We start from the raw sequence: 56,552 nt of genomic DNA on the forward strand, positions 1-56,552 counted from the left end.
GGCGACAGTCCTTATACGCCGGCCCCGCGCCAACCCGTCGTCGCTTGAGTCAGCTGGTTTCGACGATGAAACCCAGGCGCTGGAAGGTGGCGGCCAGATGCGGCGACAGGGGGGCCGTGGCTTCCAGCGGCGGCTCGGACGGGGCCCACCACGGCAAGGCCACCCAGCGGGCGTGCAGGTGCAGCGGGATGGCCGGCGCCGGGTCGCGACCACCTTCCACCCGCCAGTCACGCCCATAGATGGGATCGCCCAGCATCGGCCAGCCCATGGCCTCGCAATGCACCCGCAGCTGGTGCATACGTCCGGTGCGCGGCGTCAGTTCCAGCCATGACAGGACCTGCCCGTCCGAATCGTCGCCGGTGGCCATGAGCCGCCATTCGGTCAGGGCGTGCTTGCCCTCGTCATGATCCACCATCATGCGGGAACATCCCGGCACCGGACGCTTGATCAGCGGCAGCTCGATGCGGCCCTCCGCCGTCTCCGGCCGGCCCTTGACCACCGCCCAGTAGCGTTTGCCCACCCGGCCCGCCAGGAACAGCTTTCCCAGGCGGGTGGACGCCGTCTCGTTCAGGCCCAGCACCAGGCAGCCGGTGGTGTCCTTGTCCAGGCGGTGGGCCAGGCGCGGCGCCGGCGCGCCCTCGGCCACCAACCAGGGCAGATAGCGTTCCAGGTGGTCGGTGGACTTGGTGCCGTAATGCACCGGCAGGCCGTAGGGCTTGTCCACGATCAGGACGTCGGCGTCCCGGTACAGGACGCGGGCGCGCATCTCGTCAGGCGTATAGGCGGGCGGCGCCAGGGGGAGCATGATGGCCATGGGCAGACGGCATGCCCCAGGAAGGCATCTTCCACAAGTCAAAAGGACAGGGGCGTTCCTATCGCTTCAAGCCCGCCGCAGCATGAAAAAAACTTAATCCTGCTGCCACGGGCTGGAAAGTCTGTCCCGACCATGATCATCCTCGTTGCGGCGGGCGATGATCGCCCCATGTTAGTTGGGCCGCCGTGTTAAGACGGTAACAAAGGAAAGCAGTCGAGGAACCATCATGACCCCGAAGGACCGCGAAGATTTGACAGCCCTGCTGGCGCGTGTGTCCCGACTGGACGGCATGCCCCGCGACCCTGAATCGGACCGCCTGGTGGGTGAGGCGCTGTCGCGCCAGCCCGCTCTGCCCTACATCATGGCCCAGGCCCTGCTGGCCCAGCAGGAGGCGCTGGTCGATGCGCAGCGCCGGCTGGCCGACCTGCAGCAGAACGCCGCCAGCCGGCCGCAGGGCGGGCCCCCACCCTTCACCGGCCAGTCCAGCGGCCAGTCGTTCAACCAAGCTCCGGGGCAGCCCTCCGGCCAACCCTCCGGCCCCTGGGGCCAGTCTTCCTACCCGGCGCAGCAGCAGCCCCAGCCGCCCTACGGCCAGGCCTACGCCGCGCCGCAGCCGGCATACGGCCAGCCCACCTACGGCGCGCCGCCGGCCTACGCCCAGCCCCGCAGCTTCATGCGCGGCATGTTCGAGACCATGGCCGGCGTCGCCGGCGGCGTGCTGGCGGCCGACGCGGTGGAATCCCTGTTCCGGGGCGGCCATGGCGGCGGCTTCGGCGGTGGTTCCCCCTGGGGTGCCGGCTACGGCGGCGACCGGGTGGAGGAGACGGTGATCAACAACACCACCGTCAACGAGACCATCGTGAATGAGAATGGCGACCGATATGACAGCGGCCGCCAGGACGCCAACTACCGCGACGACGCCTATCGCGACGACAACAGCGGATACCAGGACGCCAGCTACGACAGCGCCGACGACGGCGGTTTCGACGATGGCTCCATCGATACCTGAACAGTACTGGCCGGTCCGCAATCCGGCCGCAATTCCCTGACCTGATCCCACGGAACCCGGCCCGCGCCGGGCGGGTTCCGGACGCGCTAAAACCAAGAAATACATTCGTGAAAGCGAGCTTGAGACCATGACCTCCCTGCCCACCGTTCGCACCGCCAAGAAGCGCTTTCCCCGTCTGGCCGTCACCGCGCTGGCCATCGGCCTGATGACCGGCACCGCCCTGGTGGCGCCGCCAGCCGCCATCACCGCCCACGCCGCCAGCCCGGCGTCGCTGCCCAGCTTCGCCGACCTGGTGGAGAAGGTGACGCCAGCGGTGGTGACCATCACCGCCGCGCACAAGGTGACGACGCCGCAGGTGCCACAGGAACTGCAGGAGATGATGCGCCACTTCGGCCTGCCGGACGAGGCGCTGCCCGGCGGCCGCGGCGGCAATGGCCGCCCCCGCATCGAATCTGCCCTGGGCTCGGGCTTCGTCATCGACCCCAGCGGCTACATCGTCACCAACCGCCACGTCATCGAGGGCGCGGACGAGGTGAAGGTGCACTTCCAGGACCAGACCGACGACGTGCCGGCCAAGATCGTGGGCCAGGACGAGCGGTCGGACCTGGCGCTGCTGAAGGTCGAGCCCAAGAAGCCGCTGCAGGCCCTGGCCTTCGGCGACAGCGACAAGATGCGCCCGGGTGACTGGGTGATCGCCGTGGGCAACCCCTTCGGCCTGGGCGGCACCGTCACCGCCGGCATCGTCTCGGCCCGCGGCCGTGACATCGACGCCGCCAACCTGAACGACTTCCTGCAGATCGATGCCTCGATCAACAAGGGCAATTCCGGCGGCCCGACCTTCAACGCCAATGGCGAGGTCATCGGCATCAACACCGCCATCTTCTCGCCCACCGGCGGCTCGGTCGGCATCGGCTTCGCCATTCCGTCCAACGTGGCCAAGCCGGTGATCGAAAAGCTGAAGGCCACCGGCCATGTGCAGCGCGGCTATCTCGGCGTGACCCTGCAGGCCGTGACGCCGGAGATCGCCGACAGCCTGGGCCTGAAGGAGCCGAAGGGCGCCATCATCAACGCCGTCTCGCCCAAGAGCCCGGCGGAGAAGGGCGGCCTGAAGCAGGGCGACGTGGTGCAGAGCATCAACGGCAAGTCCATCGACAACCAGCGCGACCTGGCCCGCAACGTGGCCGGCATCGACCCGGGCAAGACCGTGGACCTGGGCGTGCTGCGCGGCGGCAAGGCCATCACCGTCTCCGTGAAGCTGGGCGAGGCGCCCAACAGCGGCGACAAGGACAACGGCCCTGGCGGCTCCACCTCGCCGGACGGCAAGGGTGACAACGCCTCGGTGGCCGGTCTGAAGCTGGGCAAGCTGGACGACCGCACGCGGGAGCGCATGGGCCTGGACAACGACGCCCAGGGCGTCGTCATCGTCGACCCCGGCAAGGACGATCTGGGCCTGCGCCCCGGCGACATCATCGCCAGCGTGAACAACGAGAGCGTGAAGGCGCCGGCGGACGTGAACAGCCAGGTGGAAAAGGCCAAGAAGGACGGCCGCAAGTCCGTCCTGCTGCTGGTCCGCCGTGGTGACCAGCAGATGTTCCTGCCCCTGCCCGTGACGCCCAAGGGCTGATGCCTCTCCGGGATAGTGAATCCCGGCGATTGAAGACCTGACGGGGCCGGGCGGAACTCCACCGCCCGGCCCTTTGTCTGGTACCCTCCCCAACCCAGGTTGCCCCCATGAAGATCCTAGTCATCGAGGACGACGCCCAGGCCGCCGCCTACATGCTGAAAGGCCTGAAGGAGGCGGGGCACGCCGTGGACCACGCGCCCGACGGCACCCAGGGGCTATACCTGGCGGGGGCGGAGCATTACGACGCCCTGGTGGTGGACCGCATGCTGCCCGGCCGCGACGGCCTGTCCCTCGTCAGCCTGCTGCGCGCCGCCGGCAACGACACGCCCGTGCTGGTGCTGAGCGCCCTGGGCAGCGTGGAGGACCGGGTGACCGGCCTGCGCGCGGGGGGCGACGACTACCTGACCAAGCCCTACGCCTTTTCCGAGCTGCTGGCCCGGCTGGAAAGCCTGGGACGCCGCCGGGCGGCGCCGCAGACCCAGGCCACCAAGCTGGTGGTGAGCGATCTGGAGATGGATTTGCTGGCCCGCACGGTGAAGCGGGGCGGCAAGGTCATCGACCTGCTGCCGCGCGAGTTCCAGCTGCTGGAATGCCTGATGCGCAACGCCGGCAGCGTGGTGACCCGCACCATGCTGCTGGAGCAGGTGTGGGACTATCACTTCGACCCGCAGACCAACGTCATCGACGTGCATATCGCGCGCCTGCGCCAGAAGGTGGACAAGGGCTTCGACCCGCCCCTGATCCAGACCGTGCGGGGGGCCGGGTATTGCTTACGTCCGTGAAACGTCCGGCGTCAGAGGCGGCGGGCATGGATCTGCCGTCCGACCGGCACCGCCATCTGGGCCGGCTGCTGCGCACCACCACTTTCCGCTTCGCGCTGATCTATCTGGGTCTGTTCATCGGCTCCGTCCTGCTGGTGCTGTGGCTGATCTACTGGTCCACGGCGGGATTCCTGGCGGGCCAGGCCGACACCGGCATCCGCGAGGACATGCAGGCCCTGGCCGACCGCTACCGCACCGGCGGCATGGCCAGCCTGGCGGAAGCGGTGAACGAGCGCGGCATGGGCAACGCCTCCTCCATCTACATCCTGTCGGCGGGCTCGGGCGCCACCCTGGCCGGCAACCAGTTCTGGCCCAAGGGCGTGGATGAGGCCGGCTGGGCCAACCTGCCGGTGAAGGATCCCAGCAGCGGCCAGGTGCGGCCCGGCGACGTGCGCGCCCTGATCGCGGTCCTGCCCGGCGGCTATCGCGTGCTGGTGGGCCGCGACCTGGGCGAGGTGCGGGTGCTGCGCGAGCGGCTGGAGCGCGTCATCGGCTGGAGCATGGGCCTGGCCCTGGTGCTGGGCCTAGTGGGCGGCCTGGCCATGAGCCGTGTCTGGCTGCGGCGCCTGGACGGCGTGACCCGCACGGCGGAGGCCATCCGCGAGGGCATGCTGGTCAGCCGCGTGCCCCTGACGGGCAGCGGTGACGAGTTCGACCAGCTGGCCCACACGCTGAACGCCATGCTGGACCGCATCGAGGCGCTGGTGGCCGGCATCCGCCATGTCAGCCAAGGCATCGCCCACGACCTGCGCACCCCCCTCACTCGCCTGCGCACGCGCCTGGAACTGGCCCTGATGCACGACACGGTGGAGAACCCGCGCGAGGTGCTGGAGGCCGCGATCGAGGAGGTGGACCACCTTCTGGCCACCTTCCGCGCCCTGCTGGCCATCGCCGAGGTGGAGTCGGGCGGCAACCTGCCCATCGCCCCCGTGCCGCTGGACACCCTGGCGCTCAGCACTGGTGAGCTGTACGACGCGGTGGCGGAGGACCAGGGCATCACCTTCACCATGGCGGTGGAGGCGACCGGCCCGGCCGCCACGGTCCAGGGCAACCGCCAGCTGCTGGGCCAGGCCCTGGCCAACCTGCTGGACAACGCCCTGAAATATACGCCCGAGGGTGGCCACGTCAGCCTGACCGTCACCGCCGATGGCTCATCCCGCGTGAAGGTGACCGTGGCCGACAACGGCCCCGGCATCCCGGCGGAGGACCGCGAACGCGTGCGCGAGCGCTTCTTCCGCCTGGACCGCGACCAGGCCCGCCCCGGCAGCGGCCTGGGCCTGAGCCTGGTGGACGCGGTGGCCCAGCGCCACGGCGGCACCCTGGTGCTGGAGGACAATGGCCCGGGGCTGAAGGCCCAGCTGCTGCTGCCGGTGGTTAATTCACTGAACTAACACTATCCGTTCGCGCACCCCTTTGTGGGTAGTCCATTAAGCATCGCTTCAGAGTCCAGGCCGCAGAGTCCACGAATGAATATTCGAGGGACCGTCCTGCAATGCTGAATAACGTGAAGATTGGGGTTCGCCTCACCCTCCTGGTGGGGTGCTTGGCGCTTGTCGCCGTTTTGACCGGCTTCATGGGCTTGCACGGCGCCTGGACCACCAACCAGGATCTCAAGAGCGTTTACGAGGACCGCACGGTCGCGCTGGCCGATCTGACCGCCGTTCAGGACAACCTGTACCGGTTGCGCGCGGCGCGCGGTGTCGGCACGACCGCCGCCAGCGCCGACAAGGGCATGGAGGCAGCCTGGTCCCACTACATGTCCACCTACCTGACGCCGGAAGAAGCCAACCTGGTGCACGCGTTCGAGCCGGCCTACACCGCGTATCGGCAGCTGGTCGGTAGCGACACCCAGGATCGGGACGCCTTCGGTCGGGTGATGGAGCGGCTGGCGCCGCTGATCGCCCTGCAGGTCAACGAAGCGAAACGGATCTTCGACGAGTCGGTGGCGCGCTTCAGCCGCACCATGATCCTGACCGTCGGCATCAGCGCGCTCGGCATCGTCGGCGGCATCATCCTCGCGGTCATCGTCGTCCGGTCCGTGACCGGGGGCATCAGCGGCATCATCACCGTCATGTCCCGCCTGACGGCCGGGGACACGACCGTCCTGGTGCGGGGGCTGGGCCGCCGGGATGAAATCGGCGACCTGGCCCAGGCCGCAGAGGCGTTCAAGCAGAGCACCCTGCGCGTTCGCGCCATGGAAGAGGCCGCGGCGCACGAAAAGCAGGAGGCCGAGGCGCGGCGCAAGGCGGCACTGCTGGGCATGGCGTCCCGGTTCGAAAGCTCCGTCAAAGGCGTGGTCGATGCAGTGGCGGGCGCCGCCACGGAAATGCAGGCGGCAGCCCAGACCATGGCCGCCACCGCCGAGGAAACCAGCCGGCAATCGCAGACGGTGGCCGGCGCCGCCGACGTCGCCGCCGCCAACGTCAACACCGTCGCCAGCGCGGCCGAGGAGTTGTCGGCTTCGATCACCGAGATCAGCCGTCAGGTGGCCCGGTCCTCGACCGTGGCATCGGCCGCCGTCACCACCACCGGTGAGACGGTCGGAACGGTGACCACCTTGAAGGGCTCCGCCGCCGACATCAGCGCCGTGGTGGCGCTGATCAGCGAGATCGCCAGCCAGACCAACCTGCTGGCGCTGAACGCGACCATCGAGGCCGCACGCGCGGGCGAGGCGGGCAAGGGCTTCGCGGTCGTAGCCAACGAGGTGAAGGCCCTGGCGACCCAGACCGCGAAGGCCACCGAAGAGGTCGCAACCCGCGTCAGCGACATCCAGCGCGCCTCCAACGCCGCCGGCCTATCCATATCGGCCATTGCCGACACCATCGGGGAGATCAGCGGCATCGCCACCGCAATCTCCGCGGCCGTCGACCAGCAGAGCGCCGCGGCGAACGACATCGCCGGCAGCATCACCCAAGCCGCCGCCGGCACCAGCGAGGTATCCAGCACCATCGCCAGCGTCACCCAAGCCGCCGGGGAAACCGGGGCAGCCGCGACGCAGGTGCTGGCCGCCGCACACAGCCTGTCGACCGAGTCCGAGCATCTGCGGCGGGAGGTGGCGGAGTTCCTGGCGACGGTGCGCGCCCCCTAACCGGCACCGCTGCCCTTGTGCCGCCGCCCCGCTTGGCCTATCGCTGGATGGGCAAGGATGGAAACAGGCCGCACCAAGGATTTGCCCCGTGGACGACGACGCCGACCGCATCATCGACCTGTACCGGCGCCACGGCCTGGCATGGGAGGCCGATCGCCAGGCCGCCCAGCGCCAACGCCCCCACATGGAAGGCCCTTGGCTGGACCGCTTCCTGGCCCTGGCGCCGCCGGGGCCGATATTGGACCTGGGGTGCGGCGGCGGCGACCCCATGGCCACCTACCTGGTGGCCCGGGGCCGTGCCGTCACCGGCGTGGACAGTGCCCCCGCCCTGCTGGATCTGGCCCGCGGCCGCATGCCGGACCAGGACTGGCGGCTGGCCGACATGCGCGACCTGGATCTGGGCCGGCGCTACGCCGGCATCCTGGCCTGGAACAGCTTCTTCCACCTGGACTTCGACGACCAGCGCGCCCTGTTCGCCGTGTTCCAACGGCACGCCCTGCCCGGTGCGGCCCTGATGTTCACCAGCGGCCCCCGCCACGGCGTGGCCATGGGGCAGTACGCCGGCGAGCCGCTATACCACGCCAGCCTGGACCCGACCGAATACCGCGCCCTGCTGGACGCGCACGGCTTCGATGTCATGGAGTATCGCGCGGAGGATCCGGATTGCGGCCGGCACACCGTCTGGCTGGCGCGGGGACAGCCGGCCCGGACGAATGAGTAGCTTGGCTTCCACTTGCCGCGATATACAAAATCTTGTATGAATTGATTTATGAGAAATGCTGGGAGCAGGGAACCAGGAGCCCCCAAGGACGTGGAGTTCCTAGGTGATTCCTTGGAAATACTACGAAGCTTCCCCTTGGCCGCCAAAAGAGAAGCGGGCCATCAGATCGACAATCTCCAGCATGGAAGATTGCCGGACGATTGGAAGCCGATGAAGACCATCGGTCCGGGTGTTCAGGAAATCAGGATCACCGACCAATCCGGCATCTATCGTGTAATCTACGTCGCGAAATTCGAAGACGCCGTATACGTGCTGCACTGTTTCCAGAAAAGGACCCAGAAGACGCCATCGGGTGATCTTGGAATCGCGAAAGATCGATACGGCAGCCTTGTTGAACGGCTGAAGCGTCATAAGGCCGAGGAAAGGAAAGGCAAACGGAAATGACCGACAATCGGTTCTCCAGCGTCTGGGACGCCATAGAGGATACGCCGGCGGAAGCCGAGAACATGAAGCTTCGTTCCAAATTGGCGATGACCTTGAAAGACTACATCACCCGCCAGGGCCTGACCCAGGCGGAGGCCGCCAAGACTTTCAGCGTGACACAGCCGCGCATCTCGGATCTGGTGCGGGGCAAGATCGATCTGTTTGGCTTGGACGCCCTGGTCAACATGGCCAGCGCCGCCGGCCTGCGCGTCGAAATGACCATCCTGGAAGCCGCCTGACCCCTCCCTCACCCCTCCGCGTGCCGCTTGGCGAACCGCGTGCTAACCGGCACGGCGACCAGGCCGCAGAACGCCGCCGCCGACAGCCACAGGCCCGGCATGGCGGCGTTGCCACCGTGCTTCACCAGGTAGGTGCTGACGAACGGGGTGAAACCGCCGGCCGCCGTGGCCAGGCTGTAGGCCAGGGAGAAGCCGGCGGTGCGCACGGCCACGGGCACGATCTCGGTCAGGTAGACCACCATGGCGCCGTTGTAGCAGGCGTAGAGAAAGGACAGCCACAGCTCCACCCCCAGCAGGCGGCCGAAGCTGGGCGCGTCCGCCAGCCAGCTCAGGGCTGGATAGGCGGTGGCCAGCGCCAGCGCGGTGCAGGCCACCAGGATGGGCCGGCGCCCGATGCGGTCGGACAGGGCGCCCGACAGGGGCAGCCACAAGAGGTTGCTGGCGCCCACGGCCAGGGTGACCAGCAGGGCGTCCATGTCGCTGAGGTGCAGGGCGTCGCGGCCGAAGGTGGGGGTATAGGCGGTGATGAAATAGAAGGACACCGTGGTCATCAGCACCAGGCCCACACCCGTCAGCACCACCCCCCAGTTGGCCGCCAGCGAGGCGAGGATCTCCCCCACCGTGGGCCGGTGCTTGCGCGCCAGGAAAACCTCCGTCTCGGTCAGGGAGCGGCGGATGTGGAACAGGAAGGGCACGATCAGGCAGCCCACCACCAGGGGGATGCGCCAGCCCCAGGCCTGCATGGTGTCGGGCGGCAGATAGAAGGTCAGCGCCACGCCGATCAGCGCCGCCACCATTACCGCCACCTGCTGGCTGGCCGACTGCCAGCTGACGTAGAAGCCCTTGTGGCCCGGCGTCGCGATCTCCGACAGGTAGACGGAGACGCCGCCCAGCTCCACCCCCGCCGACAGGCCCTGCACCAGCCGGCCCAGCAGCACCAGCAGGGGTGACAGCAAGCCGATGGTGGCATAGCCCGGCATGAGCGCGATGGTGATGGTGCCCACCGACATCAGGCCCAGGGTCAGCAGCAGGCCGTCACGCCGCCCCTTGCGGTCGATATAGGCGCCCAGCGCCAGGGCGCCGATGGGCCGCATCAGGAAGCCGGCGCCGAAGGTGGCGAAGGTCAGCAGCAGGCCGGCGGTGTCGCTGCCCTTGGGGAAATAGGCGCGGCTGATGGCGCCGGCGAAATAGCCGAACACCATGAAGTCGTACATTTCCAGGAAATTGCCGCTGGCGACCCGCACCACCGTCATCACTTGGGACCACCGGTCCCGGCCCGCACCCGCCGGCGTCACGCCCATTTCACACCACCAACCATTTCCTCACCACCCCACCCTGCCACGATGGGCGGGGCACCGCCAAGGCACGCGTGTCGCGGCGGGGACGCCTCCGTTTCCGGGACCCTGTCCGCGCGCGGATGGCGCCCCTCCCTGCGGCGGTGGCTCGATGGCTATGCCTACCGCGTCGCGCTCGACCCGCTGTGGTTCGTGGCCGCCGCCGCAGTGTCGCTGGGGCTGGCCTGGGTGACGGTGGCCGCTCACCTGGCCCGCATCGCCCGCGAGCGGCCGGTGCGGGCGCTACGATATGAGTGACGAGGCTAAGGAGTCCGATCCGTGCGCCCAACCACCCTGCCTCAGTTGGAGCCGGCCCCCTTATCCTCGGACTTCCCGCCTTCGGATTCCGTCCGTGCCGCCACCGGTTCAACCGAGAAGATCGGCCGGCCGACGTTGGTGAAGTATAGCTTGTTCTGGCTGTTCGCGATGTAGATGTGGTGGGTCTTGATGAAGTCCGCCCCCAACAGCATGTCGGTAGCCCCAGCCTTCTCAGGATCCCAACCGCGCGAATAATCGCCAAAGCGGATTTTCACGTTGCGCACCGTCTCATCACCGATTGTGAAGGTCTCGAAGGTGCCGATCCAGGTGTTGATGGTGTCCTTGCCGATACCATGGCTGCCGCCACCCGGCGTCACCCCCGCGTCATCCTCATGCACGCCGGCACGGTGGGCGATGCGCTGCTGAAGGCTGCTGTGGCTGGCGCCAGTATCCAGCGTCGCCCAGAACTCATAGCCGTTCAGGGCGACATGAACGATATTGGCGGTTCGGCGTCCCTGGGGCGGCTTCATCAAGGCCTCGGCGTAGGATTGCGCCCAATAGGCCAGTGGCACATCATCACACCCCTGGGGTTGGAAGAAGCGGACGATGCTGTGGGCGAAGTCCAGTTCGACATCGGCCTGACTGAAAATATCCTGGCCCAGGATCAGCTCCACCCCAGGTCCAACATTGCTATTATCGATCACCTGAAGACGCAGGTCATTGACCTGCCAAGAACCGATCGTCAGCTTGTCCACCGGCGCGGAGCCAATATGGACTTCGCCCCCGACACCGGCGACCTTGCCCGCCTCATAGTGCTTGGTAACGTCCAGGCCCAGACGCGCCGCCCCTGTGGACGTCAGCATGGTGCGATATGAGCCCGTATCCAGCAGGGCGCGCACGGCCTTGCCGTTGATGCTGCCCTCGACGATAGGCTGGTTGCGCTCCAGCTTCAGCGCCAGTTCGCTGATCTTGTTCAAATGACAGTCGGCCACTCCCCCCCAGGCAAGCCCCGGTGCGATGGTCCCCGCCAGGGCGGCCAGCATGGCAGCCCGTCTTCCCCACACACGCATACGCATCCCCCCAACTCCAGTTTGAGACCTGGCGTCGCCTATGATCCCGCGCCGAAAACCGGCTTCGACACATTGGTGAAGTAAATCTTGTCCTGGCTATTGGCGATGTAGATGCGATGGGACCGGATAAAGTCCATGCCCAGCACCATGTTCAGGGTGCCATCGCGCGCCACGCCCAGGTTGTAGTAATCGCCCACCGACAGGCGGGCATTGCGGATCACCTCATCCCCAACCGCCAGGGTGCCGAAGGTGCCGATCCATGTGGGCACCGGCAGGCGGCCGATGTCATGCCGCTCCGGCCCCGGCTGGGAGCCGGGCGAATCCTCGCGCACATCCACGCGGTGGGCCATGCGGGTATTGACCGCGCTGGTGCGGACGCCGGTGTCCAGCCGCGCCCAGAACTCCTGGTCGTTCAGCCGCACCACCACGCGGCTAACGGAAAAGCCACCGAACCCGCGGGAGCGGAGGGTGGCCTGGGAATAGGTCTTCGCCCAATAGGCCAATGGCACATCGTCGCAGCCGCTGGGCCGGAAGAAGCGGATGACGTTGTGCGCCATATCCAGTTCCACATCCGACTGCACGAACAGGTCCTGGCCCAGCACCATATCGGCGCCAGCGCCAAAGTCGCCCGCCTCGACCACCTGCACCCGGGCGTCCGTACCTTGCCACGGCCCCATCTGCAGGGTATCGGCCTGCAGGGTGCCAGCCTTGACCCAATCGCCCTGGCCCAGTTGCAGGCCCGGCACACGCCGCTCCAGGAAGGATAGCCCCAGGCGCCGTGCCGCCTCCACCGACACCAAATGGCGGGTCGAGCCGGTATCGATCAGCGCCCGCACCGGCTTGCCATTCAACACGCCGTCCGCGATGGGCAGGCCATTTTCCAGATGCACCGGCAATTCACCCACGGGGTTCAGGCGGCAATCCGTCACGCCCGCGGTCGCGGCCCGCGGCGCCACCGACAGCAGACCGGCCAGCGTCAGGATGGCGGTCAAAAAAAGGAAAGGGCGCATCTGAAACGGTCCCGCCGGTTGCAAGCCGCGCAGTATCGCAAAGGCCGGCGGGCCCCCGCAAGCGCACGTCCGTGACAAAACCCCCGCCATCGTCGCTCTTCTGGTGAGTGCGACGGCCTGCCGCGCCACCGCGGGCCGCCGGCGCGCCTCAGGCCAGGCTGGCCCACAGATGGGCGGTGGCCAGGCTGCGCCAGGGGGCATGGGGGTGCATCAGGGTGGCCTGCTCCTCCGCCGTGGGGCGGCGATCCATGGCGTGGAAGCGCTGCAGGGCCGCCGCCAGGCCGGCGTCGCCCACCGGCACCCGGTCGGGCAGGCCGCAGCCGCGCATCAGGACGTAGTTGGTGGTCCACGGCCCGATGCCGCGCAGGGCCAGCAGCGCCGCCTCGGCCGCCGCCTCGCCGGCTGGGTCGGTGTCCAGCCGCTCCAGCGCGGCCAGGTCCAGCCGGCCCGCCACCGCCGCCTGGGCGGCATCGATGAGGTAGCGTGCCTTGGAGCGGGAGAAGCGGCGGGCGGTCAGCAGCTCCGGATCCAGGGCCGCCACCGCCGCCGCCTCCGGATGCGCGATCATGCCCGAGGGGTGCGGCCGGCCGGCCAGCAGGATCAGCTGGCGGCGCAGGTCGGCGGCGAAGGTCAGGTTGATCTGCTGGCCGATGATGGCCCAGGCCAGCGCCTCGAACACGGTGGCCGCCAGGGGTGGACGATAGCCCCGGCGGTTTCCCACCAGCCGCGCCGTCGTCGCGTCGTGGTCCGCCCGCGCCTCCAGCCCGGCGGCGGCATCGGCCAGCGCCGGTGTCAGGCCCAACATGCGCAGGGCCACCCGCTGGGCGCGCGCCAGGATCAGGGGATCATCGCTGTCCATGCCCATCACCAGGGTACCGCCGCCGGCAGGTGCCGTGAGGGTCAGCAGGTAGGCCCGGCCGTCGAACTCCAGCGCCTTGGTCAGCGCGGGACCCGCCACCCGTTCCGCCGGGGCGTCGCGGTCGCGGTACCAGTCGCGGCCGTGATAGCGCCAGGCGGCGTCGGGATCGAAGCCCGGCGGCAGGTCCAGGGTCAGCTGGCTCAAGACTCCACCAGCACGCCGTCCCGCAGTTCCACCACCCGGTCCATGCGGGCCGCCAGGTCCAGGTTGTGGGTGGCGACCAGGGCGCCGAAGCCGTCTTTACCCGTGCCGCTGCCCCGCACCAGGCGGGTCAGCAGGGCGAACACGTCGTCGGAGGTATGGTGGTCCAGGTTGCCCGTGGGTTCATCCGCGATCAGCAGGCTGGGCCGGTTGGCCAGGGCGCGGGCGATGGCCACGCGCTGCTGCTCGCCGCCCGACAGGCGGGCCGGACGGTGGCTGCCCCGCGCGGCCAGGCCCACCTGGGCCAGCAGCTCCTTGGCCCGTTCCCGCGCCACCGCCTTGGACACGCCGGCGATCATCTGCGGCAGGACGATGTTCTCCTCCGCGCTGAACTCCGGCAGCAGGTGATGGAACTGGTAGACGAAACCGATGGTCTGCCGCCGCAGCGCGGTGCGGCCGGCATCGTCCAGCGTGGCGGCGTCGCGGCCGTCGATGCGGATGACGCCGCCGTCGGCATGCTCCAGCAATCCCGCGATGTGCAGCAGGGTGGACTTGCCGGCGCCGCTGGGCCCCACCAGGGCCACGATCTCCCCCCGGCGCACCGAACAGGCGGCACCGCGCAGCACCTCCAGCACCGCACCCGCCTGCTGGAAGCGGCGCACGACGCCGGACAGTTCCAGCACGGTATCGCCCGTGGCGGGGATGATGGGCTTTTCCATGACGGACACGTCACTCATAGCGCAGGGCCTCCACCGGATCGAGGCGAGCGGCCCGCCAGGAGGGATAGACGGTGGCGGCGAAAGACAGGAACAGGGCCATGACGCCCACCTGCGTCACCTCCATCCAGTCCAGCCTGGCCGGGATTTGGGTGAAGAAATAGATCTCGGCGTTGAACAGGTCGCGGCCGATGATGGCCTGCAGGAACTGGCGGATGGCTTCGATGTTCTTGGTGAACAGCACGCCCAGCACCATGCCGAAGACGGTGCCGACCACGCCGATGCTGGCGCCCGTCAGGAAGAAGATGCGCAACACCATGCCTCGGCTGGCGCCCATGGTGCGCAGGATGGCGATGTCCCGCCCCTTGTCCTTGACCAGCATGATCATGCTGCTGATGACGTTGAACGCTGCCACCAGGATGATCAGCGACAGGATCAGGAACATGACGTTGCGTTCCACGTCGATGGCGCTGACGAAGGCGGCGCTGCGCTGGCGCCAGTCATAGACGCGGTACTCCTGCCCCGCCGCGCGGGTGGCGGCGGCCAGGTAGGGATCGATGTGGGTGGGGTCCTGCACGAACACCTCGATGGAGGTGTAGCCGTTGGCCACGCCGAAAAAGGTCTGCGCCGCCGCCAGGGGCATGAAGATCAGGCTGTTGTCCACGTCGTACATGCCGACGTCGAAGATGGCGGCCACGGGATAGGTGCGGGCGCGGGGGATGGAACCGAAGGCCGTCTGGTTGAAGCGCGGGCTGACCAGGCGCAGCTGGTCACCCACATGCAGGTTCAAACGCTTGGCCATGCGGCTGCCGATGGCGATGCCGTCGCCCAGGTTGGCCTCGTCCCCCGTGGCGCCGGTGGCGGCGCCGAAGGCCTCGGCCGCCCCCTCGACCAGATGGGTGGAGACGATGGGCCGGCGGCGGAAATCCTCCGGCGTGATGCCGTGGACATAAGCCGCGCTGGCCGTCCCGTCCTGGGTGATCAGGGCCTGGCCCTCCACCGTCGGCATGACGGCGGTGACGCCGGGCACGGTCAGCAGGCGCTGGGTGACCGCGTCGTTCTCGGGCATGGGGCCCAGCAGGGACTGCACCTCCAGATGGCTGTACAGGCCCAGCACGCGGCCCAGCAACTCGGTGCGGAAGCCGTTCATCACCGACATGACGATGATGAGGGTGGCGACGCCCAGGCCGATGCCCAGCAGGGAAAAGCCGGCGATGACGGAGATGAACCCCTCCTGCCGGCGCGCCCGGAGGTAGCGCATCGCGACCATGCGTTCAAAGGCGGAAAAGATCATTCGGGGGGGCCGGGCCGTCGAGGGTGGAAAGTGATGAGGCAATGCGCGCGATTCTGGGCGGAAAAAAGGCGCCCGCTCCTACCATGCGCGACAGGGGCGGGCGTCCCGTTTCTTGCCCCTGGTCAGGCCTTGATCAGTTCGGCCAGGGCGGCCTCCACCGACAGCTCGCGCTTCTCGCCGGTGGCGCGGCGCTTCAGCTCCACCACCCCGGCCTTCAGCCCGCGCGGGCCCACGGTCAGCTGCCAGGGCAGGCCGATCAGGTCCATGTCGGCGAACTTGGCGCCCGGGCGCTCGTTGCGGTCGTCGTACAGCGTCTCGACACCGGCGGCGTTCAGCTTGGCGTACAGGTCGTCGCACAGGCTGGCGCACGCCGCGTCGTCGGCCTTCAGGTTGATCAGGCCCACGTGGAAGGGGGCGACGGCGTCCGGCCAGATGATGCCGTTCTCGTCATGGCTGGACTCGATGATGGCGCCCATCAGGCGCGACACGCCGATGCCGTAGCTGCCCATCTCCACCGCCACCGGCTCCCCATCCGGCCCGGCGACCACGGCGCCCATGGGCTTGGAATACTTGGTGCCGAAATAGAAGATGTGGCCGACCTCGATGCCGCGGGCGGAGACCAGCTGGTCCTCCGGCACCTCGCAGGTGGCGGGGTCGTGCTTCTCGTCCGTGGCGGCGTAGATGCTGGTGTACTTGGCGAAGAAGTCCTTCAGGTCGCTGCCGGCCTCGGGCGGGTTCTGCAGCACGTCCAGGTTCAGCCAATCCTTGTGGCAGAACACGCCGCTTTCGCCCGTCTCGGCCAGGATGATGAACTCATGGCTGAGGTCGCCGCCGATGGGGCCGGTGTCGGCGCGCATGGGGATGGCCTTCAGCCCCATGCGGGCGAAGGTGCGCAGATAGGCCAGGAACATCTTGCGATAGGACAGCTTGGCCCCTTCGGCGTCCAGGTCGAAGGAGTAATTGTCCTTCATCAGGAACTCACGGCCGCGCATGACGCCGAAGCGGGGGCGGATCTCGTCCCGGAACTTCCACTGGATGTGGTAGAGGTTCTTCGGCAGGTCCTTGTAGCTGCGCACGAACGTCTTAAAGATGTCGGTGATCATCTCCTCGTTCGTGGGGCCGTACAGCAATTCACGGTCGTGACGGTCGGTGATGCGCAGCATCTCCTTGCCGTAGTCGTCATAGCGGCCCGACTGGCGCCACAGCTCCGCCGACTGGATGGTGGGCATCAGCAGTTCCTGGGCGCCGGCGGCGTCCTGCTCCTCCCGCACGATCTGCGAAATCTTGCGCAGGACCTTCCAGCCCAGCGGCAACCAGGCGTAGATGCCGGCGCTGGTCTGCCGGATCATGCCGGCGCGCAGCATCAGCCGGTGCGAGGCGATCTGCGCCTCCGCCGGGGTTTCCTTCAGGGTGGGCAGGAAAAACTGGGAGGAGCGCATCGCGGGAACCCGTCGCCTTCATGAACTTGGATTACGGAAATGGAGCCGCGACTTTAGGCAATGACGCCCCCCCTGTCCATGGCGGCGGGGCTGAAAGGGATTTCGGATATGTCGCGCCCGATGATTATCCCCACGCAAACGCATGGCCGGTATAACCACCTGATTTCCGCAGGATAGGTATGTCCCTGGCATTGGACCGTCCAGATCTCACGGTCTATGTCATAAGTACTATCAGGCTAAACATGACAGCGCACATATCCGCAGCGGCCATCTCCACTTCCCATTGAAATAACCGCTTAGGTCAATTTTTAGAAAACATCTAAATTATACCTTCCCGGCAATAATGGATGGTGGCCATGCGTTGACCTTGAAATCCGGCTTGTGGTTTTTACCGGCCATTAACCAATCGCTGCTATCACGCCGGGACAAGCCCGCCGCCCTAAGGATCCGCAACCATGTTGGCCAACGCCAAAATCCTAACAAAGATTAACCTGGTCATCCTCGTCATGGCGCTTTCCGCCGTCGCCATCGGCATCGCCGGCTACATCGGCATGTCGAAGCTGTCGGTCGCGACGCACCGCCTGGACGTCATGGGCACCAACCTGCACCAGGCGGCGCAGCTGAACGCCAACGTGATCTATATGAACCGCGGTGAATACCGCATGGCCGCCGATCCCAAGGATACCGAGGACGTCGCCAAGAACGTCGCCGGCCGGGTCGATGAGTTCACCAAGAACATGACCCTGCTGGACCAGCAGGTGGAGGGCAAGTACCGGCCCATGCTGGCGGAGATCAAGACCGCCTTCGCCGCCTACAAAAAGGAATTCGATGGCACGATGGCGGCCAGCCGCAAGCATGCGGACCTGAAGAACGAGGCCGCCCGCCAGGAAATCCTGGACGAGGTCGCGCAGTCGCGCACCGCGTCCACCGCGCTCAGCAACAAGATCAAGGTGCTGCAGGAGGCCCTGGACGAGGATGGCACCACCGTGGCCCAGGATGCCCAGGCCGTCGCCCGCGACCTGACCATCATGATCGTCGCGGTCGCCGTCATCGGCATCGCCGTGGGCATCGTCGTCGGCATGCTGATCGCCCGCCGCGGTCTGGTCACCCCCATCACCCACATCGTGCGCAACCTGCAGGACCTGGCCCACGGCCGCCTGACCGTCGAGATCTTCGGCACCGAGCGTGGCGACGAGGTGGGCGACATCGCCAAGACCGCCCTGGTCTTCCGTGACAACGCCCGCGAGGCGGAACGCCTGCGCGCCGAGCAGGAAAAGGAACAGGCCGCCCGCGTCGCCCGTGCCGCCGCCCTGGAAAACCTGACCCGCACCTTCGACGTGCAGGCCGGCGACGTCATCGGCGCCGTCGCCTCCGCCGCCACGCAGATGCAGGCCACCGCCAGCTCGCTGTCCGCCTCGGCCGAGCAGACCACCCGCCAGTCCGCCACCGTGGCCGCCGGCGCGGTGGAGGCCTCGGCCAACGTCCAGACCGTAGCCGCCGCCGCCGAGGAACTCAGCTCTTCCATCCAGGAGATCAGCCGCCAGGTGGCGCAGTCGACCACGGTCGCCGGCGACGCCGTGCGCCAGGCCACCCACACCGGCACCATCGTCGCCGGCCTGGAGCAGACCGCCCAGCGCATCGGCGACGTGGTGAAGCTGATCACCGACATCGCCAGCCAGACCAACCTGCTTGCCCTGAACGCCACCATCGAGGCGGCGCGCGCCGGCGAGGCGGGCAAGGGCTTCGCGGTCGTGGCCAGCGAAGTGAAGAGCCTGGCCAACCAGACCTCGAAGGCGACGGAGGAGATCAGCACCCAGATCGCCCAGGTCCAGGAGGCGACGCGCGAGGCGGTGACCGCCATCGGCGCCATCTCCGGCACCATCGAGAACATCAACAGCATCGCCACCACCATCGCCTCGGCGGTGGAGGAGCAAGGGGCGGCGACGCAGGAGATCGCCCGCAACGTGCAGCAGGCGGCCGCCGGCGCCGACAGCGTCACCCACAACATCCAGGGCGTCTCGCAGGCCGCGGATGAGACGGGCCATTCCGCCCATGACGTGCTGACCGCCGCGACCTCAATGGCGCGGGAGGCGGAAAAGATGCGGGGCCTGGTGGAACAGTTCCTGGTGGACGCCAAGGCGGCGTGATTTCCCGCCTTCCTTCCGTCGGACAGCGCCGTGGCCCGGGAAGAGATCCCGGGCCCATCTTCTTTCAAGGGAGGAAAGAAATGCATTCGGGCGGAAGGGTCCCGAAAGGGCGCCATATGGCGGAATAATTCCGGCAATCACTTGGGTGAAAGGAACTGTCGCAATGTTAACGGACGAAAAAATTTAATCAGTTCCTTTGTGGCTCCGGCCACACCCGGTGAAGTCTGCCATTCATTTAGACAGTACTAACAAACATGCAATTTACTACGCTTAGGTATTAATCTCTAAAAGAAAGGGGTTACCACCTAAGAGGGCCATAATGGCATGGGATTTTAAGAGCGCATGCTTGAATTTTTCCACCGGAGACCAAAAATCTGACGACGGAAAGTCATTCTGGACAAAAAAGATCAGCACTTTCCTACCTGGATTACATTTTGATTTCCATCAACACGGCAATTTTTCCGCATCAGCAACCATAGCGTCCCTTGGATCTGCCATACTACTGTCCAAACATGTGGACCCTCACACGGTCATACGGGCAAAAAACCTTATTGTCCGCGATCATATTGATGATTTTTGTTTGCTTTATATTGTCTACGGCGCGGCGGTCATATCCTGCAACAATGGCGCCACCACGATCGGGCTCAAACCTGGCCAGTGGATCCTCAAGAACAGCGCTGTAGAATATCTTCTGCGCTTCGAATCAGAGACCGAGGCCAAAGTCCTGATTTTGCCCAAGAGTTGGCTCGCCTCCAGAACGCCTTGTGCGGAGGAAATGGCGCTTAAGGATGTCTGCGACAATAATGGATGGGGCCGCGCCCTGGCCTGCGTGATGGCGGAACTAAACCCTGAAACCGTGCATCAACTACCCCTGCCTCCTGGCGAAATTGTCAACCAGATCAGCGCACTGCTGACGTTAACGGCAGGCTGGCAAGAAGCACCAGCGCTTAGGACGGGTCCACGCGCCACGCTGAGACGCCTGCGTCAGGCCATGCGCGACCGCCTCCATGACCCAGCGTTGACACCTTCTGATTTCGCTGCCCAGCAGGGCATTTCAAAGCGCACGCTGCACGCCTTGTTCGCCGCCGCCGGGACAAGTTTCAGCAAGGACCTGATCTCGATGCGCCTCGAATATGCCAGATCCTTGCTGACCACCCCTGGCTTCCAAAACAAATCCATCGCCGAAATAAGCAGGTACGCCGGCTTCACCAATTCCGGGCATTTCAGCAGGCGCTTCCTCGCCGCGTACGGCGTTGCCCCCTCGATCTATTCGCGTGCGCGCCGGAGGCCATAGTCGGCCAGTCCTTCCCATCGACATTTGAGAACAGAACTGGCCAGCGCCCCCTGACGGGCGGCCTGCTGCCGACATGGCCGTCGCCGGCCCAGTGGCAAGGACACCTGGCACGAGGCGTTGACGACGGCCAGCAAAGAATGGCCATGCCAGCCCATAGGAAGCCTTACGGTGGCAAATGCACCTCATCAGAAAATTGAAAGTTGGAAATCGAACCATGCTGGGGAAACACGAAAATCTGCCAGACACTTCTCTTGGAGTGCATGATTCTCGTTCTGTCAGCGCATCCACGAAATTCAATCGTTTCTATTTCCTACTAGTCGTTATATGTGTCACATGAAAACAATAAAGCAGAAACGACGATATTTACCTAAATCGAATCCAATATATCCAAATTTCATGGGCAATATTGGATAGTCGTGATGTCCATATTATAAATACCTCAACACCAAAAAAGGCTTGGCAAAAAATGCTCGAAAACACCAAGATTATTACAAAGATATTGTTCGTCATTGCGATCATGTCACTTTCGGCCTTCGCCATCGGTATCGCCGGGTATACTGGCCTGTCGAAGCTGGCAACCGCCACCCATCGGCTGGAGGTGATGGACACCAACCTGAATCAAGCCGCCCAAATGGGCGCCAGCATCATTCTGCTGAACCGCAGTGAATTCCGCATGGCTGCCGACCCCAGGGAAACGGACGAGGTTTTCAGAACTACAAATAAAAGATCAGATGAATTCATCAATACCTTAAGAAATCTACAAAAGCTTGCGGAAGATAAATATCAGCCCGCCTTGATAGACATCAAAACTACTTTCGATGACTATAAAAAACAATATGACTCCACGGTGTCAGTCAGCCGCAAACACGCCGATCTGAAAAATGATGCCGCCCGACAGGAGATCCTGGACGAGGTCATGCGGTCGCGCGCCGTTGCCACCACGCTCAGCGACAAGATCAAGGCCCTGCAGGAGGAGTTGGACAAGGACGGAACCGCCGTCGCCCAGCAGGCCCAGACGTTAGCCCGCGATTTGACCTGGATGATCGCCATCGTGGCTATCGCGGGCATCGTTATCGGCGTCGCCATCGGCATACTGATTGCGCGCCGCGGCCTGACAATTCCCATCGACCGCATCGTCCACAACCTGCAGGATCTGGCCCAGGGCCGACTGGACATTGACATCTATGGCACCGCTCGCGGTGATGAAGTGGGGGACATCGCCAAGACCGCCCTGGTGTTCCGCGACAACGCCCGCGAGACCGAACGCCTGCGCGCCGAACAGCAGAAGGAGCAGGCCGCCCGCATCGCCCGTGCTGCCGCCCTGGAGGGATTGACCCGCACCTTCGATACCCAGGCCGCCGATGTCATTGGCGCCGTGGCCTCGGCCGCGACGGAGATGCAGGCCACCGCCAGCTCGCTATCGTCATCCGCCGAGCAAACCACCCGCCAATCCGCCGCCGTGGCCGCCGCCGCCGTCGAAGCCTCAAGCAACGTCCAGACCGTCGCCTCGGCGGCGGAAGAACTTGCCTCGTCCACGCAGGAAATCGGCCGCCAGGTGGCCCAGTCGGCAGCGGTGGCCGGCGACGCCGTGCGTCAGGCGACCCAGACCGGCGTCATCGTCGCCGGCCTGGAGCAGACCACCCAGAAGATCGGCGAAATCGTGAGCCTGATCACCAACATCGCGGCACAGACCAATCTGCTGGCCCTGAACGCCACCATCGAGGCGGCACGGGCAGGTGAAGCGGGCAAGGGCTTCGCCGTCGTCGCCAGCGAGGTCAAGAGCCTGGCCAATCAGACCTCCAAGGCCACCGACGAGATCAGCACCCAAATTGCCTCGGTCCAGGAGGCGACGCGAGGGGCTGTGGCCGCCATCGGCGCCATCTCCGGCACCATCGAGAACATCAACAATATCGCCACCGCCATCGCCTCCGCGGTGGAAGAACAAGGGGCCGCCACCCAGGAAATCGCCCGCAACGTCCAACAGGCCGCGACTGGCACCGACAGCGTCACCCAGAACATCCAAGGGGTGTCAACCGCCGCCGAGGCGACGGGGCATGCCGCCCACGACGTGCTGATGGCCGCTACCTCCATGGCCCGGGAGGCGGAAAAGATGCGTGGCCTGGTCGAGACGTTCCTGGTGGAAGCGCGCGCGGCCTGAGCCAGATAGACGAATGGCCCGGGGAGCGATCCCCGGGCCATCGTTTCACGGGGGTACCGGCCTCAGCCCCGCTGCACCCGGGCGATGTAGTCGCCCACCATGGTCTGCAGCACGTCCAGCGGCACGGCGCCCGAGTTCAGGCCCACCTGGTGGAAGTCCTTGATGTCGAACTTGTCGCCCAGGGCCGTCTTGGCCTGGTCGCGCAGGCGGTTCCACAGCGTGTGGCCGATCTTGTAGCTGCAGGCCTGGCCCGGCCAGGCGCAATAGCGGTCGGTCTCCCGCGTCATGGCGCTTTCGGTGTCGCCCGTCAGGTCCACCATGTACTTCACCGCCTGTTCCCGGCTCCACCGCTTGTGGTGCATGCCGGTGTCGATGACGCAGCGGCCGGCGCGGAACAGCAGGAACTTCAGGAAGCCGATGCGGCCCAGCGGATCGGCGTCGTACATGCCCAGCTCATCGGCCAGCTGCTCGGCATACAGGGCCCAGCCCTCGCCATAGCCGGAGAAGAACATGTTGGCGCGGTAGAGCGGGATGCCCTTGGTTTCCTGCGCGATGCAGCCCTGCAGGTGATGGCCGGGAATGCCTTCATGGTAGACGGTGGTGGGCAGCGACCATTTGGGCCATTCGGCCGTGTCGTGCAGGTTGAAGTAGATGGTGCCCACCCGGTCGCCTTCCAGCGGCGGGGATTCGTAGTAGGCCAGCGGCGCGCCGGCCTCGATGGCCGCCGGTACCCTCTGCACCCGCGCCTTGGCCTTGGGGATGTCGCGGAACATGCGCGGCAGGCGCGACGCCATGTCGTCCAGCTTCACCTGCAAATCGGCCACCAGCTGGGCCTTGCCCTCGTCGGTGTTGGGATAGGTGCTCTCGGGCCGGGCGCGCAGGGCCTTGATGCGCTCCGCCACCGTGCCTTGGGTCAGGCCCTGGGCCGCCAGCAGCGATTCCAGCCGCGCGCCGATCTCCTTGGCCTGGTCCAGGCCGATCTGGTGCACCTCATCCGGGGACAGGGTGGTGGTGGTGCTGGACTTCAGGCCCTGGGCGTACCAGGCCTCGCCATCCTTGATGTGCCAGACGCCGGCGTCGTGCGTGGCCGTCTTGCGGGCGGCCTCCACCGCCGCGATCTGGCGGTCCAGCGCCGGGCCGACCTTGTCGGTGTAGATCTTGGCCGCCTGGGCGCCGTAGGCGTCGCCCAGCCCCTTGTCCTTGGCGCGTCTGGCCACCGAGGACACCAAGCCCGACGCACCCGCGTCCACCCGCAGGGCGCGCAGCTGGGTCAGGGTCGTGTCCAGCATGAAGTCGGCGGCCAGGATGCCCTGGGCGGCGTCATGCTTGAACTGTGCCGTCTCGGTGTCCAGCGCGCCGGCAAAGGCCTCCAGACGCGCCAGATACGCATCCGCGTCGGCCTTGACCTCGATGGGATGGTGCACGTCCAGGAAGTTGGGAATGGACTGGTAGGAACCCTGCAGCTGGCACAGCTCATACGGCGACCCGCCGGAGCCGAAGGGGAATTTGCGGTCGCTCTCCACCGCCTCGGCCAGCACGTATTCCACGCTGTCGTAGTTCACGGCGTCGATGCCGGTCAGCGCCTTGCGGTCGATGGCCTTGAGACGGCGCAGCTGGCTTTCCGTGGCGGCGGTGTCGGCCTTGCGCCCGGCGGGGCTGCGGTCGTCCAGCCTGGCGCGCAGGCCGGCCAGCTTGCCCGTGTCCATGCCGGCCATGGTGGCGCCTTCAGGGCTGCGCCGCAGATCTTCCTGGAAGAAGGTGTCCAGCAGGTGGTTCAGGTCGGCGGCGGGGCCCGAAGCGGGCTTTGAGGCATCGGCGGCGAAGCCGGGACGGACCGTGGCCAGGGCGACCGAGGCGGCGCTGGCGGCCAGGAAGGCGCGACGATTGAACATGAAGTCCCCTTTATAATTTGATGGGCGAGACTACCGCCCCCGGGGACCGGGAAAAAGGCCGGGCCTGTAACGGAACGGTTACAGGCGGCGCCCGCGCCCCCTCGGGTGAGGAAGGGGCCGCAGGCGCCGCGCGTCATCAGGAGTAGGCCTTGCCCCACTCCGCCATCAGTTCCTGCTTGCGGGCCTTCAGGCGCTCGCCCATCTCGTTCAGGTCCTCATCGCCGCGCTTGGCCTGCGAGAACAGGCCGCCGGGCTGCTCCTCCTCCTTGACGTGGTGCTTGATGTACTCACCCAGCACCTTGACCTTGGCGTCATAGAACTCGTCGCCGGGCTTCATGGCCTCGATCTCGGCGATCAGTTTCTTGGCGCCATCATGCTCGACGTAGGCCTCGTCCAGCATGTCGTCCTCCACCTCGCCCCGTTCCTCGGGATAGAAGATTTCCTCTTCGATGGCGGTGTGGACCTTCAGGGCCAGGGCGATCTTGTTGAACAGCGCCAGCTTCTCATCATCGCTGTCCAGCTGTTCATACTCGTCGAACCAGCCTTCGACCTCGCGGTGGTCCTTCTTCAGCAGGCTGACCGCCAGCGGATCACGCGTGGCGGTGCGGCGCGTGCGGCGCGGCTTCGTGCGGGTCTTGGCCTTGGTGTGGTGGGCGGCGGTCTTGTGGGCCGTGGCCATGGGTGCGCTCCTTCTGCGGATGGTTGGCGCCGTTGTCGGGCCCGTGAAACCCTCCGCGCGCGCCCAAGGTTCCGCTTCGGTGCGCCTCAGCGGCCCGACAGCCCTTGCTGGCGGCAGAGCGCCGCCAGTTCATCCGCCGCCGGATCGGTCAGCGGCTGGCCATTGAACAGCACCTGATCGCCCTCCACCGTCAGCAGGCCCAGATAGGCATCGGCCCGGGACCGCGCCGTGCCGGCGGCGTGCGGCAGCGCGCGGGCCAGGCGCGTGGTCAGCGGGATCTCGATGCGCTGGGGTGCGGGCAGGCGGACGCCGCCGTCCAGATCGGCCGGCGCCACCGGGTTGCCGTCCACATCCACGCCCGGCTGATAGGCGACATCGGGCGCCGGCTCATGCCGCACCGCCCATTGGCAGGCGGCGGGATCGACGGCGATGGTCGGACCTTTCACCGGGCCCTTCTGTGCCCCCTCCTGGGACACCCCTTGGGGCGCCCCCTGCCCACAGGCGGCACCGGCAGCCAGCACCAGCAGGCCGGTCATCACAGCAGCGATCCGCGGCATTGGCTTTGTCCTTGCTTGGCGAGGGCGTCCGCGCCGACCATGGGCGCGATCCTTCGAATAACGCGGGCCTTAGAATAACGCGGGGGCAACACGTGCTTGATCGTTTTTTCGGGCTGACGCCCCATGGCACCACCGTGCGCACAGAGATCCTGGCCGGGGTCACCACCTTCCTGACCATGGCCTATATCATCTTCGTGAACCCCCAGGTGCTGGGCAAGGCCGGCATGGATCCGGGGGCGGTGTTCGTGGCCACCTGCCTGGCCTCCGCCCTGGGCTGCTTCATCATGGGGCTGTACGCCAACTATCCCATCGCGCTGGCGCCGGGCATGGGGCTGAACGCCTACTTCGCCTATTCGGTGGTGGGCGGCATGGGCTATCCCTGGCCGGTGGCGCTGGGCGCCGTCTTCCTGTCGGGCGTGGGCTTCACCATCTTGAGCCTGCTGCCGGTGCGCGAGGCCATCATCAACGCCATCCCGACGGGGCTGAAGCACGCCATCTCCGCCGGCATCGGCCTGTTCCTGGGCCTCATCGCCCTGCAGAACGCCGGGATCGTCGCGGCCCATCCCGCCACCATGGTGACCCTGGGGCCCCTGGGCAAGCCGCAGGCCCTGCTGGCCTGCGCCGGCTTCCTGGCGCTGGTGGTGCTGGTGGCGCGCGGGGTCACCGGCGCCGTGGTCATCGCCATCATCGGCACGGCGCTGGCTGGCATGGTGCTGGGCGTCACGCCCCTGATCGCCAGCCCCGTCTCCCTGCCGCCCAACCCGGCGCCCACGCTGTTGCGGATGGATGTGGCCGGCGCCTTCAACATGGGCCTGACCGCCATCATCTTCGCCTTCCTGTTCGTCGACCTGTTCGACACCGCCGGCACGCTGGTGGGCGTGTCCCACCGCGCGGGGCTGCTGGACGCCCGAGGCCGCCTGCCCCGGCTGAAGCGGGCCCTGCTGGCCGACAGCCTGGCCACCACCGCCGGCGCCATGCTGGGCACCTCCACCGTCACCGCCTATATCGAGAGTGCCGCCGGCACCTTCGCCGGCGGGCGCACCGGCCTGACCGCCGTGGTGGTCGGCCTGCTGTTCCTGGCCGCCCTGTTCCTGTCGCCGCTGGCGGCCGCCATCCCCGGCTACGCCACCGCTCCGGCGCTGTTCTACGTCGCCTGCCTGATGGTGCGCGGCCTGGCGGAAATCGATTGGGACGACGTGACCGACTCGGTCCCGGCGGTGATCACGGCCCTGGCCATGCCCTTCACCTTCTCCATCGCCGACGGCATCGCCTTCGGCCTGATCGCCCATTGCGCCATCAAGCTGCTGACCGGCAAGGGGCGGGAGCTGGGTCTGGCCCTGCCCATTCTGGCAGCACTCTTCATGCTGCGCTTCGCCCTGGCTTAAATGCCAGGGCCTTGATCCACATAGGGAATTCCCTGGCTTTCGTTGAGTGAAATTTATGATTGGCCGCTGTTTTTGACCGAAAAGGCCGCCTTTCGGGCATCGTGCCTTGAAAATGATCAAAAAACAGATGACGGAATGATTTCGTCTCCCTATACTCCGCCCTCGTAAACACAAGGGCATAAAAAAGACCGCGCTCGCGATAGCGCGGCGCGGCCTTGAGTTTAGGGAGGAATCGCCACCAAGCGACTCAATGTCAGAGGGGGATGTACCCTCCAACGCTTGGATAATGCTACGCCGAGTTTTCGAAAGGCAAGCCCTAACGGAGGGCTGGCCTTTCTTTTTGTGCTTTTTCTGTGCTTTTGCATAATGGCTAGTCAATTGCCCGGTTTATGGGCTGCCAATTGCCCAATATATAAGCTGGCGCTACTCCACGACGCTTCGGAAACGCTCCGCAGCGCAACAGAATCACCTCCGAATCATCCCCTTTTCATGTTGCGCCGCCGAAGCCCGCGCCGCCGTCTATCCGTAATGGCGGAGATCACCCCTGCCGGACGACCGCGCCAGTCGGTCGCGGCTAGCACCGTCGGCCGACGAGAAATGCCCAGGACAAGGGCAAAGCCCCCATGGTTGCGGTATCAGCCCGAATAATAGGCAATCGGCCACCCGTGGGGCACCGGAGCGCCCGACCCAGATCGCCCGACCCAGATCGCCCGACATGGACGGCCGTTAGGATTTGCGTTTAAAATCCCGATGCCCTTCATTCATTGTCGATCGTTATCATGACGAGCACCACCGCCGCCGCTTCCTTCCGCCCGCTGGATCTGGATGCCGTGCATGCCTTCGTACTGGTGGCCACGCTGCGCAGCTTCACCCGCGCGGCGGAGGCGCTGGGCACCACCCAATCGGCCATCAGCCTGAAATTGAAACGGCTGGAGGACAGGCTGGGCCAGCGGCTGCTGGAGCGCACGCCGCGCCAGGTGCGGCTGTCGTCGCAGGGGGCCGCCTTCCTGGAACCGGCCCGCCGGCTATTGGCGGCGCATGACCAGGCCCTGGCCGGGCTGGAGGAGGCGCCGCACCGCCTGGTCATCGGCATCAGCGACCATGTCGCCGGCCGCGACCTGCCCGGCCTGCTGGCGCGCCTGCAAGGCCGCGATCCCGCCCTGGTGATGGAAGTGCGCATCGCCGCCTCGCGCGATCTGGGTGGCCTGCTGGAACGCGGCGAACTGGACGCCGCCATCCTGCGGCTGGAACCACCCCTGGACGGACGCCCGGCGGACCTGGCGGCCGAGGCGGGGGAGCCGCTGTTCATCGACCCCTTGTGCTGGTTCGCCGCCCCCGGTTGGGAGCCGCCCCCGGCCGCCCCGCTGCCCATCGCCACCCTGTCCGCTCCATGCGGCGTGCGCGGCCATGCCGTGCGGGCGCTGGACGCCGCCGGCATTCCCTGGACCGAGGTGTTCGTGGGCGGTGGCGTCGCCGCCGTGGGCGCCGCCGTGCTAGCCGGCCTGGGCGTCGCGGCCCTGGCGCCGCGGGCGGCCCCGCTAGGTGCTGTCGAGGTGGGGGGGCGTTTCGGCCTGCCGCCCCTGCCCAGCGCCCCGGTCGTGCTGCGTTCCGCCGTCAGCGACCGGCGTAGCCGCGCCGCGCTGGCGACGCTGGTGGCGGCGTTCCGTGCCGCCGGTTAGCTAATAGACAAACCCGTCGGCCACCGCCTTGCGCCATGGCTGGCCCAGCGCGGCGAGTTCGCGGTCCACGGGGCAGTCCTCGGCATGGGCCAGCGGCAGATAGCCGATGCTCATCAGGAATTCGCCCACGATCTCGCCGCCGGTAAAGCGGAAGGTGCGGCGGAACAGCTTCACCCACTCCGCCTTGGTCAGGGGATGGTGCGCGGCGATCCAGGCGGCGAAGCCGCCGTGGCTGGCGCGCAGACCCTGGATGACCCGGGCGTTGTGGACCGCGGCCTCGATCTTCAGACGGTTGCGCACGATGCCGGCGTCCTGCATCAGGCGCTCCACGTCTTCCGGCCCCAGCGCCGCCACCTTGTCCACGTCGAAGCCAAGGAAGGCGGCGTTGAAGGCGTCGCGTTTGCGCAACACCACCAGCCAGGACAAGCCGGCCTGGTTGACCTCCAGCATCAGGCGTTCGAACAGCACCGCCTCATCCGTCGTGGGGAAGCCATGTTCCCGCTCATGGTAGGGCCCGTGGAAGGGATGGCCCGGGGCGATGGCGCAGTATCCCGACATGGGCTGTAATCCTGTGGTGAAGGGTAGGAGGATGAGGCGGGCGGATGCTAGAAGGGGACGCGGCAGGAGGAAACCCCAAATGACCACAACGATCACCGACATCCATCACAGCGACTTCACGTTCGAGACCACGCCCCGTATCCTGGCCCAGGTGGGTGGGGCCACGCGGTTGGGTGAGCTGGCGCGCGACCTGGGGGTGGGGCGCGTCTTCGTGGTGACTGATCCTGGCCTGGTGAAGGCCGGGGTGGTGGAGCCGGCCTTGGCCGGCCTGCGTGCCGCCGGCATCGAGACCGTTCTGTACACCGAGGTGCAGGCCGACCCGCCGGAGGCGGTGGTGCTGCACGCCGTGGCCGCCGCCCGCGCGGCCCAGGCGGATGCCGTCATCGGCCTGGGTGGGGGCAGTTCCCTGGACACGGCCAAGCTGGTGGCCCTGCTGGCCGGCCACCCGCAGAACCTGGCCGATATCTACGGCATCAACCTGGCGCGCGGCCCCCGGCTGAAGCTGATCCAGGTGCCGACCACGGCGGGCACGGGCTCGGAAGTGACGGCCATTGCCATCGTCACCACGCCCAGCCATGAGAAGAAGGGCGTGGTCAGCCCCCTGCTCTTCCCCGACGCCGCCGTGCTGGACGCGATGCTGACCCTGGGCCTGCCCCCGGCGGTGACGGCCATGACCGGCATCGACGCCATGGTGCACGCCATCGAGGCCTACACCAGCCGGCTGAAGAAGAACCCCCTGTCCGACAGCCTGGCCACCCGGGCGCTGACGCTGCTGTATGCCAACCTGCCCCGGGTGCTGGCCGACGGCCGCGACGTGGCGGCGCGCGCCGCCATGCTGCAGGGCTCCCTTTTGGCCGGCATGGCCTTCGCCAACGCGCCGGTGGCGGCGGTGCACGCCCTGGCCTATCCCCTGGGCGGTCATTTCCATGTGCCGCACGGCCACAGCAACGCCCTGGTGCTGGCCCCCGTCCTGGCCTTCAACCGCAGCCATGCGGAACAGGCCTATGCCGAGCTGGGCCGGCTGATCGACCCGGCGTTGAGCGGCGCCGACGACACCGCCGCCTCCCACGGTTTCGTGGACGCCATGACCCGCCTGGTCGGTGCCATGCCCTTCGGCCGGCGCCTGGCGGACGTGGGCGTCGCCGCCAGTCACATCCCCCTGCTGGCGGCGGACGCGATGAAGGTGCAGCGCCTGCTGGTCAACAACCCCCGTCCCGTCACCCTGGACGACGCCGTAGCCCTTTACAGCGCCGTCCTCTGATCCCTTGAGAGAGCGTCCCCTCCGCCCATGACACCGACCCTGTCGCCCGCCGCCCGTCGCCGCCTGCTGCGCAACGTCCTGGCCTTTTTCATCACCCTGGTCGCTGCCTGCGTGGCGGCGGGGCTTATCGGCGGCACCATGGCCGTGGTGCTGGTGCTGCGCCTAGTGTTCGGCATCGGCGCACTGTGTTCCGGGGTGTGGATGTTTTTCCTGCTGGCGCGCCAAATGATCCGCAATGGCCGTCCGCCCCATCCCTTCTTCTATGGTGGCTACGCCATCATCCTGGGCTGCCTGGGCGGCGTGGCGGTGCTGGGCGCCCTAATGCTGCTTCAGGTGGCACAGCAGTTTTCCTGGACCGCGCCCTGATTCATCCACATGGCGGCAAAACGCCTCAGCCGAACAGGATAGCACGGACGACCTAATCGCCCACCGACATATGAATATTTTCCAGTAGAGCGGACAAAATGTGGAGCCGGTGGCGACACCATTTTGCCATCAATCCTTGGCCTCATTGGCAGCGATGACCGAGCGATTGGCGATTACCTGCGTTATGCATGACGGGACCTTACCGTCTTCTTCGTAACAACGGTGGCGCCAATGATATCGGCCCAATCAAACCAAGAGGTGACCCCATGAAGTCCGTCATGAAGTCCGCCCGCGCCACCGTCAGCGCCGCCGCCCTCGCCGTGGCCCTGACCGGTGGCCTGTTCATCGCCGGCGCCAGCACGGCCAACGCCCAGGTGGGCATCGACCTGTGGGTGCGCGAGGCCCCGCCGCCACCGCGCCACGAGGTGATTCCCCCGCCGCCGGAGCCCGGCCATGTCTGGGTGGGCGGCCACTGGGCCTGGCATGACCGCTGGGACTGGGAGGAAGGCCATTACGCCGCCCCGCCCCATCCCCACGCCCATTGGGTGCCCGGCCACTGGCGGACCCGCCCCGACGGCCGCCATATGTGGGTCGAGGGCCACTGGCGCTAACGACAGCCACGGCTGAATGAGAAAGGGCGGCATCCGGTTGACCGGTGCCGCCCTTTTCCATGCCTCTTTTCCATGCCCTCGGCCAAGCCTCAGCGGCGGCGGAAGGCCACCGCGCCCAAGACCCGGTACCCCATGGACGCGCTGAAGCGCTGGGTGGCGCGCTTGGTCGCCTCCTCCGCCGTGTCGGCCCCCACCAGGTAGACCCGGCCGGACACCCAGTCATCGACATAATCGGACGGCGCCATGCGGGCGGTCGCCGTCTCGCCGAAATCAGGGTTGGAGATGGTCAGTTCCCAGAAATGCTGCGCGTTCAGGGTCTGGCGATCCAGCAGGACCAGGGGCTGCAGCCGCCGCTCGCGCAGGGCCTTGCGCTCCTTGTCCAGGTTGTCCAGTTCCTCGCGCAGTTCCTCCAGCGTGGCGGTCACCGTGTCCATGGTGTTGGTGATCTGCTCCAGCTCACCGGAGGTGCCGTCGATCTCCTGCCGGAACTGGGCCACCAGGGCCTCGCGCTTCTCCAGTTGGCGGCTCAGTTCCAGCCGGCGCACCGTCAGTTCCCGCCACTGGCGGAACAGCAGCGCCGCCAGCAGGCCGATCATCAACAGCATCAACCAACCCAGTTCCATCACGCCCCCCGACGGAAGCCGGTGGGGCGCAAGGGGCCCTTTTCCGGGAAGTGCATTTCAATCTGGCGCCGGGCGGCGGCTTCCGATTCAGCCCAGATGCTGCCGCGGTGGTCGACACCGCGCAGGGCGGGCGGCAGCTCGCGCCCCGGTTCCACCGTGGCCGACGGCATGAGGTTGCAGGCGTACTCCTCCTTGTCCTTCGAGGGCTCGCCGATTTGGTGCAGGACGTAGAAGTCGCGGGCGCGCATATCGTTGTTGTCGACGCGCAGCTGGGAAATCGCCATGCGCATCCTGGCGGCATCCGCCCGCTTGGAGCCCAGCGCCATGCGCTGCTGTTCCAGGAAGGACAGCACCTGCGTCTTCTCGTTGGAGACGGCGCGCATCTTGTCGGTGGAGGAGCCCAGCGACTTGCGCAGGCGCAATTCCACGGTCTGCCGCCACAGCCACAGCAGAATGGCGGCCAGCAGCAGCAGGGCGGAAAACCCCATCAGGATTTGGATCAGCATTCCCCAGACGACCAAACCGGCCCGTACCAACCGCCGACCGGCCGCACCGACCCCGCCCGCCTCAAGAAGGGGCGTTCCCCGGGGGATCGAACAGCTGATCGTAGTTAATGAGGCCAAAATGAAAAACAGCCCAGACGAGCCCGAGAATTACCGCTGAAATCAGGCTCGTCCATATGAATTTGCGCTTGAGATCGGGAAATACCGGGGCGCCGGGATCGTTGCCCTTTTGCGGGCTGTCATCGCGCCGCACGCCAATGGGCAGCACCGCGAACAGAACCACCCACCACAGCGTGAAATAGACCGCGACCAGCGTGACCAGGCTCATGACGCTTCCCATCCCCTGGGCCCGTGATCAGCGCAAGGAAACGCGCACGGGCCGTTTTGGCGGCGTCCCAGGGGCGCCGCTTCCCCTGTCCAGCTTACACCCGCACCAGGTGCACCTCGGTCACCGGCTTGCGGCCCTGCGCCGCATGGAAGGTGCGGCGCACCGCCAGCCGGGCGGCCTCGGTCACGGCCGCGTCATCACGCCGCTCCGCCTCGGCCAGCTTATCGACCGCCTGGCCGATGCCCTTGACCAGCCCCTCGATGAACAGCGCGTCCTCTTCCCCATCCAGCAGGCCGATGACCGACAGCTTCGGGTCGGCCAGCAGCTCGGTATCGTCCATCACCAGGGTGACGACCGCCGCGCCGTTGAAGACCATGCGGTTGCGGGTACGCAGCAGGTTCCCGCCCAGGGGCACGAGGCGGCGACCGTCCAGGCACAGCTTGCCCGAGGGCACGGTGCCAATGATCTCCGGTTCGCCCGGGCCGATGCGGATGACGACGCCATTCTCGGGCACCAGGGCACGCGGCACCTGGCATTCCAGCGCCAGGTCGGCGTGGGCCTTCAGGTGACGCTGCTCGCCATGCACCGGCACGGCCAGGAAGGGGCGCACCCACTGGTACATCTGCGCCAGCTCATCCCGCGCCGGATGACCGGAGACATGGACATCGGCGTCGCTGGCCGTCACCACCTCGATGCCACGGCGGATCAGGCCGTTCTGCACCTTGGCGATGGCCTTCTCGTTGCCTGGGATTTCGCGGGAGGAAAAGACAACGACGTCGCCCGGTTCCAGGTCGATCTCCGGATGGTCGCCATCGGCGATGCGGGCCAGGGCGGCGCGCGGCTCTCCCTGGCTGCCGGTGCAGATCAGCACCTGGGCCTCGCGCGGCAGATAGCCCACGTCATGCTCGGTGACGAAGGGCGGCAGATCCTTGAGATAGCCGGTGGCGCGCGCCGCCTCATTGATGCGGCGCAGGCTGCGGCCCACCAGGGCCACCTGGCGGTCATGCGCGGCGGCGGCCTTGGCGATGGAATGCAGGCGGGCGACGTTGGTGGCGAAGCAGGCCACGGCCACGCGGCGTCCGGGGTAGCGGCCGATCAACTCCTCCAACCCCACGGCGACCGTGCCCTCCGAACCCGAGGTGCCGGGCACGGTGGCGTTGGTGCTGTCGCAGACCAGGGCGGTGACCCCCTGGTGCCCCAGGGCGATCAGCGCCGCCTCGTCCACCGGCGCGCCCACGCGGGGATCGGGGTCCAGCTTCCAGTCGCCGGTGTGCAGGACCGTGCCGCCGGCGGTGCGGATGACCAGGGCGTTCGGCTCGGGAATGGAATGGGTGAGGCTGATCAGTTCGATATCGAAGGGGCCGACCTGGAAGCGGCCGGACAGCGGCACCTCGATGATCTGCACCAGGCCGCTGAATTCCGTCTCGCGCAGCTTGGCGCGCAGCACGGCGGCGGTGAAGGGCGTGGCGTAGACGGGGCAGCGCAGCTCCGTCCATAGATACTGGACGGCACCCAAATGGTCCTCATGCGCGTGGGTCAGGACCAGGCCGGCCAGATCTTCCCGCCGCTCGGCGATGAACTCGGGGTCGGGCATGACCACGTCCACGCCCGGCGCGGCGTCATCGCCGAAGCTGACGCCCAGGTCGACCATCAGCCACTTGCCGGCATGATGGTAGAGGTTGAGGTTCATACCGATTTCGCCGGACCCACCCAACGGCAGGAAATACAGGGCGTCGGGGGACAGCAAATCGTCGATCATGGAAACCTAAAAAACGGGAAACGGCGGGACGGGCGAACGGGGCGTCAGCCCCCTGATTTGGCGTTGCGGCGATGGATGAGCAAGAGCCCGCGTAAGGTCAGGTCGGCATCGATGTGGTCGACCATGCCGGTCTCCTCCGCGAACACCCGCACCATGCCGCCGGTGCCGATAACGGTGACGGGGGGCGTGCCGGTGGGCGACAGCTCCGCCTTGATACGGCGCAGCAGGCCCTCGATCATCGCGGTGTAACCCCAATACATACCGGACTGCATGGCACCCACCGTGCCGCGGCCGATGACGCGGTCAGGCTTGGCGATGTCCACCTTGGGCAATTGGGCGGCCACACGGTGCAGGGCGTCCAGCGACAGGGTGGGACCGGGGGCGATGATGCCGCCGGCGAAGGCGCCATCGGCATCCACCACGTCGAAGGTGGTGCCGGTGCCGATATCCAGCACCACCAGCGGCGCCTTATATCGTTCCGTGGCCGCAACGGCATTGACCAGGCGGTCGGCACCCGCCTCGCGCGGATTGTCGATGCGGATCTCAATGCCCACATCCACCGCCGGATCACCGATGCGCATCGGCACGCAGCCGAAATGATCCTTGCATAGCCGGATCAGGTCTGGTGTCGCCGCTGGTACGACGGAGGACAGGATGGCGGCGTTGACATCCTGGGCCACGAGGCCTTTCAGCGCCATGGCGGAAGTCAGCCACACCGCGTACTCGTCGGAGGTGCGGCGGCTATCGGTGGAGATGCGCCAGCGGCCCCGGGGCGTGTCGCCGTCATAGATGGCGAAGACCACGTTGGTGTTGCCGGCGTCGATGGCGAGCAGCATGGGGCGGGCTCCCTGTCTCAGGCGATCGGCTGAACAGCATGAGGGAAAAAGACGTCGCCGGCTGTGACCTTCACCGTGCCGCCGGCGGTTTCCACCAGCAGCGCGCCATCGGCATCCAGATCGACCAGGCGGCCCTCGAAGCTGCGGTCGTGCAGGCGGACGGTGACGGGGCCGCCGACGCCCTGGGCGGCGTTCAGCCAGGCGGCACGCACGGGCGCGAAGCCATAGTCCTGCCAGCGGCGGTACCAGCGGTCAAAGGCGCGGGCGTAGGCCGCCATGACCAGGTCGGGCTCCACATCCGCGCCCTGGGCCAGCAGAGAGGTGGTGGCGTAATCGGCGGTGTCGGGATGATGCCGCACATTCATGCCCATGCCGACGGCCACCCAGGCGACGCTGCCGTCCGCCTCGGCCTCGGATTCCAGCAGGATGCCGGCGATCTTGGCGCCATCGACCAGGACGTCGTTGGGCCATTTCAGCTTGGGCGCCGCGGCGACCAGGCCATCCACCGCCTCCCCCGCCGCCAGGGCGGTAACGAAGGACAGCTCGGCCGCCCGCTGAGGCGTACCGCCAGGGCGCAGCAGCAAGGTGCAATAGAGATTGCCGGGCTCCGAGGTCCAGGACCGGCCACGCCGGCCCCTGCCCGCCTCTTGACGAACAGCCCGCACCAGCGCGCCTTCCGGCGCGCCAGCACGGGCCATGTCCTTGACGATGTCGTTGGTGCTGCCGCAGCGCTCCAGCACCGTCGGCCGGATCCACTCCGGCAGACGGTGGGACGGGGCGCTGGGATTCAGCGCCCGCCCGCTCAATGGAACAGGCTGGCGGCGGCGGCGGCGGCGCTGTTCAGCACCGGGGTGCCGATCACCAGGGCCACCGGGAACACCACCAGGGCGGTGGCGGTGACGACCCAGGACAGGCCGGCCGTCGGGCGGTCCAGCGGCTCCTTCACGTCGTCGAACCAGGAGACCTTACAAATCTTCAGGTAGTAGTAGAGGCTGATGCCGCTGGTCAGGGCCATGATGATGGACAGCGGATACAGGCCCGCCTTCCACGCCGCCATGAACACCAGCAGCTTGCCGAAGAAGCCGGCCGCCGGCGGCACGCCCGCCATGGAGAACATGAAGACGGCCAGGGCCAGGGCCAGCATGGGATTGGTCTTGGAGAGGCCCGCCAGGTCGGCGATCTCTTCCACGGCCTTACCCTTCTGGCGCATGCCGATGATGATGGCGAAGGTGCCGACGGTCATCACCAGGTAGATCGCCATGTAGATCAGCACGGCCTGCACGCCCTCGGCGGTGCCGGCCGCCACGCCGACCAGGGCGTAGCCGATGTTGGCGATGGAGCTGTAGGCCATCAGGCGCTTGATGTTGCTCTGGCGGATGGCCGCCAGCGAGCCCACCACCATGGAGGCGACGGAGCAGAACTCGATCACCTGGCGCCACTGCGGCAGCAGGGAGCCGAAGGGGCCCTCCAGAACGCGGATGAACAGGCAGATGGCGGCCACCTTGGGGGCCACGGCGAAGAAGGCCGTGACCGGGGTGGGGGCGCCTTCGTACACGTCCGGCGTCCACATGTGGAAGGGCACGGCCGAGATCTTGAAGGCCAGGCCGGCGGCGACGAAGACCAAGCCGACGATGACGCCCAAGGACGCTGGGCCGGCCTGCAGGACCTGGGCGATGGTGATGAAGTTGGTGGTGCCGGCGAAGCCATAGATCAGGCTGATGCCGTACAGCAGCATGCCGGAGGACAGGGCACCCAGCACGAAGTACTTCAGGCCGGCCTCGGTGCTCTTGGCGTAATCGCGGCGGAAGGACGCGATTACGTAGAGCGACAGGCTCTGCAGCTCCAGGCCGACATAAAGGGTCAGCAGGTCGTTGGCCGACACCATCATCATCATGCCGACGGTCGCCAGCAGCATGAGCACCGGATATTCGAACCGGTCCATGTCCTCACGGGCGATGAAATTCTGGGCGATGATGATGGACAGGCCGGTGCCCAGCAGGACCAGCAGCTTGGAGAAGACGGCGAAACCGTCGGTGATGAACAGACCGGAGAAGGCCACGTCGTAGCCTTCCTGGCGGACCAGCAGCACGGACGTCGCCACCAGCGCCACCACGGCCAGGCCGCTGACCAGGCGGGTGCCGTTCTTGCCGCTGAACACACCCAGCATCAGCAGCGCCAGCGCCGCCACGGCCAGGAAGATCTCAGGCAGGGCCGGGATCAGATCGGTAAGGACAGGTTGCATGGATCGTTTCCCGCTGGATCAGTGGCCGGCGTCGGGGTTGGCATCCGCCTTGGGCTCGCTTTGCGCGGGCGCCTCGGCGGGCGTTTCAGGGGTGGACGGCTCAACCGCCGGCTCGGTGCCCGGCGTCTCGCTGGTCGCCGGGTGGGCCGAGAGGGTCCCGGCGTTGGCGGCCGGGACGAAGGCGGAGGCCGGGTTGGCGACCGGCGGGGTCAGACCCTCGGCGGCCAGGGCCTCGCGGTGGTGCGACAGGATATGGTCCAGCGACGCGGCGTACACGCTGCTGAAGCTCTTCGGATACACGCCCATCATGATGACGATGGCGACCAGCGGGGCGAAGTAGAGGATCTCCTTCCCGTTCAGGTCGGGCATGGCGATCACGTCCGGCTTCTCCAGCTTGCCGTAGAACAGCTTGCGATAGAGCAGCAGCATATAGGCGGCGCCGAACACCAGGCCGGTGGAGGCGAACAGGCCCACCCAGGTGTTGGCCTCGTAGGCACCCAGCATGGACAGGAACTCACCCACGAAACCCGAGGTGCCGGGCAGGCCGACCGAGGCCAGCATGAACAGCATGAACACCACGGCGTACTTGGGCATGTTGTGCGCCATGCCGCCATAGCGCGCGATCTCGCGGGTGTGCAGGCGGTTGTAGACCACGCCGATGCAGAGGAAGAGCGCCGCCGACACCACGGTGTGCGACAGCATCTGGAACATGGCGCCGTCCAGGCCCTGGGCGTTGGCGGAGAAGATGCCCATGCTGACGTAACCCATGTGGGCCACGGAGGAGTAGGCGATCATCTTCTTCATGTCGGTCTGCGCCAGCGCCACCAGCGAGGTGTAGATGATGGCGACGACCGACATCACGAACACCAGGTTGGTGTAGGTGGCCGAGCCGATGGGCAGCATCTGCAGGTTGGCGCGGATGAGACCGTAACCGCCCATCTTCAGCATGACGCCGGCCAGCATGACGGAGCCGGCGGTCGGCGCCTCCACGTGGGCGAAGGGCAGCCAGGTGTGGAACGGCCACATCGGGGTCTTCACCGCGAAGGCGGCGAAGAAGGCCAGCCACAGGATCTTCTGCATCGACGGATCGAAGGTGTGGTCCAGCATCACCCGCATGTCCATCGTGCCGACCTGCAGGTACATGGCGACGATGGCCAGCAGCATCAGGACGGAGCCGATGAAGGTGTAGATGAAGAACTTGTAGGCGGCGTAGATGCGGCCCGGACCACCCCACACGCCGATCATCAGGAACATCGGCAGCAGGACACCTTCGAAGAAGATGTAGAACAGGATGAAGTCCAGCGCGGTGAACATGCCGACCAGCATGGTCTCCAGCAGCAGGAGCGACATCATGAACTCCTTCACCCGCTTCTCGATGCTGTCCCAGGAGGCCAGCACGCAGACGGGGGTGAGGAAGGTCGAGGCCAGCACGAACCAGACGGACACGCCGTCGATGCCGCGCAGGTACTGGATGCCCAATGCCGGGATCCAGCTGTGTTCCTCCACCAGCTGGAAGCCGGCGCTGGAGGGGTCGAACTTCACCAGGATGAACAGCGAAACGATGAAGGTGAGAAGCGAGGTCGCGAGGGCGATCGCCTTCGCGTTCCGCGCCACGGCCTGTTCTTCGCCGCGCACCAGCAGGATGAGTAGGGCGCCAATCGACGGAAGGAACGTCGTCAGCGACAGGATCGGCCAATCAGCCATCTTAGATGCCTCGTCCTGCTCAGGGCTTGAAGTAGAACCAGCCGACCAGCGCGACCACGCCGATCACCATGGCGAATGCGTAATGGTAGACGTACCCGGACTGCAGACGGCTGACGCCGGCGGCCACGCCGCGGGTGGTCTTGGCGACGCCATCGGGGCCCAGGCCGTCGATGATGGCGCCGTCACCGGCCTTCCACAGGCCGAAGCCGAGGACCTGGGCCGGCTTCACGAACAGCACGTCGTAAATCTGGTCGAAGAAGTACTTGTTGAAGACCAGCACGTGCAGCGGCTTCACGATCTTGGTGAAGGTCGCCGGGATGCCGGGCACGAACATGTAGCAGACATAGGCCAGGGCGATGCCGGCCAGGCCGACCAATAGCGGCAGCAGGCCCACCCACTCCGGCCCCTCGTGGGCGGCGTGGATGCTGTCATGGGCGTGCAGGACCTGGATGGCGCCGCGCCAGAACTCCGCGCGGGCGGCATGGCCGACGAACCACTCGTAGCCACCGATACCGGCGACCAAGGCGCCGATGGCCAGCACGGTCAGCGGACCGGTCATGACCAGGGGGCTCTCATGCACGTGGTCCATGACCTCCTTGGAGGCGCGCGGCTTGCCATGGAAGGTCATGATCAGCAGGCGCCAGGAGTAGAAGGCGGTCATGAAGGCGGCGGCGATGCCCAGCCAGTAGGCGAAGTGGCCGACGGCGGTGCCGGAGCCGTAGGCGGCCTCCAGCACAATGTCCTTGGAGTAGAAGCCGGCGAAACCGAAGCCAGGGAATGCGCCAATCTTGGGGATGCCGACACCGGCCAGGGCCAGGTTGCCGATCCACATCACCGCGTAGGTGAAGGGGATCAGCCTGGCGATGCCGCCCATCTTGCGCATGTCCTGCTCACCCGACATGGCGTGGATGACGGAACCGGCGCCCAGGAACAGCAGGGCCTTGAAGAAGGCGTGGGTCATCAGATGGAAGACGGCGGCCTGGTAGGCCGACACGCCGATGGCGAAGAACATGTAGCCCAGCTGGCTCATCGTCGAATAGGCGATGACGCGCTTGATGTCGAACTGGGTCATGCCGATCGTCGCGGCGACGAAGGCGGTCAGGGCGCCCAGCACGGTCACCACGGCCAGGGCGGTGGGGGCGTATTCGAACACCGGGCTCATGCGGGCCAGCATGAACACGCCGGCGGTGACCATGGTGGCGGCGTGGATGAGGGCCGACACCGGGGTCGGGCCTTCCATCGCGTCCGGCAGCCAGGTGTGCAGGCCCAGCTGGGCCGACTTGCCCATGGCGCCGACGAACAGCAGCAGGCAGGCGCAATCCAGCGCCGACACGTGCCAGCCCAGGAAATTGAAGGTGGCGTGGGCCTTGCCGGCGGCGGCCGGGAAGATCGTGCCGAATTCGACGCTGCCGAAGATGATGAAGATCGAGAAGATGCCCAGCGCGAAGCCGAAGTCGCCCACGCGGTTCACCAGGAACGCCTTCATGGAGGCGTCGTTGGCGCTCTTCTTCTCGAACCAGAAGTTGATCAGCAGGTAGGAGGCGACACCGACGCCCTCCCAGCCGAAGAACATCTGCACCAGGTTGTCCGAGGTCACCAGCATGAGCATCATGAAGGTGAACAGGCTGAGGTAGGACATGAACCGGGGCTTGTCCGGGTCATGGCTCATGTAGCCGACGGAGTAGATGTGCACCATGGTCGACACGCCGTTGACCACGATCAGCATGACCGCCGTCAGGGTATCGACACGCAGGGCCCAATCGACGTGGAAGTCGCCGCTGGCAACCCAGTTGGCCAGCGGAACCACGGTGGCATGACCGTTCACGGCCACGTCGATGAACAGGATGACGGACAGGACCAGCGCGACGACCATGGCGCCGCAGGTGACGAGCTGGGAACCCAGGTCACCGATGCGGCGGCCGAAGAAGCCGGCGATGAACGCCGCGAGGAGCGGCAGGAAGATTGCAGCGATAACGGCCATGGCCCTCAACCCTTCATCAGGTTGATGTCCTCAACCGCGATCGAGCCACGGTTGCGGAAGTAGATGACGAGGATGGCGAGGCCGATGGCGGCCTCGGCAGCCGCGACGGTCAGGATGAACAGGGCGAAGACCTGTCCCACCAGATCGTGCAGGAAGACCGAGAAGGCGACGAGGTTGATGTTGACCGCGAGCAGGATCAACTCGACCGACATCAGGATGATGATGACGTTGCGGCGGTTCAGGAAGATGCCGAACACGCCCAGGATGAACAGGATGGCCGCCACCGACAGGTAGTGGCCCAGACCGATATCCATCATGTTTTCCATGGTTTACACGCCCTCCCCGGTCTGGACCTTGACCACGGCCACCACGTCCTCGCGGCGGCGGGCCAGCTGGTCGGCGATGACCTGGCGGCGCACGCCCTTGCGCGAGCGCAGGGTCAGCACGATGGCGCCGATCATGGCGACCAGCAGCACCAGGCCCGAGGCCTCGAAGATGAAGGCGTATTGGGTGTAGAGCAGGTCGCCCAGCGCCTGGGCGTTGCCCACGCTTTCCGGCGTCGGCGCCGCGCGGACGCTGTCGGCCGGGCCGGCGTAGACCCAGCCGGAGATCACCAGGCCCAGTTCCGCCAGCAGGGCCGCCCCCACGGCGAGGCCCGCCGGCAGGTAGCGTAGGAAGCCCTTGCGCAGTTCCTGGAAATTGATGTCCAGCATCATGACGACGAAGAGGAACAGCACCGCCACGGCGCCCACGTAGACGATGACCAGGATCATCGCCACGAATTCCGCCCCGATCAGCACGAACAGGCCGGCCGCGTTGAAGAAGGCCAGGATCAGGAACAGGACGGAGTGCACCGGGTTGCGCGCCGTGATCACCAGCATGCCGGCCAGCACCAGCACGGCGGCGAACAGATAGAAGGCGAGAGCGGGCAGTATCATCGGCGGCTCTCCTTCCGGTGCGGGTTGCGGACGTTGGCGATCAAGATTTCTCTCCGGTAACCGGGCCCATCGTCTGGGTCCCTGACTCGACGTCGGGGGCGCGGGCGATCCCGCGCGCGGGTGTCACGGGGTTAGGCGTCACAAGGCGTTAAAGGCGCACTCAAGGCTCAGCGGTAGGGCGCATCGGCGGCGATGTTGGCCGCCAGCAGCGGCTCCCACCGGTCGCCATTCGCCAGCAGCTTTTCCTTGTTGTAGAAAAGCTCCTCGCGCGTCTCGGTGGCGAACTCGATGTTCGGCCCCTCGACGATGGCATCCACCGGGCAGGCCTCCTGGCAGAGGCCGCAGTAGATGCACTTGGTCATGTCGATGTCGTAGCGGGTGGTCCGGCGCGAGCCGTCCTCACGGGGTTCCGCTTCGATGGTGATGGCCAGGGCCGGGCACACCGCTTCGCACAGCTTGCACGCGATGCAGCGTTCTTCCCCGTTGGGATAGCGGCGCAGCGCGTGTTCGCCACGGAAGCGGGGGCTGAGCGGGCTGCGCTCATACGGGTAGTTGAGGGTCACCCGGGGCTTGAACATGTAGCTGAAGGTCAGGGCGAAGCCCTTCACCAGCTCGGTCATGAACAGGCCGCGCGCCGTGCGGTCGAGCCAGGCCATGTCGTCACCTCATTCCTTGATGCGGGGGGCGGCTCCCCCCGCGGTCACAAGTCAGTACCAAAGTCCCGCCCCGGGGCGGGGACGCATCGCTCAGTGCGGCAGCTTGTCGAAGTAGACAAGGAAGCCGGAAGTCAGGATCACCCAGACCAGGGAGAACGGCAGGAAGACCTTCCAGCCCAGGCGCATCAGCTGGTCATAACGGTAGCGGGGCAGCGTGCCGCGCACCCAGATGAACACGAACATCAGCAGGCAAATCTTGATGATCAGGTTCAGCGGGCCGGGGATGAAACCCAGGAAGGGGAACGGCTGCCAGCCGCCCAGGAACAGGATGGAGGTCATCCCGCTCATCAGGAGCATGCTGATGTACTCGCCCAGGAAGAACAGGGCGAAGGTCATGGCCGAGTATTCGGTGTGGAAACCGCCCACCAGTTCGGACTCGCCTTCCGGCAGGTCGAAGGGGGCGCGGTTGGTTTCCGCCAGCGCCGAGATGAAGAACACCACAAACATGGGGAACAGCGGGATGCAGAACCACAGGTGGGTCTGCGCCCGGACGATGTCCGACAGGTTCAGCGAGCCGACGCACAGCAGCACGGTGATGATGACGAAGCCGATGGAGACCTCGTAGGACACCATCTGCGCGGCGGAGCGCAGACCGCCCAGGAAGGCGTACTTCGAGTTGGACGCCCAGCCCGACATGATGATGCCGTAGACGCCCAGCGAGCTGATGGCGAAGAGGTAGAGCACGCCGACATTGATGTCGGACAGCACCAGGCCCTCACCGAAGGGGATGACCGCCCAGGCCACCAGCGCCAGGATGAAGGTGATCATCGGCGCCACCAGGAACACGGCGCGGTTGGCGCCGGCCGGGATGATGGTCTCCTTGGTCATCAGCTTCAGGCCGTCGGCGAACGGCTGCAGCAGACCGAAGGGGCCGACCAGGATCGGGCCCTGGCGCAGCTGGATGGCGGCCAGCACCTTGCGTTCCATGTAGGTCATCATGGCCATCGCGATCAGCAACGGCACCGTGATCACCAGGATCTTCAGGATGATCGCCACCAGGGTCGCCCAGGTGAGGGGCAAGCCCAGGTGCAGGGCGAGGAAATCAGCCATGGGTACCGGTCCTCTCGGCAACGGCGGGCGACACGAAGGCCTCCGTGCATTCGGCCATGGTGGCCGAGGCGCGGCTGATCGCGTCGGTCATGTAGAAGTTCTCCACCGGCAGGGTGAAGGGGGCGGCGGCCACGGCACCGGCGGTACCAAAGGCACCCCAGGCGGCCGGCGTGACGCGGTCGATCTGGGCGAACACCGGGTTGGCGTCGGCCAGCCGCTTGCGCAACTGCTGCAGGGTGTCATACGGCAGGGGCTTGCCCAGGGCGCCCGACAGCGCGCGGATGATCTTCCAATCCTCGCGCGCCTCGCCCACCGGGAAGGTGGCCTGGCGGGTATGCTGGGCGCGGCCCTCGGTGTTGACGTAGGTCGCGTTCTTCTCGGTATAGGCGGCACCCGGCAGGATGACATCGGCGCGATGGGCGCCCCGGTCACCGTGGTGGCCCTGGTAGATCACGAAGGCGCGGCCGAAGTTCTGGGCGTCGATCTCGTCGGCGCCCAGCAGGTAGACCACCTCGACCTCGCCCTTGCGGGCGCCGTCCAGGATGCCGGCCAGATCGCGGCCACCCTTAGTGGGCAGGAAGCCCAGGTCCAGGGCGCCGACGCGCGAGGCCGCGCGGTGCAGGACGTTGAAGCCGTTCCAGTCCTCACGCACCAGGCCGCAAGCCTCGGCCACCGCACGGGCGGCGGCCCAGACGGCGGCGCCGTCCGGACGGGCCAGGGCGCCGGAGCCCAGGATCAGCAGGGGCTTCTTGGCGGCCTTCAGCGTCTCGGCATAGGGGTGGCTGCCGTCGGCGATGGCGTTCAGCAGCGTGGCATCGTTGCCCAGATGCTCAATGGGGAAGGTCAGATCGACGCGCGGGCCCAGCACGGTGACGGTCAGGCCGCCCTGCAGGTAGCGCTTGCGGATGCGGGCGTTGACCAGGCTGCCTTCCCAGCGCGGGTTGGTGCCGATCAGGAGGATATGGTCCGCCTGCTCGATGCCCGCGATGGTGCTGTTGAAGATGTAGCCGGCGCGGGACGCCGCGTCGATGGCGCTGCCGTCCTGGCGGCTTTCCAGGCTGCCGACACCCATGCCGCCCAGCAGGTCCTTCAGGGCCAGCAGGCTTTCGGCGTCGGCCAGGTCGCCGGCGATAGCGGCGATCTTCTCCGGCGCCGCACCCTTCAGCTTGGAGGCGGTCAGGGCCAAGGCCTCTTCCCACGAGGCGGCACGCAGCTTGCCGTTCTCACGGATGTAGGGGCGGTCCAGGCGCTGGCGCTTCAGGCCGTCATGGGCGTAGCGGGTCTTGTCGCTGATCCATTCCTCGTTCACCGCCTCGTTCAGGCGGGGGAGGATGCGCAGCACTTCGCCGCCGCGGGTGTCGATGCGGATGTTGGACCCGACGGCGTCCAGGACGTCCACCGATTCCGTCTTGCGCAGCTCCCAGGGGCGGGCGGTGAAGGCGTAGGGCTTGGAGGTCAGCGCGCCCACCGGGCACACGTCCACCAGGTTGCCCGACAGCTCGGACGAGACGGCGGCCTCGACGTAGGTGCCGATCTCCATATGCTCGCCACGGCCGGTGGCGCCCATCACGGACACGCCCGCGATCTCGTCGCTGAAGCGGATGCAGCGCGTGCAGTGGATGCAGCGCGTCATGATCGTCTTGATCAGCGGGCCCAGGTTCTTGTCCTTGACCGCGCGCTTTTCCTCGCCATAGCGGCCACGGTCGAAACCGTAGCCCACGGCCTGGTCCTGCAGGTCGCACTCGCCGCCCTGGTCGCAGATGGGGCAGTCCAGCGGGTGGTTGATGAGCAGGAACTCCATCACCCCCTTGCGCGCCTTGTGCACGGTGTCGGTGTCGGTCTTGATCACCATGCCTTCGCCGCAGGGCATGGCGCAGCTGGCGATGGGCTTGGGGGCCTTCTCCATCTCCACCAGGCACATGCGGCAGTTGGCCGGGACCGACAGCTTCTCGTGATAGCAGAAGCGCGGAACCTCGATGCCCAGCTGCTCGCAGGCCTGCAGCACGGAGGTGCCAGGCGCCACTTCAAGCTCGATACCGTCGATGGTCAGTTTCGGCATGTCTCAAATCCTTCCACCGATCACTCGGCAGCGATGCTCTGGCGATAATCGGCGATGCGGCGTTCCATCTCCGGACGGAAGTGCCGGATCAGGCCCTGCACGGGCCAGGCGGCGGCATCGCCCAGGGCGCAGATGGTGCGGCCTTCGATCTGCTTGGTGACGTCCTGCAGCATGTCGATCTCTTCCAGGCGGGCCTGGCCACGGACCATGCGGTCCATGACGCGGGCCAGCCAGCCGGTGCCTTCGCGGCAGGGCGTGCACTGGCCGCAGCTCTCATGCATGTAGAACTTCGACAGGCGGGCGATGGCGCGGACGATGTCGGTGGACTTGTCCATGACGATCACGGCCGCCGTGCCCAGGCCGGACCCGACCTCACGCAGGCTGTCAAAATCCATCAGCACGGTGTCGCAGGTGCTCTTGGGCATCACCGGCACGGAGGAGCCGCCGGGGATAACGGCCAGCAGGTTGTCCCAGCCGCCGCGCACGCCACCCGCATGGCGCTCGATGAGCTCCTTCAGGGGGATGCCCATCTCCTCTTCCACGTTGCACGGCTTGTTCACGTGGCCGGAGATGCAGAACAGCTTGGTGCCCACGTTCTTGGGGCGGCCGATGCCGGCGAACCAGGCGGGCCCGCGGCGCAGGATGGTGGGAACGCCCGCGATGCTTTCCACGTTGTTGACCGTGGTGGGGCGGGAATACAGGCCGGCGTTGGCGGGGAACGGCGGCTTGTTGCGCGGCTGGCCCTTCTTGCCCTCGATGGACTCGATGAGCGCGGTTTCCTCGCCGCAGATGTAGGCGCCCGCACCCTTGTGCAGGTAGATGTCGTAGTCGTAGCCGCTGCCGCAGGCGTTCTTGCCGATCAGGCCGGCGGCGTAGGCCTCGTCGATGGCGACCTGAACGTTGGACGCCTCGTTGTAGAACTCGCCGCGGATGTAGATGTAGCAGGCGGTGGCACCGATGGCGAAACCGGCGATCAGGCAGCCTTCGATCAGCTTATGCGGATCGTGGCGCAGGATCTCACGGTCCTTGCAGGTGCCGGGCTCGCCCTCGTCGGCGTTGATCACCAGATAGACGGGGCCGTCCACCTTCTTGGGCATGAAGGACCACTTCAGGCCGGTGGAGAAGCCGGCGCCGCCACGGCCGCGCATGCCCGATTCCTTCACCTGCTCGATGATGGTATCGCGGCCACGGGCCAGGATGTCCTTGGTGCCATCCCAGTCGCCGCGCTTGCGGGCGGCTTCCAGGCGGAAATCCTCATAGCCGTAGAGGTTGGTGTAGATGCGGTCTTCGTCGCGCAACATCGGCCTTACTCCTGCGACGCCGGCTTGACGCCGTTACGCTGCGCCATCTCGATCAGGGTCGTCGGACCGCCGATGGGCGCGGAATTGATGCGGCCGTTCTGCGGGCCGGGCTTGGGCGTCTCGCCCCGGATCAGGGTGTCCAGCAGCGCCTCGGTGGAGGGGCCGTCCAGGTCCTCGTAATAGATGTCGTTGAGCGAAATGACGGGCGCGTTGACGCAGGCGCCGGCGCATTCCACCTCGACCACCGTGAACTGACCGTCGGCCGTGGTCTCGCCCGGGCCGATGCCCAGCTTGCGCTTGCACGCCGCCAGCACCTCGTCCGACCCGCGCAGCCAGCACGGGGTGGTCGTGCAGACCTGCACGAAGTGCTTACCCACCGGCTTCAGGTTGTACATGGTGTAGAAGCTGGCGACCTCGTACACGCGGATGGGGGCCATGCCCAGCATGCCGGCGACGTAGTCCATGGCGGCGCGGGGCAGCCAGTTGTCGTGCTGGCGCTGGGCCAGGTCCAACAGGGGCATCACGGCGCTCGCCTGGCGGCCTTCCGGATACTTGGCGATGATCCGCTGGGCCAGGGCCAGGTTGTCGGCGGTGAATTCGAAGGTCGCCGGACCGGCAGGGGTCTCGGAAGCGCTCATCGGTCGATCTCTCCGAACACGACGTCGATGGAGCCGATGATCGCGACGGCGTCGGCGAGCATGTGGCCCCGGGACATGAAATCAACACCCTGCAGATGGGCGATGCCCGTCGGCCGGATCTTGCAGCGATAAGGACGGTTGGACCCGTCGGAGACCAGGTACACGCCGAACTCGCCCTTGGGCGATTCGGTGGCGGTGTAGGTCTCGCCGGCAGGGACGTGGTAGCCCTCGGTGTACAGCTTGAAGTGATGGATCAGCGATTCCATCGAGCGCTTCATGTCGCCACGCGGCGGCGGGGCGATCTTGCGGTCATCCACCTTCACGGCGCCGGGGGTCTGGCGCAGCTTGGCCACGGCCTGCTGCACGATCCGGTTGGACTGCCGCATCTCCTCCACACGCACCAGGTAGCGGGCGTAGCAGTCGCCGGTCTTGCCCACGGCGACGTCGAAGTCGTACTCGGCGTAGGTGTCGTAGGGCTGGGCCTTGCGCAAGTCCCACGGAATGCCGGAGGCGCGCAGCACCGGGCCGGTGAAGCCCCAGGCCAGCGCCTCGTCACCCGAGACGATGCCGATGTCGACCAGGCGCTGCTTGAAGATGCGGTTGGCCGTCAGCAGGCCTTCCACGTCGTCGACGAACTTCTCGAACTTGGCCGCGTAGGCCTCGATGTCGTCCAGCATGCCGGCCGGCAGGTCCTGGTGGACACCGCCCACGCGGAAGTAGTTGGCGTGCATACGGGCGCCCGACACCCGCTCATAGAACTCCATGAGCAGCTCGCGCTCCTCGAAGCCCCACAGGGCCGGGGTCAGCGCGCCCACGTCCATGGCGAACGTGGTGACGTTCAGCAGGTGGTTCAGGATGCGGGTCAGCTCGGCGAACAGTACGCGGATGTGCTGCGCGCGCTTGGGCGGGGTGATGCCCAGCAGCTTCTCCGCAGCCAGGACGAAGCTGTGCTCCTCCGACATCGGCGAGACATAGTCCAGCCGGTCGAAATAAGGCATCGCCTGGATGTAGGTCTTGTACTCGATGAGCTTCTCGGTGCCGCGATGCAGCAGACCGATGTGCGGGTCCGCCCGCTCCACGATCTCGCCGTCCATCTCCAGAACCAGGCGCAACACGCCGTGGGCGGCAGGGTGCTGCGGCCCGAAGTTCATCGTGTAGGGTTTGATTTGGCTTTCGACAGGATTGGCCATGGCCGATCTCACTTCTTCACGCTGCCGTCGCGCAGCGACGCGCCCAGCGGGATGACCGCCTTCTCGTCGCCCGGCAGTTGCACATCGGTCATCGCCTCCCAGGGCGACATGAAATCAAAGGCCCGGAAGTCCTGCGTCAGCTTCACCGGCTCATAGACGACGCGCTTCTGCTCGTCGTCGTAGCGGACCTCGACGTAGCCCGTCAGGGGGAAGTCCTTGCGCAGGGGGTGACCTTCGAAACCGTAGTCGGTCAGGATGCGGCGCAGGTCGGGGTGGCCCGCGAAGAACACGCCGAACATGTCCCAGGTCTCGCGCTCGTACCAGCCGGCGGCCGGGAACAGCGGGACGCAGGACGGCACGGGCGTGTCCTCATCCGTGGTGACCTTCACCCGCGCGCGCAGGTTCTTGGACACCGACAGCAGCATGTAGTTGACCTCGAACCGCTCCGGCTTGGAGGGCCAGTCCACCGCGGTGATGTCGACCAACTGGGTGAAGCGGCAGCCGGCGTCGTCACGCAGCACGGTCAGGGTCTGCAGCAGGCCCTCGCGCGTGGTGCGGACCACCAGCTCGCCGTTCTGGATCTCGGTGCCGGTCACGGCACCCGGCAGGGCCGCCGCGATCTTGGCGCCCAGCGCCTGTAGGGTTTCTTCGTTCATTCCCGATCCCTCGAGGGCCGCTTAGCGCCGAACCAGGCGGTTACCGCCCTTGATCTTCTTCTGCAGCTGCAGCACGCCGTAGACCAGCGCCTCAGCCGTGGGCGGGCAGCCCGGAACGTAGATGTCCACGGGCACGATGCGGTCGCAGCCGCGCACCACGGAATAGCTGTAGTGGTAATAGCCGCCGCCGTTGGCGCAGGACCCCATGGAAATGACCCAGCGCGGCTCCGCCATCTGGTCGTAGACCTTGCGCAGGGCCGGGGCCATCTTGTTGCACAGGGTGCCGGCCACGATCATCACGTCCGACTGGCGCGGGCTGGGGCGCGGGATCACGCCGAACCGGTCCAGGTCGAAGCGGCTCATGTAGGCGTGGATCATTTCCACAGCACAGCAGGCCAGGCCGAAGGTCATGGGCCACAGCGACCCGGTGCGCGCCCACTCCTGCAGGGCGTCCAGCTTGGCGACGACGAAGCCCTTATCCTGCAACTCCGTCGTCACGGCCTTGATGTAGGCGTCCTGGGCGGGGCCCGGCGGCAGGGGCGCGCCCGCACCGGCGGGAACACCGGCGGGGGAAACGGAAGAGTGGGTTGGCAAAGACGTCACGGGTCTGGCTCCGGTGTGAACGGGCAGCGATGCGAAGAAACGAGGGGGAAAAGGCTCAAGCGCCGTCCGGGATCACTCCCAGTCCAGCGCGCCCTTCTTCCATTCGTAGATGAAGCCGATGGTCAGGATGCCCAGGAAGGCCATCATGGACCAGAAGCCGAACAGGCCGATGCGACCCAGCGACACGGCCCAGGGGAACAGGAAGGCCACTTCCAGGTCGAAGATGATGAACAGGATGGCGACCAGGTAGAAGCGCACGTCGAACTTGCTGCGGGCGTCGTTGAACGGCTCGAAACCGCACTCATAGGCCGACAGTTTTTCACTGTCCGGCTTCTGCTTGGCGACCAGCATGGAGCCGAAGACCATCGCCGCCGCGATCACCCCGGCGATGGCCAGGAAGATGATGATCGGCAGATACTGGCTCAGCAGCTCGGTGGACATAACCTGACTGGACATGAGTGTGCCCCAAATTTCGTCCCGGTTGGCCCGACGGGGCTTGCGGAAGGTGCCAGCCGCAACCAAGTGCATGAAGCCCAGGCCCACACATCTGATTGTCGGTTTTTGGCCCCACCCGGCCTGCCCGCCGGTTCTGGACATAACCTCCGAACCCATGCGGGGGTCCGGACGCCTGCAACAAAAGCCCGGCTTGGGGCCGGGCGTGTTGGAATATAGGCGGGTGCCGTGCCCAAGGAAAGCAAATTACGCCATGCGTCCCGCAGGGGCCAAGGCGCTGAAAATATGGGGGAAATGACTTAAATCGCAGTTGTTGAGAGCCACTCTCAACCGTCACTCTACCGCAGGTGCGAGGACCCCGGAAAGCAAGCAGGCCGCGCTGTTGCCAGCGCGGCCTTGCTAACGCATCGAACCACCTGTCCGGGCTCGATGAAGTGGCGCGAGTGACGGGACTTGAACCCGCGGCCTCCGGCGTGACAGGCCGGCGCTCTAACCAACTGAGCTACACCCGCGTCGTTCGCAACTTTGCTTTCTGGCCTTATTTCGCGCCGTTCGTTCGTCGTTCGGTGCGTTTCGCGCCGTCAGCGTCGCTGCGGTGCGCGGTTTGTAGTAAAAACGCCCACCCCTTGTCAAACAAGAAAAACGCGGCGGCGCCGATTTTTTTCATTTTTTTCTAAGTTCTTGATTTTACGCGACTTTCTGAGCGCGGCGCAGGTTGTCCAGCCGGTCAAGCGCATCCAGCAGGCGCATCGGCACGCCGCGGTGGTCCACGGCATCGGGCCCGCCAAAGGCCGTCATGCTCAGTTCCAGGGCCTGGGCCAGCGGCTCCGCCACCGTAAGGTTGCCCTGCTCCACCGCCAATTCCAGCGCGCTCAGAATCCGATCGCCCAGGCGGCGCTCATCACTCTCCATGACCCTATGCTCCGGTTCGTTGCCAGGCAGGCCCCCCGGACTCATGCGTCCGGGGCTGGACCGAGGGTAGCACTTTCCGGGGGGTGCCCGACGGGAAAACGACCACTGCTGTTGGATAGGGGCAGCCATGTGTGGCCCGGCCAGCGCCCAGCCACCGCAAGTGGCGACGGCGACACCGGGGCTGCGCCTAAAGCACGCGGGAGCGGCCGAGGGACGCTTCCATCATGTCCAGGCTGTGCATCATGCGGCGCCAGGTCTCGTCGCTGATGGCGTGGGTGCGGTGCAGACGCGCCAGCTCATCGCGCTTGGCCCGGACCGCCGCCAGCCGCAGCTCCGCTTCGATGGCCAGGCGCCTGCGGTTTTGAGCCCGCGCATCCACCGGCATGTCCGGATCCTCCACCTGCCGTCGGTAAAACTCCATCAGGCGCAGCGCCGCCTCGGTGTAGAGGTCGGCCTCAGACGCGGCGGGGGAGACAGCACGGTGGGCCTGTTCCAGCCGGCGCAAGGCGGCGCGCGCCAGGGAGGCCTCCGCCACCCTCTCCTCCTCCACCGAAGCGTCCTCTCCCGGCATGCTGAGGCCGCGCAGCAGCCAGGGCAGCATCAGGCTGGCCATGGGCAGGGACACCAGGATGACGCCCGAGGCCAGGAAAATGGCGACGTCACGACCAGGAAAGGCCACGCCCTCCCGCAGCCAGACCGGCAGGGACAGCACGCCCGCCAAGGTGACGGCGCCGCGCACGCCGGAAACGGTGGTGACGCTGACCAGGCGGAAGGTTGACCCGACGGGGCCGCCGGCCCGCGCGCCTCCTCCCCGCCGCCGGGCGATGGCCCGGGTGATCAGCAGCGACAGCCAGACCCACACCAGCCGCAGGACCAACAGCGCACCGACGATGGCGGCAACATGCAGGCCCAGCCAGCCGAGGCTGACCGGCATATCCATGGGCCCGGTGTGGGGGGCGCCCGCCTGCATGGCGATCATGGGCGCCTGCACCAGGATGCCGGGCAGTTGCCAGCCCAGCAGCACGAAGATGACACCGTTGAGGGTGAATTGGATCATGTCGCCCACCGCCGTGCCCTGCAGGCGGGTGGCCACCTGCCCCGACTCCTCCAGCGGCAGCAGGTTCAGCGTCATGCCGGCGGCGACCGCCGCGAGAATGCCGGACATATCGAGATGCTCCGCCGCCAGATAGGCGGCGAAGGGCACCAGCATCATGGTCAGGATGGTGGCGCCGGGGGAATCGCCCCGCAGGCGGATGATCCAGCTCTGGATCAGGTGCACGGCGGCCACCACGACCATGCCCACCAGCAGACCGCCGCCCGCCGCCCAAAGGAAGGCCACCGCGGCGCCGCCGATGGAAAAGGTGCCGGTGAGCGCCGCGGTCACGGCGAACTGCAGGCACACCAGGCCGGAGGCGTCGTTCAGCAGCGCCTCCCCCTCCAATATGTGCTTCAGGCGACGGGGCATGCCGCCGCCGGCCGCCATACCCGACACGGCCACGGCGTCGGTGGGCGACAGCACGGCCGCCAGCGCGAAGGCGGTGGACAGGGGGACCGCCGGCAGCAGCCAGTGGATGACATGGCCCGCCCCCACCACGGTGAACACCACCAGGCCCACCGCCAGGGTCACGATGATGCCGCCCAGGCGCCGCAACTCCGTCGCCGGGAATCGCCAGGCGTCCAGGAACAGCAATGGCGGAATGAACACCAACAGGAAGAGGTCGGGGTTGAGGACGATGGGCACGCCCGACGCCCAGCCCAACGCCGCCCCCAGCGCCACCTGGATCAGGGGCTGGGGCACCCGCGTCACGAACCGGCCAATGATGCCGGAAACCGCCACGGTCACCAGCAGGATGAGGACGGCGGTCATCGTTTCCATGGGGCGTCCAGTCCAGGCGCGGGGGCGGGCAGGCGTTTCCGGGCGGGCGAATTAGCGTCCGGGGCGGTCCCGGCCCGCCAGCAGGGCCGCCGCCAGGACGACGGCGCCCAGGACGATGACCAGGACGTTCATCCACGGGCCACCACTGCGATCATGGTTCATATCCCAGACGCGCCCGCCGATCATGGCCAAGCCCAGGATGATCAGCAAGATTCGATGCTGGCGGGTTAGCCCGCCGGCCCCGTCAGGCGGCAGGAGACCCATCACCGCCCCTGGCCGCCCGCGGCCGGCAGGACCTGGGCAGCCGTGCCGTCCTGGCTCAACGCCCGGTGCGCCCGGGCCAAGGCCACGCCCAGCAGGGCCACGCAGATGAAATTCACCACCGCCATGGCCAAGGTCCACAAGAGACTGACGACCACGTCGGGGGGAGAGGTGGTGCTGGCTGTCAACCAGTCCCCCATCAGCAAGCGGTTGATGAGGAAGCAGGGCAGCTGCAGCGCCGCCTGGCTGATCAGCACCACGCCGGTCAGGCGCCAGCCCAGGACGGACGAGGCGCTCCAGTAGCGGCTGAAGGCCGGCGCCTCCCCCGCCAGGATGGCCATCAGGCCGATACCGAGGCGCACCGTGACGTGCAACGCCAGAATGCCCACGGCGATGGCCCCAGCCAGGACGGCGAGCCAGACACCAGGCCCCGCCTGGTCTTCCACCGACGAATCCGTGACCAGGGCACGAGCGAACATCAGCACCATCAAGGCGATGAGCAGCATAAAGAAATAAAGAATTTGCCAGCCGGTGGCGGCCCATTCGTTGCGCCCGAACCCTGGCTGCAGAAAGGTCACCGGCTCTTGCCCCGTGCGGACCCAGCGGCCCCAGGCGGAGAGGGAGCGCATGTGCGCCCAGGTCTGGAAAACGACCAGGACCAGGAAGATGAAGCCGAACTCGCCCCACTGTTCCTGGTCAGGCTCATGGCCCAGGTATTGGATGCTGCGGAACTGGAAAAACAGGGCGGCGGCCAGACTGAAGACCGCCGGCATGCCCAGAAAACGGGCGATGCGCCCGGGGGCGGCGAACACCTCGCGATAAAGGTCGACCACTTCCCCCCAGATCGACTGCCCGTTCGACGCCATGCCCCCTCCAAAACCGGACGCCGTCGCCGCCGTCCTCACATGCGCGACCACCACCGCCCCCGCCGCATAAGGGTGAGGATGGGAAGGCTCAGCGCGCTTTGCCAGTCACAGAAATGCCCCGTGCCGCCGGATCGCCCCTATATGGGCAAGCCGGGGCGATGATTACAGGTTTGCCCCGCCGGTCAAAGTGACAATCCGGGGCCAACGGCGTAGCGGCACCCGCCTCTGCCCCGGCCTTCGACCCGCTGCGGGTGTCCGAGCGAAAGGCTGGCGGCATACTGTCCTAAACCCGGAGCGATGGTGGGCGGTGAGGGATTTGAACCCCCGGCCCGATGCGTGTAAAGCACCTGCTCTACCCCTGAGCTAACCGCCCATCGCGTCCGACCGGCCCCCGCCGTCACGCGGGTCGCCGGGCCATGAGGCTTTAGCGGCCCGTGACCCGTTTGGGAACCCCTTTTGCAAAAGGGGGCCTGGAAAAATAATAATGCCGCGGAAACAAAAAAAGACGGGAACACCCATCGGCGTCCCGCCTTCTATAAGCACTGGGCTCGGGACTGTGGCCGGCCCCGGCCGGTGTCCCCCCGAGCGCACCGCCCCGTCGTTGGAGCGGCGTGCCTGAACATCCGGGCGGGGGCGGGCCGCAGGCTGCGGCGACCGGCCCCCAGACCGGCATAAAACGGCGGTTGGGCCGTTCTTAGTTCAGCGCGTCCTTCAGGCCCTTGCCGGGCTTGAACTTCGGCTGCTTGCTGGCGGCGATGGAGATCGCCTCACCCGTACGCGGGTTGCGGCCTTCCGAAGCGGCGCGCTCGGCAACGGCGAAGGTGCCGAAACCAACCAGGCGAACCTCATCACCCTTCTTGAGGGCTTCGGTGATGCCCTCGAACACCGCATCGACCGCCTTGTTCGCATCAGCCTTGGACAGCTCCGCACTCGCAGCGACGGCGGCAACGAGATCGTTCTTATTCACTTAAGGCCCCCCTTCTTGAAGCAGGAATCTAATCTTGGATTTCGTCCCGGTCGCGGGGCACGCGCCGGGATTGGGATTCGGTTCGGACGTACGGCCCCGGGGTTATCCGCCCCGGGGCCGTCGCGTCAGGCCTTCAATTCACACGATTTCGGTTCGTACTTCAATGCCGAATCACGTCGTCCTTACCGTCTTCCGCGGCTTTCGCGGCAACAGGCTCAACGACTTCCGGCTCCGACCACTCGATCGGCACCAGCGGCTGCACCAGCGCGTTGGCCAGCACTTCGTCCGCCGTCGTCACCGGGATGATGGTCAGGCCGCGCTTAACGTTGTCGGGAATGTCAGCGAGGTCCTTCTCATTATCCTTTGGAATCAACACGGTCTTGATGCCGCCGCGCAGAGCCGCCAGCAATTTCTCCTTCAGGCCGCCGATGGGCAGGACCCGGCCGCGCAGGGTGATTTCGCCGGTCATGGCGACATCCTTGCGCACGGGAATGCCCGTCAGCACCGAGACGATGGAGGTCGT

Annotated in this window: 54 protein-coding genes and 2 tRNA genes (1 of these 56 running past the window's edge); 16 read left to right on the plus strand and 40 right to left on the minus strand. The window is 66.7% G+C overall.

The features are described from left to right. Positions 1-49: 49 nt before the first annotated feature. The gene (locus tag FBZ88_RS10230) at positions 50-814 is read right to left on the minus strand and encodes an RluA family pseudouridine synthase (protein WP_246138603.1); all 765 of its coding nucleotides are present in this window, start codon (positions 812-814) and stop codon (positions 50-52) included. A gap of 226 nt (positions 815-1,040) precedes the next feature. Here FBZ88_RS10230 and FBZ88_RS10235 point away from each other — a divergent pair, with 226 nt between their 5' ends. The 8 genes from FBZ88_RS10235 (at position 1,041) to FBZ88_RS10270 (ending at position 8,799) form a co-directional block, all read left to right on the plus strand. Then, positions 1,041-1,823: a DUF2076 domain-containing protein gene (locus tag FBZ88_RS10235; RefSeq protein WP_145616723.1), complete on the plus strand. Its 783-nt coding sequence runs from the start codon at positions 1,041-1,043 to the stop codon at positions 1,821-1,823. 127 nt (positions 1,824-1,950) lie between these two features. Further along, on the plus strand, positions 1,951-3,447 hold the full coding sequence (locus FBZ88_RS10240; RefSeq protein ID WP_145616724.1) for a Do family serine endopeptidase: 1,497 nt from the start codon (positions 1,951-1,953) through the stop codon (positions 3,445-3,447). 107 nt (positions 3,448-3,554) lie between these two features. Continuing rightward, positions 3,555-4,229, plus strand: a complete 675-nt coding sequence (locus FBZ88_RS10245; RefSeq protein WP_145616725.1) for a response regulator transcription factor — start codon at positions 3,555-3,557, stop codon at positions 4,227-4,229. Between the two features lie 26 nt (positions 4,230-4,255). Continuing rightward, positions 4,256-5,659, plus strand: coding sequence for a sensor histidine kinase (locus FBZ88_RS10250; RefSeq protein WP_145616726.1), 1,404 nt, complete (start codon positions 4,256-4,258; stop codon positions 5,657-5,659). A 101-nt stretch (positions 5,660-5,760) separates the two neighbouring features. Continuing rightward, a complete protein-coding gene (locus tag FBZ88_RS10255) occupies positions 5,761-7,356 on the plus strand; it encodes a HAMP domain-containing methyl-accepting chemotaxis protein (RefSeq protein ID WP_145616727.1) in 1,596 nt (531 codons plus the stop codon). Positions 7,357-7,444: 88 nt separating this feature from the next. Then, entirely contained in the window at positions 7,445-8,077 is a 633-nt protein-coding gene (locus tag FBZ88_RS10260; RefSeq protein WP_145616728.1) for a class I SAM-dependent methyltransferase, read from the plus strand. A gap of 48 nt (positions 8,078-8,125) precedes the next feature. After that, complete coding sequence (locus tag FBZ88_RS10265) at positions 8,126-8,521, plus strand: type II toxin-antitoxin system RelE/ParE family toxin (protein ID WP_145616729.1); 396 nt, start codon at positions 8,126-8,128, stop codon at positions 8,519-8,521. Next, entirely contained in the window at positions 8,518-8,799 is a 282-nt protein-coding gene (locus tag FBZ88_RS10270) for a helix-turn-helix domain-containing protein (RefSeq protein WP_145616730.1), read from the plus strand. The genes FBZ88_RS10265 and FBZ88_RS10270 overlap by 4 nt, the downstream gene beginning before the upstream one ends. An 8-nt stretch (positions 8,800-8,807) precedes the next feature. Here FBZ88_RS10270 and tcuC read toward each other — a convergent pair whose 3' ends face one another. The 7 genes from tcuC to proS form a co-directional block, all read right to left on the minus strand. Beyond that, entirely contained in the window at positions 8,808-10,100 is a 1,293-nt protein-coding gene (gene tcuC / locus FBZ88_RS10275) for an MFS transporter (protein WP_145616731.1), read from the minus strand. Between the two features lie 332 nt (positions 10,101-10,432). Continuing rightward, complete coding sequence (locus FBZ88_RS10280; RefSeq protein WP_145616732.1) at positions 10,433-11,467, minus strand: retropepsin-like aspartic protease; 1,035 nt, start codon at positions 11,465-11,467, stop codon at positions 10,433-10,435. Between the two features lie 32 nt (positions 11,468-11,499). Next, a complete protein-coding gene (locus tag FBZ88_RS10285) occupies positions 11,500-12,471 on the minus strand; it encodes a retropepsin-like aspartic protease (protein ID WP_186464318.1) in 972 nt (323 codons plus the stop codon). Positions 12,472-12,619: 148 nt separating this feature from the next. Then, positions 12,620-13,534 (minus strand): DNA-3-methyladenine glycosylase family protein, encoded by a 915-nt coding sequence (locus tag FBZ88_RS10290; protein WP_145616734.1) that lies wholly within the window; start codon positions 13,532-13,534, stop codon positions 12,620-12,622. Continuing rightward, a complete protein-coding gene (locus tag FBZ88_RS10295; RefSeq protein WP_246138606.1) occupies positions 13,531-14,268 on the minus strand; it encodes an ABC transporter ATP-binding protein in 738 nt (245 codons plus the stop codon). Before FBZ88_RS10295 ends, FBZ88_RS10290 begins: the two co-directional genes overlap by 4 nt. Then, positions 14,261-15,541, minus strand: a complete 1,281-nt coding sequence (locus FBZ88_RS10300; RefSeq protein WP_145616735.1) for a lipoprotein-releasing ABC transporter permease subunit — start codon at positions 15,539-15,541, stop codon at positions 14,261-14,263. The genes FBZ88_RS10295 and FBZ88_RS10300 overlap by 8 nt, the downstream gene beginning before the upstream one ends. Positions 15,542-15,663: 122 nt before the next feature. After that, entirely contained in the window at positions 15,664-16,980 is a 1,317-nt protein-coding gene (gene proS / locus FBZ88_RS10305; protein ID WP_145616736.1) for a proline--tRNA ligase, read from the minus strand. Between the two features lie 455 nt (positions 16,981-17,435). On the opposite strand from proS, the gene FBZ88_RS10310 reads away from it, so the two are divergent. The 3 genes from FBZ88_RS10310 (at position 17,436) to FBZ88_RS31300 (ending at position 22,579) form a co-directional block, all read left to right on the plus strand. Beyond that, on the plus strand, positions 17,436-19,127 hold the full coding sequence (locus tag FBZ88_RS10310; RefSeq protein WP_145616737.1) for a methyl-accepting chemotaxis protein: 1,692 nt from the start codon (positions 17,436-17,438) through the stop codon (positions 19,125-19,127). Positions 19,128-19,446: 319 nt separating this feature from the next. Further along, positions 19,447-20,421, plus strand: coding sequence for a helix-turn-helix domain-containing protein (locus tag FBZ88_RS10315; RefSeq protein WP_145616738.1), 975 nt, complete (start codon positions 19,447-19,449; stop codon positions 20,419-20,421). Between the two features lie 466 nt (positions 20,422-20,887). After that, complete coding sequence (locus tag FBZ88_RS31300) at positions 20,888-22,579, plus strand: methyl-accepting chemotaxis protein (protein ID WP_145616739.1); 1,692 nt, start codon at positions 20,888-20,890, stop codon at positions 22,577-22,579. Between the two features lie 62 nt (positions 22,580-22,641). On the opposite strand, the gene FBZ88_RS10325 is transcribed toward FBZ88_RS31300, so the two are convergent. The 3 genes from FBZ88_RS10325 to FBZ88_RS10335 all read right to left on the minus strand — a co-directional run bounded on the left by FBZ88_RS10325 (position 22,642) and on the right by FBZ88_RS10335 (position 25,707). Continuing rightward, the gene (locus FBZ88_RS10325) at positions 22,642-24,471 is read right to left on the minus strand and encodes a DUF885 domain-containing protein (protein WP_145616740.1); all 1,830 of its coding nucleotides are present in this window, start codon (positions 24,469-24,471) and stop codon (positions 22,642-22,644) included. A gap of 136 nt (positions 24,472-24,607) precedes the next feature. Next, positions 24,608-25,150 carry a hemerythrin domain-containing protein gene (locus FBZ88_RS10330; RefSeq protein WP_145616741.1) on the minus strand — a complete coding sequence of 181 codons (543 nt, stop codon included), beginning with the start codon at positions 25,148-25,150 and terminating at the stop codon, positions 24,608-24,610. An 86-nt stretch (positions 25,151-25,236) separates the two neighbouring features. Beyond that, positions 25,237-25,707, minus strand: a complete 471-nt coding sequence (locus FBZ88_RS10335) for a hypothetical protein (protein ID WP_145616742.1) — start codon at positions 25,705-25,707, stop codon at positions 25,237-25,239. A gap of 92 nt (positions 25,708-25,799) precedes the next feature. Between FBZ88_RS10335 and FBZ88_RS10340 the strand changes: the two genes are divergently transcribed. Together FBZ88_RS10340 and FBZ88_RS10345 are read left to right on the plus strand one after the other, a co-directional pair. Beyond that, positions 25,800-27,092 (plus strand): NCS2 family permease, encoded by a 1,293-nt coding sequence (locus tag FBZ88_RS10340; protein ID WP_145616743.1) that lies wholly within the window; start codon positions 25,800-25,802, stop codon positions 27,090-27,092. Positions 27,093-27,871: 779 nt separating this feature from the next. After that, positions 27,872-28,771, plus strand: a complete 900-nt coding sequence (locus FBZ88_RS10345; RefSeq protein ID WP_145616744.1) for a LysR family transcriptional regulator — start codon at positions 27,872-27,874, stop codon at positions 28,769-28,771. Here FBZ88_RS10345 and FBZ88_RS10350 read toward each other — a convergent pair whose 3' ends face one another. After that, on the minus strand, positions 28,772-29,329 hold the full coding sequence (locus FBZ88_RS10350; RefSeq protein WP_145616745.1) for a DNA-3-methyladenine glycosylase I: 558 nt from the start codon (positions 29,327-29,329) through the stop codon (positions 28,772-28,774). It lies immediately after the preceding gene. Positions 29,330-29,408: 79 nt separating this feature from the next. Between FBZ88_RS10350 and FBZ88_RS10355 the strand changes: the two genes are divergently transcribed. The 3 genes from FBZ88_RS10355 to FBZ88_RS10365 all read left to right on the plus strand — a co-directional run bounded on the left by FBZ88_RS10355 (position 29,409) and on the right by FBZ88_RS10365 (position 31,567). Further along, positions 29,409-30,590, plus strand: coding sequence for an iron-containing alcohol dehydrogenase (locus FBZ88_RS10355; RefSeq protein WP_145616746.1), 1,182 nt, complete (start codon positions 29,409-29,411; stop codon positions 30,588-30,590). 27 nt (positions 30,591-30,617) lie between these two features. Further along, a complete protein-coding gene (locus FBZ88_RS10360; RefSeq protein WP_145616747.1) occupies positions 30,618-30,956 on the plus strand; it encodes a hypothetical protein in 339 nt (112 codons plus the stop codon). Positions 30,957-31,222: 266 nt separating this feature from the next. Next, the gene (locus FBZ88_RS10365; RefSeq protein WP_211102604.1) at positions 31,223-31,567 is read left to right on the plus strand and encodes a YXWGXW repeat-containing protein; all 345 of its coding nucleotides are present in this window, start codon (positions 31,223-31,225) and stop codon (positions 31,565-31,567) included. Positions 31,568-31,656: 89 nt separating this feature from the next. Here FBZ88_RS10365 and FBZ88_RS10370 read toward each other — a convergent pair whose 3' ends face one another. From FBZ88_RS10370 to lon, 28 genes are all read right to left on the minus strand, one after another. After that, positions 31,657-32,190, minus strand: a complete 534-nt coding sequence (locus tag FBZ88_RS10370; RefSeq protein WP_145608507.1) for a hypothetical protein — start codon at positions 32,188-32,190, stop codon at positions 31,657-31,659. Then, entirely contained in the window at positions 32,190-32,696 is a 507-nt protein-coding gene (locus FBZ88_RS10375) for a hypothetical protein (RefSeq protein ID WP_145616748.1), read from the minus strand. Before FBZ88_RS10375 ends, FBZ88_RS10370 begins: the two co-directional genes overlap by 1 nt. 61 nt (positions 32,697-32,757) lie before the next feature. Beyond that, positions 32,758-33,021 carry a DUF1467 family protein gene (locus FBZ88_RS10380; RefSeq protein WP_040846278.1) on the minus strand — a complete coding sequence of 88 codons (264 nt, stop codon included), beginning with the start codon at positions 33,019-33,021 and terminating at the stop codon, positions 32,758-32,760. A gap of 94 nt (positions 33,022-33,115) precedes the next feature. After that, positions 33,116-34,780: a ribonuclease J gene (locus FBZ88_RS10385; protein WP_100085447.1), complete on the minus strand. Its 1,665-nt coding sequence runs from the start codon at positions 34,778-34,780 to the stop codon at positions 33,116-33,118. A gap of 44 nt (positions 34,781-34,824) precedes the next feature. Next, positions 34,825-35,616 (minus strand): type III pantothenate kinase, encoded by a 792-nt coding sequence (locus FBZ88_RS10390; RefSeq protein ID WP_145616749.1) that lies wholly within the window; start codon positions 35,614-35,616, stop codon positions 34,825-34,827. A gap of 17 nt (positions 35,617-35,633) precedes the next feature. After that, positions 35,634-36,356, minus strand: a complete 723-nt coding sequence (locus FBZ88_RS10395; protein WP_246138607.1) for a biotin--[acetyl-CoA-carboxylase] ligase — start codon at positions 36,354-36,356, stop codon at positions 35,634-35,636. A 62-nt stretch (positions 36,357-36,418) separates the two neighbouring features. Further along, positions 36,419-37,858 (minus strand): NADH-quinone oxidoreductase subunit NuoN, encoded by a 1,440-nt coding sequence (gene nuoN, locus FBZ88_RS10400; protein ID WP_145616750.1) that lies wholly within the window; start codon positions 37,856-37,858, stop codon positions 36,419-36,421. Between the two features lie 18 nt (positions 37,859-37,876). Next, entirely contained in the window at positions 37,877-39,562 is a 1,686-nt protein-coding gene (locus tag FBZ88_RS10405; protein WP_145616751.1) for an NADH-quinone oxidoreductase subunit M, read from the minus strand. Between the two features lie 19 nt (positions 39,563-39,581). Further along, complete coding sequence (gene nuoL / locus FBZ88_RS10410) at positions 39,582-41,543, minus strand: NADH-quinone oxidoreductase subunit L (protein WP_145616752.1); 1,962 nt, start codon at positions 41,541-41,543, stop codon at positions 39,582-39,584. Between the two features lie 5 nt (positions 41,544-41,548). Next, positions 41,549-41,857: an NADH-quinone oxidoreductase subunit NuoK gene (gene nuoK / locus FBZ88_RS10415; RefSeq protein WP_044559312.1), complete on the minus strand. Its 309-nt coding sequence runs from the start codon at positions 41,855-41,857 to the stop codon at positions 41,549-41,551. Positions 41,858-41,872: 15 nt separating this feature from the next. Further along, positions 41,873-42,481 carry an NADH-quinone oxidoreductase subunit J gene (locus FBZ88_RS10420; protein ID WP_040846282.1) on the minus strand — a complete coding sequence of 203 codons (609 nt, stop codon included), beginning with the start codon at positions 42,479-42,481 and terminating at the stop codon, positions 41,873-41,875. A gap of 167 nt (positions 42,482-42,648) precedes the next feature. Further along, complete coding sequence (gene nuoI / locus FBZ88_RS10425) at positions 42,649-43,137, minus strand: NADH-quinone oxidoreductase subunit NuoI (protein ID WP_088873695.1); 489 nt, start codon at positions 43,135-43,137, stop codon at positions 42,649-42,651. 90 nt (positions 43,138-43,227) lie between these two features. Next, positions 43,228-44,247 carry an NADH-quinone oxidoreductase subunit NuoH gene (gene nuoH, locus FBZ88_RS10430; RefSeq protein ID WP_040846285.1) on the minus strand — a complete coding sequence of 340 codons (1,020 nt, stop codon included), beginning with the start codon at positions 44,245-44,247 and terminating at the stop codon, positions 43,228-43,230. Continuing rightward, complete coding sequence (nuoG, locus tag FBZ88_RS10435; RefSeq protein ID WP_145616753.1) at positions 44,240-46,306, minus strand: NADH-quinone oxidoreductase subunit NuoG; 2,067 nt, start codon at positions 46,304-46,306, stop codon at positions 44,240-44,242. The genes nuoH and nuoG overlap by 8 nt, the downstream gene beginning before the upstream one ends. 20 nt (positions 46,307-46,326) lie before the next feature. After that, the gene (gene nuoF / locus FBZ88_RS10440) at positions 46,327-47,607 is read right to left on the minus strand and encodes an NADH-quinone oxidoreductase subunit NuoF (protein ID WP_145616754.1); all 1,281 of its coding nucleotides are present in this window, start codon (positions 47,605-47,607) and stop codon (positions 46,327-46,329) included. Positions 47,608-47,612: 5 nt separating this feature from the next. Further along, positions 47,613-48,245, minus strand: coding sequence for an NADH-quinone oxidoreductase subunit NuoE (gene nuoE / locus FBZ88_RS10445; protein WP_145608528.1), 633 nt, complete (start codon positions 48,243-48,245; stop codon positions 47,613-47,615). Then, positions 48,242-49,435 (minus strand): NADH-quinone oxidoreductase subunit D, encoded by a 1,194-nt coding sequence (locus FBZ88_RS10450; RefSeq protein ID WP_145608530.1) that lies wholly within the window; start codon positions 49,433-49,435, stop codon positions 48,242-48,244. Before FBZ88_RS10450 ends, nuoE begins: the two co-directional genes overlap by 4 nt. An 8-nt stretch (positions 49,436-49,443) precedes the next feature. After that, positions 49,444-50,091, minus strand: coding sequence for an NADH-quinone oxidoreductase subunit C (locus FBZ88_RS10455; RefSeq protein ID WP_145608531.1), 648 nt, complete (start codon positions 50,089-50,091; stop codon positions 49,444-49,446). 21 nt (positions 50,092-50,112) lie between these two features. Further along, complete coding sequence (locus tag FBZ88_RS10460; RefSeq protein ID WP_040849827.1) at positions 50,113-50,685, minus strand: NuoB/complex I 20 kDa subunit family protein; 573 nt, start codon at positions 50,683-50,685, stop codon at positions 50,113-50,115. Between the two features lie 81 nt (positions 50,686-50,766). Continuing rightward, complete coding sequence (locus FBZ88_RS10465) at positions 50,767-51,135, minus strand: NADH-quinone oxidoreductase subunit A (RefSeq protein ID WP_040849814.1); 369 nt, start codon at positions 51,133-51,135, stop codon at positions 50,767-50,769. 447 nt (positions 51,136-51,582) lie between these two features. Beyond that, positions 51,583-51,659: transfer RNA gene (locus FBZ88_RS10470), tRNA-Asp, on the minus strand. A 175-nt stretch (positions 51,660-51,834) separates the two neighbouring features. Then, positions 51,835-52,059: a hypothetical protein gene (locus FBZ88_RS10475; RefSeq protein ID WP_040849813.1), complete on the minus strand. Its 225-nt coding sequence runs from the start codon at positions 52,057-52,059 to the stop codon at positions 51,835-51,837. Between the two features lie 187 nt (positions 52,060-52,246). Further along, positions 52,247-53,935 carry a Na+/H+ antiporter gene (locus FBZ88_RS10480; protein ID WP_145616755.1) on the minus strand — a complete coding sequence of 563 codons (1,689 nt, stop codon included), beginning with the start codon at positions 53,933-53,935 and terminating at the stop codon, positions 52,247-52,249. A gap of 51 nt (positions 53,936-53,986) precedes the next feature. Further along, positions 53,987-54,145: a hypothetical protein gene (locus FBZ88_RS30155; protein ID WP_186464319.1), complete on the minus strand. Its 159-nt coding sequence runs from the start codon at positions 54,143-54,145 to the stop codon at positions 53,987-53,989. 53 nt (positions 54,146-54,198) lie between these two features. Then, a complete protein-coding gene (locus tag FBZ88_RS10485; protein WP_145616756.1) occupies positions 54,199-55,062 on the minus strand; it encodes a hypothetical protein in 864 nt (287 codons plus the stop codon). Positions 55,063-55,360: 298 nt separating this feature from the next. Next, a tRNA-Val gene (locus FBZ88_RS10490) sits at positions 55,361-55,435 on the minus strand. A gap of 321 nt (positions 55,436-55,756) precedes the next feature. After that, positions 55,757-56,029: an HU family DNA-binding protein gene (locus FBZ88_RS10495; RefSeq protein ID WP_004274300.1), complete on the minus strand. Its 273-nt coding sequence runs from the start codon at positions 56,027-56,029 to the stop codon at positions 55,757-55,759. A 160-nt stretch (positions 56,030-56,189) separates the two neighbouring features. Then, a protein-coding gene (gene lon, locus FBZ88_RS10500) for an endopeptidase La (RefSeq protein WP_145608538.1) crosses the window boundary here: on the minus strand, positions 56,190-56,552 show its 3' portion. The gene runs 2,046 nt beyond the window's last position; 363 of the gene's 2,409 nt are visible here — the last part of the coding sequence; its start codon lies beyond the right edge, outside the window — the gene reads right to left on this strand; the stop codon is at positions 56,190-56,192.

The organism is Nitrospirillum bahiense (assembly GCF_007828025.1).
GTDB classification, from domain to species: Bacteria; Pseudomonadota; Alphaproteobacteria; order Azospirillales; family Azospirillaceae; genus Nitrospirillum; species Nitrospirillum amazonense.

What these genes read in the sequence shown, in the direction of transcription:
- FBZ88_RS10230 (WP_246138603.1), bottom strand. Translation starts at nt 814, where the DNA reads ATGGCCATCATGCTCCCCCTGGCGCCGCCCGCCTATACGCCTGACGAG.
- FBZ88_RS10235 (WP_145616723.1), top strand. Translation starts at nt 1,041, where the DNA reads ATGACCCCGAAGGACCGCGAAGATTTGACAGCCCTGCTGGCGCGTGTG.
- FBZ88_RS10240 (WP_145616724.1), top strand. Translation starts at nt 1,951, where the DNA reads ATGACCTCCCTGCCCACCGTTCGCACCGCCAAGAAGCGCTTTCCCCGT.
- FBZ88_RS10245 (WP_145616725.1), top strand. Translation starts at nt 3,555, where the DNA reads ATGAAGATCCTAGTCATCGAGGACGACGCCCAGGCCGCCGCCTACATG.
- FBZ88_RS10250 (WP_145616726.1), top strand. Translation starts at nt 4,256, where the DNA reads ATGGATCTGCCGTCCGACCGGCACCGCCATCTGGGCCGGCTGCTGCGC.
- FBZ88_RS10255 (WP_145616727.1), top strand. Translation starts at nt 5,761, where the DNA reads ATGCTGAATAACGTGAAGATTGGGGTTCGCCTCACCCTCCTGGTGGGG.
- FBZ88_RS10265 (WP_145616729.1), top strand. Translation starts at nt 8,126, where the DNA reads ATGAGAAATGCTGGGAGCAGGGAACCAGGAGCCCCCAAGGACGTGGAG.
- FBZ88_RS10270 (WP_145616730.1), top strand. Translation starts at nt 8,518, where the DNA reads ATGACCGACAATCGGTTCTCCAGCGTCTGGGACGCCATAGAGGATACG.
- tcuC (WP_145616731.1), bottom strand. Translation starts at nt 10,100, where the DNA reads ATGGGCGTGACGCCGGCGGGTGCGGGCCGGGACCGGTGGTCCCAAGTG.
- FBZ88_RS10280 (WP_145616732.1), bottom strand. Translation starts at nt 11,467, where the DNA reads ATGCGTATGCGTGTGTGGGGAAGACGGGCTGCCATGCTGGCCGCCCTG.
- FBZ88_RS10285 (WP_186464318.1), bottom strand. Translation starts at nt 12,471, where the DNA reads ATGCGCCCTTTCCTTTTTTTGACCGCCATCCTGACGCTGGCCGGTCTG.
- FBZ88_RS10295 (WP_246138606.1), bottom strand. Translation starts at nt 14,268, where the DNA reads ATGAGTGACGTGTCCGTCATGGAAAAGCCCATCATCCCCGCCACGGGC.
- FBZ88_RS10300 (WP_145616735.1), bottom strand. Translation starts at nt 15,541, where the DNA reads ATGATCTTTTCCGCCTTTGAACGCATGGTCGCGATGCGCTACCTCCGG.
- proS (WP_145616736.1), bottom strand. Translation starts at nt 16,980, where the DNA reads ATGCGCTCCTCCCAGTTTTTCCTGCCCACCCTGAAGGAAACCCCGGCG.
- FBZ88_RS10310 (WP_145616737.1), top strand. Translation starts at nt 17,436, where the DNA reads ATGTTGGCCAACGCCAAAATCCTAACAAAGATTAACCTGGTCATCCTC.
- FBZ88_RS10315 (WP_145616738.1), top strand. Translation starts at nt 19,447, where the DNA reads ATGGCATGGGATTTTAAGAGCGCATGCTTGAATTTTTCCACCGGAGAC.
- FBZ88_RS31300 (WP_145616739.1), top strand. Translation starts at nt 20,888, where the DNA reads ATGCTCGAAAACACCAAGATTATTACAAAGATATTGTTCGTCATTGCG.
- FBZ88_RS10325 (WP_145616740.1), bottom strand. Translation starts at nt 24,471, where the DNA reads ATGTTCAATCGTCGCGCCTTCCTGGCCGCCAGCGCCGCCTCGGTCGCC.
- FBZ88_RS10330 (WP_145616741.1), bottom strand. Translation starts at nt 25,150, where the DNA reads ATGGCCACGGCCCACAAGACCGCCGCCCACCACACCAAGGCCAAGACC.
- FBZ88_RS10335 (WP_145616742.1), bottom strand. Translation starts at nt 25,707, where the DNA reads ATGCCGCGGATCGCTGCTGTGATGACCGGCCTGCTGGTGCTGGCTGCC.
- FBZ88_RS10345 (WP_145616744.1), top strand. Translation starts at nt 27,872, where the DNA reads ATGACGAGCACCACCGCCGCCGCTTCCTTCCGCCCGCTGGATCTGGAT.
- FBZ88_RS10350 (WP_145616745.1), bottom strand. Translation starts at nt 29,329, where the DNA reads ATGTCGGGATACTGCGCCATCGCCCCGGGCCATCCCTTCCACGGGCCC.
- FBZ88_RS10355 (WP_145616746.1), top strand. Translation starts at nt 29,409, where the DNA reads ATGACCACAACGATCACCGACATCCATCACAGCGACTTCACGTTCGAG.
- FBZ88_RS10360 (WP_145616747.1), top strand. Translation starts at nt 30,618, where the DNA reads ATGACACCGACCCTGTCGCCCGCCGCCCGTCGCCGCCTGCTGCGCAAC.
- FBZ88_RS10365 (WP_211102604.1), top strand. Translation starts at nt 31,223, where the DNA reads ATGAAGTCCGTCATGAAGTCCGCCCGCGCCACCGTCAGCGCCGCCGCC.
- FBZ88_RS10370 (WP_145608507.1), bottom strand. Translation starts at nt 32,190, where the DNA reads ATGGAACTGGGTTGGTTGATGCTGTTGATGATCGGCCTGCTGGCGGCG.
- FBZ88_RS10375 (WP_145616748.1), bottom strand. Translation starts at nt 32,696, where the DNA reads ATGCTGATCCAAATCCTGATGGGGTTTTCCGCCCTGCTGCTGCTGGCC.
- FBZ88_RS10380 (WP_040846278.1), bottom strand. Translation starts at nt 33,021, where the DNA reads ATGAGCCTGGTCACGCTGGTCGCGGTCTATTTCACGCTGTGGTGGGTG.
- FBZ88_RS10385 (WP_100085447.1), bottom strand. Translation starts at nt 34,780, where the DNA reads ATGATCGACGATTTGCTGTCCCCCGACGCCCTGTATTTCCTGCCGTTG.
- FBZ88_RS10390 (WP_145616749.1), bottom strand. Translation starts at nt 35,616, where the DNA reads ATGCTGCTCGCCATCGACGCCGGCAACACCAACGTGGTCTTCGCCATC.
- nuoN (WP_145616750.1), bottom strand. Translation starts at nt 37,858, where the DNA reads ATGCAACCTGTCCTTACCGATCTGATCCCGGCCCTGCCTGAGATCTTC.
- FBZ88_RS10405 (WP_145616751.1), bottom strand. Translation starts at nt 39,562, where the DNA reads ATGGCTGATTGGCCGATCCTGTCGCTGACGACGTTCCTTCCGTCGATT.
- nuoL (WP_145616752.1), bottom strand. Translation starts at nt 41,543, where the DNA reads ATGGCCGTTATCGCTGCAATCTTCCTGCCGCTCCTCGCGGCGTTCATC.
- nuoK (WP_044559312.1), bottom strand. Translation starts at nt 41,857, where the DNA reads ATGGATATCGGTCTGGGCCACTACCTGTCGGTGGCGGCCATCCTGTTC.
- FBZ88_RS10420 (WP_040846282.1), bottom strand. Translation starts at nt 42,481, where the DNA reads ATGATACTGCCCGCTCTCGCCTTCTATCTGTTCGCCGCCGTGCTGGTG.
- nuoI (WP_088873695.1), bottom strand. Translation starts at nt 43,137, where the DNA reads ATGGCCTGGCTCGACCGCACGGCGCGCGGCCTGTTCATGACCGAGCTG.
- nuoH (WP_040846285.1), bottom strand. Translation starts at nt 44,247, where the DNA reads ATGGCTGATTTCCTCGCCCTGCACCTGGGCTTGCCCCTCACCTGGGCG.
- nuoG (WP_145616753.1), bottom strand. Translation starts at nt 46,306, where the DNA reads ATGCCGAAACTGACCATCGACGGTATCGAGCTTGAAGTGGCGCCTGGC.
- nuoF (WP_145616754.1), bottom strand. Translation starts at nt 47,607, where the DNA reads ATGTTGCGCGACGAAGACCGCATCTACACCAACCTCTACGGCTATGAG.
- nuoE (WP_145608528.1), bottom strand. Translation starts at nt 48,245, where the DNA reads ATGAGCGCTTCCGAGACCCCTGCCGGTCCGGCGACCTTCGAATTCACC.
- FBZ88_RS10450 (WP_145608530.1), bottom strand. Translation starts at nt 49,435, where the DNA reads ATGGCCAATCCTGTCGAAAGCCAAATCAAACCCTACACGATGAACTTC.
- FBZ88_RS10455 (WP_145608531.1), bottom strand. Translation starts at nt 50,091, where the DNA reads ATGAACGAAGAAACCCTACAGGCGCTGGGCGCCAAGATCGCGGCGGCC.
- FBZ88_RS10465 (WP_040849814.1), bottom strand. Translation starts at nt 51,135, where the DNA reads ATGTCCACCGAGCTGCTGAGCCAGTATCTGCCGATCATCATCTTCCTG.
- FBZ88_RS10475 (WP_040849813.1), bottom strand. Translation starts at nt 52,059, where the DNA reads ATGGAGAGTGATGAGCGCCGCCTGGGCGATCGGATTCTGAGCGCGCTG.
- FBZ88_RS10480 (WP_145616755.1), bottom strand. Translation starts at nt 53,935, where the DNA reads ATGGAAACGATGACCGCCGTCCTCATCCTGCTGGTGACCGTGGCGGTT.
- FBZ88_RS10485 (WP_145616756.1), bottom strand. Translation starts at nt 55,062, where the DNA reads ATGGCGTCGAACGGGCAGTCGATCTGGGGGGAAGTGGTCGACCTTTAT.